Annotated in this window: 46 protein-coding genes and 1 riboswitch (2 of these 47 cut by a window edge); of the genes, 31 read left to right on the top strand and 15 right to left on the bottom strand. The window is 59.7% G+C overall.

Annotated features, from left to right (window positions below; genetic code table 11):
* From NTD81_RS14655 to NTD81_RS14645, 3 genes are all read right to left on the bottom strand, one after another.
* Window positions 1-466: the 5' portion of a potassium/proton antiporter gene (locus tag NTD81_RS14655; RefSeq protein WP_262183349.1), read on the bottom strand. It extends 1,280 nt beyond the left edge of the window; the window shows 466 of its 1,746 coding nt (coding positions 1-466); the start codon lies at window positions 464-466; its stop codon lies off the left edge, out of view.
* Window positions 467-610: 144 nt separating this feature from the next.
* The gene (locus NTD81_RS14650; protein ID WP_262183348.1) at window positions 611-2,419 is read right to left on the bottom strand and encodes an acyl-CoA dehydrogenase; all 1,809 of its coding nucleotides are present in this window, start codon (window positions 2,417-2,419) and stop codon (window positions 611-613) included.
* Between the two features lie 82 nt (window positions 2,420-2,501).
* A complete protein-coding gene (locus NTD81_RS14645) occupies window positions 2,502-3,545 on the bottom strand; it encodes an NAD(P)H-dependent flavin oxidoreductase (protein ID WP_262183346.1) in 1,044 nt (347 codons plus the stop codon).
* 122 nt (window positions 3,546-3,667) lie between these two features.
* Here NTD81_RS14645 and NTD81_RS14640 point away from each other — a divergent pair, with 122 nt between their 5' ends.
* Window positions 3,668-4,510, top strand: coding sequence for a 23S rRNA (adenine(2030)-N(6))-methyltransferase RlmJ (locus NTD81_RS14640; protein ID WP_262183345.1), 843 nt, complete (start codon window positions 3,668-3,670; stop codon window positions 4,508-4,510).
* 569 nt (window positions 4,511-5,079) lie between these two features.
* Complete coding sequence (locus NTD81_RS14635; RefSeq protein ID WP_262183343.1) at window positions 5,080-6,696, top strand: FMN-binding glutamate synthase family protein; 1,617 nt, start codon at window positions 5,080-5,082, stop codon at window positions 6,694-6,696.
* An 89-nt stretch (window positions 6,697-6,785) separates the two neighbouring features.
* Here NTD81_RS14635 and NTD81_RS14630 read toward each other — a convergent pair whose 3' ends face one another.
* From NTD81_RS14630 to NTD81_RS14620, 3 genes are all read right to left on the bottom strand, one after another.
* Window positions 6,786-7,214 (bottom strand): flagellar protein FlhE, encoded by a 429-nt coding sequence (locus tag NTD81_RS14630; RefSeq protein ID WP_262183342.1) that lies wholly within the window; start codon window positions 7,212-7,214, stop codon window positions 6,786-6,788.
* Between the two features lie 260 nt (window positions 7,215-7,474).
* The gene (gene msrA, locus NTD81_RS14625) at window positions 7,475-8,122 is read right to left on the bottom strand and encodes a peptide-methionine (S)-S-oxide reductase MsrA (protein WP_262183340.1); all 648 of its coding nucleotides are present in this window, start codon (window positions 8,120-8,122) and stop codon (window positions 7,475-7,477) included.
* 99 nt (window positions 8,123-8,221) lie between these two features.
* A complete protein-coding gene (locus NTD81_RS14620; RefSeq protein ID WP_262183338.1) occupies window positions 8,222-10,852 on the bottom strand; it encodes a putative bifunctional diguanylate cyclase/phosphodiesterase in 2,631 nt (876 codons plus the stop codon).
* Window positions 10,853-10,924: 72 nt separating this feature from the next.
* On the opposite strand from NTD81_RS14620, the gene NTD81_RS14615 reads away from it, so the two are divergent.
* Window positions 10,925-11,452 carry a hypothetical protein gene (locus NTD81_RS14615; RefSeq protein WP_262183336.1) on the top strand — a complete coding sequence of 176 codons (528 nt, stop codon included), beginning with the start codon at window positions 10,925-10,927 and terminating at the stop codon, window positions 11,450-11,452.
* A gap of 78 nt (window positions 11,453-11,530) precedes the next feature.
* On the opposite strand, the gene aceF is transcribed toward NTD81_RS14615, so the two are convergent.
* Both aceF and aceE read right to left on the bottom strand, forming a co-directional pair.
* Window positions 11,531-13,228, bottom strand: coding sequence for a dihydrolipoyllysine-residue acetyltransferase (aceF, locus tag NTD81_RS14610; protein ID WP_262183335.1), 1,698 nt, complete (start codon window positions 13,226-13,228; stop codon window positions 11,531-11,533).
* Between the two features lie 11 nt (window positions 13,229-13,239).
* A complete protein-coding gene (gene aceE / locus NTD81_RS14605) occupies window positions 13,240-15,885 on the bottom strand; it encodes a pyruvate dehydrogenase (acetyl-transferring), homodimeric type (RefSeq protein WP_262183333.1) in 2,646 nt (881 codons plus the stop codon).
* 265 nt (window positions 15,886-16,150) lie between these two features.
* On the opposite strand from aceE, the gene glnE reads away from it, so the two are divergent.
* The 18 genes from glnE (at window position 16,151) to NTD81_RS14515 (ending at window position 37,964) form a co-directional block, all read left to right on the top strand.
* Window positions 16,151-19,087, top strand: coding sequence for a bifunctional [glutamate--ammonia ligase]-adenylyl-L-tyrosine phosphorylase/[glutamate--ammonia-ligase] adenylyltransferase (glnE, locus tag NTD81_RS14600; RefSeq protein WP_262183332.1), 2,937 nt, complete (start codon window positions 16,151-16,153; stop codon window positions 19,085-19,087).
* An 84-nt stretch (window positions 19,088-19,171) separates the two neighbouring features.
* Window positions 19,172-20,098: a branched-chain amino acid transaminase gene (locus tag NTD81_RS14595; protein ID WP_262183549.1), complete on the top strand. Its 927-nt coding sequence runs from the start codon at window positions 19,172-19,174 to the stop codon at window positions 20,096-20,098.
* A 108-nt stretch (window positions 20,099-20,206) separates the two neighbouring features.
* The gene (waaF, locus tag NTD81_RS14590) at window positions 20,207-21,241 is read left to right on the top strand and encodes a lipopolysaccharide heptosyltransferase II (protein ID WP_262183331.1); all 1,035 of its coding nucleotides are present in this window, start codon (window positions 20,207-20,209) and stop codon (window positions 21,239-21,241) included.
* A 1-nt stretch (window position 21,242) separates the two neighbouring features.
* Complete coding sequence (waaC, locus tag NTD81_RS14585) at window positions 21,243-22,244, top strand: lipopolysaccharide heptosyltransferase I (protein ID WP_262183328.1); 1,002 nt, start codon at window positions 21,243-21,245, stop codon at window positions 22,242-22,244.
* Complete coding sequence (locus NTD81_RS14580) at window positions 22,244-23,362, top strand: glycosyltransferase family 4 protein (protein ID WP_262183327.1); 1,119 nt, start codon at window positions 22,244-22,246, stop codon at window positions 23,360-23,362. The genes waaC and NTD81_RS14580 overlap by 1 nt, the downstream gene beginning before the upstream one ends.
* Window positions 23,362-24,168 carry a lipopolysaccharide core heptose(I) kinase RfaP gene (gene rfaP / locus NTD81_RS14575; RefSeq protein WP_262183326.1) on the top strand — a complete coding sequence of 269 codons (807 nt, stop codon included), beginning with the start codon at window positions 23,362-23,364 and terminating at the stop codon, window positions 24,166-24,168. The genes NTD81_RS14580 and rfaP overlap by 1 nt, the downstream gene beginning before the upstream one ends.
* Window positions 24,168-24,902: a lipopolysaccharide kinase InaA family protein gene (locus NTD81_RS14570; RefSeq protein WP_262183325.1), complete on the top strand. Its 735-nt coding sequence runs from the start codon at window positions 24,168-24,170 to the stop codon at window positions 24,900-24,902. The genes rfaP and NTD81_RS14570 overlap by 1 nt, the downstream gene beginning before the upstream one ends.
* Window positions 24,899-25,645, top strand: coding sequence for a lipopolysaccharide kinase InaA family protein (locus tag NTD81_RS14565; RefSeq protein ID WP_262183324.1), 747 nt, complete (start codon window positions 24,899-24,901; stop codon window positions 25,643-25,645). Before NTD81_RS14570 ends, NTD81_RS14565 begins: the two co-directional genes overlap by 4 nt.
* Window positions 25,642-27,099: a lipopolysaccharide kinase InaA family protein gene (locus tag NTD81_RS14560; protein ID WP_262183322.1), complete on the top strand. Its 1,458-nt coding sequence runs from the start codon at window positions 25,642-25,644 to the stop codon at window positions 27,097-27,099. The genes NTD81_RS14565 and NTD81_RS14560 overlap by 4 nt, the downstream gene beginning before the upstream one ends.
* Before the next feature lie 187 nt (window positions 27,100-27,286).
* A complete protein-coding gene (locus NTD81_RS14555; RefSeq protein ID WP_262183321.1) occupies window positions 27,287-28,267 on the top strand; it encodes a sugar ABC transporter substrate-binding protein in 981 nt (326 codons plus the stop codon).
* Window positions 28,267-29,802: a sugar ABC transporter ATP-binding protein gene (locus tag NTD81_RS14550; RefSeq protein ID WP_262183319.1), complete on the top strand. Its 1,536-nt coding sequence runs from the start codon at window positions 28,267-28,269 to the stop codon at window positions 29,800-29,802. The genes NTD81_RS14555 and NTD81_RS14550 overlap by 1 nt, the downstream gene beginning before the upstream one ends.
* 43 nt (window positions 29,803-29,845) lie before the next feature.
* On the top strand, window positions 29,846-30,787 hold the full coding sequence (locus NTD81_RS14545) for an ABC transporter permease (protein WP_262183318.1): 942 nt from the start codon (window positions 29,846-29,848) through the stop codon (window positions 30,785-30,787).
* Window positions 30,784-31,761 (top strand): ABC transporter permease, encoded by a 978-nt coding sequence (locus tag NTD81_RS14540; protein WP_262183316.1) that lies wholly within the window; start codon window positions 30,784-30,786, stop codon window positions 31,759-31,761. Before NTD81_RS14545 ends, NTD81_RS14540 begins: the two co-directional genes overlap by 4 nt.
* An 86-nt stretch (window positions 31,762-31,847) precedes the next feature.
* Window positions 31,848-32,189 (top strand): YceK/YidQ family lipoprotein, encoded by a 342-nt coding sequence (locus NTD81_RS14535; RefSeq protein ID WP_262183315.1) that lies wholly within the window; start codon window positions 31,848-31,850, stop codon window positions 32,187-32,189.
* Between the two features lie 150 nt (window positions 32,190-32,339).
* On the top strand, window positions 32,340-34,094 hold the full coding sequence (locus NTD81_RS14530; protein ID WP_262183314.1) for a carbamoyltransferase: 1,755 nt from the start codon (window positions 32,340-32,342) through the stop codon (window positions 34,092-34,094).
* The gene (locus NTD81_RS14525; RefSeq protein ID WP_262183313.1) at window positions 34,081-35,235 is read left to right on the top strand and encodes a glycosyltransferase; all 1,155 of its coding nucleotides are present in this window, start codon (window positions 34,081-34,083) and stop codon (window positions 35,233-35,235) included. Before NTD81_RS14530 ends, NTD81_RS14525 begins: the two co-directional genes overlap by 14 nt.
* A 639-nt stretch (window positions 35,236-35,874) precedes the next feature.
* Window positions 35,875-36,831 (top strand): glycosyltransferase, encoded by a 957-nt coding sequence (locus NTD81_RS14520; RefSeq protein ID WP_262183312.1) that lies wholly within the window; start codon window positions 35,875-35,877, stop codon window positions 36,829-36,831.
* 35 nt (window positions 36,832-36,866) lie between these two features.
* Window positions 36,867-37,964, top strand: coding sequence for a glycosyltransferase (locus NTD81_RS14515; protein WP_262183311.1), 1,098 nt, complete (start codon window positions 36,867-36,869; stop codon window positions 37,962-37,964).
* On the opposite strand, the gene NTD81_RS14510 is transcribed toward NTD81_RS14515, so the two are convergent.
* The gene (locus NTD81_RS14510; protein WP_262183310.1) at window positions 37,947-38,552 is read right to left on the bottom strand and encodes a toluene tolerance protein; all 606 of its coding nucleotides are present in this window, start codon (window positions 38,550-38,552) and stop codon (window positions 37,947-37,949) included. The genes NTD81_RS14515 and NTD81_RS14510 overlap by 18 nt on opposite strands.
* 40 nt (window positions 38,553-38,592) lie before the next feature.
* Here NTD81_RS14510 and NTD81_RS14505 point away from each other — a divergent pair, with 40 nt between their 5' ends.
* The 5 genes from NTD81_RS14505 (at window position 38,593) to hldE (ending at window position 45,461) form a co-directional block, all read left to right on the top strand.
* The gene (locus tag NTD81_RS14505; protein ID WP_410017161.1) at window positions 38,593-39,837 is read left to right on the top strand and encodes an O-antigen ligase family protein; all 1,245 of its coding nucleotides are present in this window, start codon (window positions 38,593-38,595) and stop codon (window positions 39,835-39,837) included.
* Window positions 39,838-39,845: 8 nt separating this feature from the next.
* On the top strand, window positions 39,846-41,672 hold the full coding sequence (gene msbA, locus NTD81_RS14500; RefSeq protein ID WP_262183309.1) for a lipid A export permease/ATP-binding protein MsbA: 1,827 nt from the start codon (window positions 39,846-39,848) through the stop codon (window positions 41,670-41,672).
* The gene (locus NTD81_RS14495; protein ID WP_262183547.1) at window positions 41,672-42,568 is read left to right on the top strand and encodes an antimicrobial resistance protein Mig-14; all 897 of its coding nucleotides are present in this window, start codon (window positions 41,672-41,674) and stop codon (window positions 42,566-42,568) included. The genes msbA and NTD81_RS14495 overlap by 1 nt, the downstream gene beginning before the upstream one ends.
* A gap of 2 nt (window positions 42,569-42,570) precedes the next feature.
* Complete coding sequence (locus tag NTD81_RS14490) at window positions 42,571-43,971, top strand: PIG-L deacetylase family protein (RefSeq protein ID WP_262183308.1); 1,401 nt, start codon at window positions 42,571-42,573, stop codon at window positions 43,969-43,971.
* Between the two features lie 68 nt (window positions 43,972-44,039).
* Complete coding sequence (hldE, locus tag NTD81_RS14485) at window positions 44,040-45,461, top strand: bifunctional D-glycero-beta-D-manno-heptose-7-phosphate kinase/D-glycero-beta-D-manno-heptose 1-phosphate adenylyltransferase HldE (protein ID WP_262183307.1); 1,422 nt, start codon at window positions 44,040-44,042, stop codon at window positions 45,459-45,461.
* A gap of 61 nt (window positions 45,462-45,522) precedes the next feature.
* Here the strand turns inward: hldE and NTD81_RS14480 are convergent, their stop codons facing one another.
* The 4 genes from NTD81_RS14480 to NTD81_RS14465 all read right to left on the bottom strand — a co-directional run bounded on the left by NTD81_RS14480 (window position 45,523) and on the right by NTD81_RS14465 (window position 48,863).
* Window positions 45,523-46,422: a metal ABC transporter ATPase gene (locus tag NTD81_RS14480; RefSeq protein ID WP_262183306.1), complete on the bottom strand. Its 900-nt coding sequence runs from the start codon at window positions 46,420-46,422 to the stop codon at window positions 45,523-45,525.
* A 64-nt stretch (window positions 46,423-46,486) separates the two neighbouring features.
* Window positions 46,487-47,296, bottom strand: a complete 810-nt coding sequence (locus NTD81_RS14475; protein WP_262183305.1) for an aldo/keto reductase — start codon at window positions 47,294-47,296, stop codon at window positions 46,487-46,489.
* Window positions 47,293-48,465, bottom strand: coding sequence for an NAD(P)/FAD-dependent oxidoreductase (locus NTD81_RS14470; protein WP_262183304.1), 1,173 nt, complete (start codon window positions 48,463-48,465; stop codon window positions 47,293-47,295). The genes NTD81_RS14475 and NTD81_RS14470 overlap by 4 nt, the downstream gene beginning before the upstream one ends.
* A gap of 65 nt (window positions 48,466-48,530) precedes the next feature.
* A complete protein-coding gene (locus tag NTD81_RS14465) occupies window positions 48,531-48,863 on the bottom strand; it encodes a DMT family transporter (protein WP_262183302.1) in 333 nt (110 codons plus the stop codon).
* Between the two features lie 96 nt (window positions 48,864-48,959).
* On the opposite strand from NTD81_RS14465, the gene NTD81_RS14460 reads away from it, so the two are divergent.
* Window positions 48,960-49,844 carry a LysR family transcriptional regulator gene (locus tag NTD81_RS14460; RefSeq protein WP_262183301.1) on the top strand — a complete coding sequence of 295 codons (885 nt, stop codon included), beginning with the start codon at window positions 48,960-48,962 and terminating at the stop codon, window positions 49,842-49,844.
* Window positions 49,845-49,877: 33 nt separating this feature from the next.
* The gene (waaA, locus tag NTD81_RS14455) at window positions 49,878-51,161 is read left to right on the top strand and encodes a lipid IV(A) 3-deoxy-D-manno-octulosonic acid transferase (RefSeq protein ID WP_262183299.1); all 1,284 of its coding nucleotides are present in this window, start codon (window positions 49,878-49,880) and stop codon (window positions 51,159-51,161) included.
* Window positions 51,162-51,274: 113 nt separating this feature from the next.
* On the opposite strand, the gene NTD81_RS14450 is transcribed toward waaA, so the two are convergent.
* On the bottom strand, window positions 51,275-52,714 hold the full coding sequence (locus NTD81_RS14450) for a TolC family outer membrane protein (RefSeq protein WP_262183298.1): 1,440 nt from the start codon (window positions 52,712-52,714) through the stop codon (window positions 51,275-51,277).
* A 217-nt stretch (window positions 52,715-52,931) separates the two neighbouring features.
* Window positions 52,932-53,038: riboswitch (TPP riboswitch) on the top strand.
* A gap of 93 nt (window positions 53,039-53,131) precedes the next feature.
* On the opposite strand from NTD81_RS14450, the gene thiC reads away from it, so the two are divergent.
* Together thiC and cytX are read left to right on the top strand one after the other, a co-directional pair.
* The gene (gene thiC, locus NTD81_RS14445; RefSeq protein WP_262183297.1) at window positions 53,132-55,015 is read left to right on the top strand and encodes a phosphomethylpyrimidine synthase ThiC; all 1,884 of its coding nucleotides are present in this window, start codon (window positions 53,132-53,134) and stop codon (window positions 55,013-55,015) included.
* 87 nt (window positions 55,016-55,102) lie between these two features.
* Complete coding sequence (gene cytX, locus NTD81_RS14440) at window positions 55,103-56,389, top strand: putative hydroxymethylpyrimidine transporter CytX (RefSeq protein ID WP_262183296.1); 1,287 nt, start codon at window positions 55,103-55,105, stop codon at window positions 56,387-56,389.
* Here the strand turns inward: cytX and NTD81_RS14435 are convergent.
* The gene (locus NTD81_RS14435) at window positions 56,352-57,104 is read right to left on the bottom strand and encodes an RsiV family protein (protein ID WP_262183295.1); all 753 of its coding nucleotides are present in this window, start codon (window positions 57,102-57,104) and stop codon (window positions 56,352-56,354) included. The two genes, cytX and NTD81_RS14435, sit on opposite strands and share 38 nt — an antisense overlap.
* Before the next feature lie 221 nt (window positions 57,105-57,325).
* Here NTD81_RS14435 and NTD81_RS14430 point away from each other — a divergent pair, with 221 nt between their 5' ends.
* A protein-coding gene (locus NTD81_RS14430; protein WP_262183293.1) for an NUDIX domain-containing protein crosses the window boundary here: on the top strand, window positions 57,326-57,418 show its 5' portion. The gene runs 522 nt beyond the window's last position; only the first 93 of its 615 coding nucleotides appear in the window; the start codon lies at window positions 57,326-57,328; its stop codon lies beyond the right edge, outside the window.

Here is a 57,418-nt window from a genome sequence, read left to right as displayed (position 1 = left end):
TTTCCAAGGTAGAGCTGACCCGCTCGTTGAGGTTTTTGCCGTTGAGCAGGTTGAACACCACGGCGGCGTCGGTGGAGCCCACGATGGCGCCGATCAGCAAGCCTTCGATCAGTTTTAGATCAAACAGCCAGGCGGCCATGGCGCCGGTCAGCCCGGCGGTGATCACCACGCCAACGGTGGCCAGCGACAGCGCCGGCCATAACGCCACGCGGAAGGTGTCAGTGCGGGTGCGCATACCGCCGTCGAGCAAGATCATGGCTAAGGCCAAGTTGCCGACCAGATAGGCGAGAGAATAGTCGTCGAAGACGATGCCGCCGATGCCATCGACCCCGGCGAGCATGCCCACCGCCAGGAAGATGACCAGAATAGGGACGCCGACTTTGGTCGAAAATGAGCTGACCATGATGCTAACAGCCACCAATAACGCGCCAATCAGAAATAGATTGTTGATGGCCTCTGCATGCAAATCTTGCACTCCTTGGTGGTCGTTAGCGACGTCCTGTGCCAGCACTAGGCATGGCGCAAGCCAAGGATTCTAACCGCTGAGTTGCACTGCTTGTCAAAAAAAGCGCGCCGTATGGGCGCGCTTTCTCTGGCGGTGCTGGGTTGCTTAGAACCAGCTGTCGGTCATACTCAGGCACGTATCGTCACGCCGCTCCAGAATCGCCAGTTCCTGGGCGCAGCCCGGCACTTCCCAGGTGAGGAAATAGCGCGCGGCTTGCAGCTTGCCGCGATAGAAATCCTGGTCCACATGACCTTCGCTGAGCCCCGCGAGGCCTTGTTCGGCCTTGATCGCTTGTTCCAACCAGCGCCAGCCGAGCACGCAGTGGCCAAATACCTTCAGGTACAGCGCCGAGTTGGCCAGGCTTTGGTTGACCAAGCCCTGTTGCAGGTCGCCAAGCAGGCTGAGGGTCACTCGGCTGAGGTCCTTGACCAGTTTCTGCAAAGGCTCGCGCAGTGCGCTGAGGTTGACGAAGGCCTCGCTGCGCTGGCAGCTGTCGTTGATCAGGCCCAGTAGCTGTTGCAAGGCCGCGCCACCATTGCTGGCGACTTTGCGCGCCAGCAGGTCGAGGGACTGAATGCCGTAGGTGCCTTCGTGGATCGGGTTGAGGCGGTTGTCGCGGTAGTACTGCTCCACCGGATATTCGCGGGTATAGCCGTGGCCGCCGAGGATCTGGATCGCCAGTTCGTTGGCCTTCAGGCAAAACTCCGACGGCCAGGACTTCACGATCGGCGTGAGCAAATCGAGCAGTTGCAGCGCCTGCGCGCGCTGCTCGGCGGTCTCCCCCGTGTGGTGCTCATCGACCAGCCGCGCGGCGTACAGGGCGAGGTCGAAGGCGCCTTCGACATAAGCTTTCTGGGTGAGCAGCATACGCCGCACATCGGCGTGCTCGATGATCGCCACTTGGCTGGAGGTCGGGTCTTTGCCATCTGGCAGACGGCCCTGCGGACGTTGCCGGGCGTACTCCAGCGAGTACAGATAGCCGGCGTAGCCGAGCATGACCGCGCCCATGCCGACGCCGATGCGCGCCTCGTTCATCATCTGGAACATATAGTTGAGGCCCTTGTGCGCCTCACCCACCAGATACCCCACGCAGTTGCCGTTATCGCCGAAGTTCAGCGCCGTGGAGGTGGTGCCACGCCAGCCCATCTTGTGGAACAGCCCGGCCAGCAGCACATCGTTGCGCGGGCCCAGGCTGCCATCAGCATTCACCAGGAACTTGGGCACGATAAACAGGCTGATGCCCTTCACCCCAGGTGGGGCATCGGGCAGCTTGGCCAGCACCATATGGACGATGTTTTCCGACAGCGGGTGGTCGCCGCCGGAGATAAAAATCTTGTTGCCTTTAAGCCGGTAAGTGCCGTCAGCTGCGGGTTCGGCGCGGGTGCGAAGATCCGAGAGTGACGAGCCGGCATGGGGCTCAGTCAGGGCCATGGTGCCGAAAAACCGCCCTTCGATCATTGGCTGCAAGAAGCGCTGCTTTTGTTCGGCGCTGCCAAAGGTTTCGATCAGGTTGGCGGCGCCCATGGTCAGGAACGGATACGAGGTGGTCGCCGTGTTGGCCGCCTGGAAGTGGGCAAAGCAGGCCTGGGACAGCAGGTTAGGCAGCTGCATGCCGCCGACTTCAAAGTCGCGGGTGGCATTGAGGAAACCAGCGTCGAGGAACGCATCGATGGCGGGCTTCACTTCCGGGATCAGCTGCGCTGCGCCATCCACGTACTGCGGCTCGTGCTCATCATTTTTGCGGTTGTGCGGGGCGAACAGGCTCTGGGCAATATGCCGCGCAGTGCCGATGGCCGCGTCAAAAGTTTCGCGGTTGTGCTCGGCGAAGCGCGGGCGCTGGGTCAGCGCTTCGGCGTCGAGAACTTCATATAGCTCGAAAGCCAGGTTACGTGAGCTAAGCAGGGACTCCGACATACTGATACCTCCTGTGGCAGTGGCGCCAGTCTAGTCAGGCCGAAGTACCCATCCCAGCACTATTAATGAGCGTGATAGGTCGCTAGTGAGTGAAGCCAAGGGCCAGTTCGGCCACCAGTTCGGCGGCGCCGATGTCCTTGCAGCCGCTGACGTTCTGCCCAGCCCACAGCGGCGAGAAGTCGCCGTGACCGAGGCTTTCGCCCTTACTGCGCAGCGGCGCGATGGCCCCGGTGGCCAGGGGGAAGGCCGGGGCGTGCGCGCTGATCGGGCCTAACTCGCGGATGATGCGGTTGACGATGCCGCGTGCTGGGCGGCCGCTGAACAGGTTGGTGACAGCCGTATGCGCCGCAGCCGGGCTGTGCAGCGCCGCACGGTGAATCGCGCTGGTGCTGGCTTCGTGAGTGCAGAGGAACGCGGTGCCCAGCTGCACGCCGCTGGCGCCTAAGGCCATGGCCGCGCGAATGCCCTGGGCATCGGCGATACCGCCCGCGGCAATCACCGGCAGCTGCACGGCGGCAACGATTTGCGGCAGCAGGGCGAAGGTGCCGAGCTGGCTGGTCAGCTCAGCGCTGAGGAACATACCGCGATGGCCGCCGGCCTCTAGACCTTGGGCGATGATGGCGTCGGCGCCATGTTGTTGCAGCCAGACGGCTTCTTCGACCGTGGTGGCGCTGCTAAGCACTTTGGCGCCACTGGCTTTGACCCGTGCCAGTAGCTCGGCGCTGGGCAGGCCGAAGTGGAAACTCACGACGGCTGGCTGGAACTCAGTGACCAGGTCGGCCATTTCATGGCTAAACGGCTGGCGGCTGGGCGCCGGCAAAATCTGCTGCGCGTCGATGCCAAGCTCCTGGTAATAAGGCGCTAGGACGCTGCGCCAGAGCGCCTCGCGCTGCTCATCGGGCGCTGGTGGCTGGTGGCAGAAGAAATTGAGGTTATACGGGCGCTTGGTTTTGCTCTTGAGCGTCGTCAGCTCATGGCGCAGCCAGGCGGCATCTAGCATGGCGCCGGGCAATGAGCCGAGCGCACCGGCGTTCGACACGGCAGCGGTCAGGCCATGCAGTTGCACGCCGGCCATGGGCGCCTGAATCAGAGGCAGATCGATATTGAGCAGGCGTTGCAAAGTCATCGGTGGCCATCCTGTACGGCAAACACAGCTAATGCGGGTGTGACCTAGACCCGGTGCTCGGGTTCAGCCGTTGGGCAGTCTAAGGCAAAGGGTTAGACTATGGGGATTACTGGAGCCCCCCGATGAACTACCGTCACGCCTTTCATGCCGGCAACCACGCCGACGTGTTGAAACATTATGTGCTCAGCCGCCTGTTGGCGTTTATGGCGCGCAAAGAATCGCCCATCGCCTACCTCGACAGCCATGCCGGCATTGGTCTGTATGACCTGCGTGGCGATCAGGCCAGCCGCACGGGCGAATGGCTAGAAGGCATCGACCGTCTATGGCAAGCCACGGATGTGCCGGAGCCGTTGCAGGCCTACTTAGACTTGGTGCGCAGCATGAACCCTGCTGGCGAGCTGCGCCATTACCCCGGCTCGCCCGAGGTGGCGCGGGCCCTGAGCCGGGCGCAGGACCGCCTGCAACTCAATGAAAAGCACCCCGAAGATGGTCGCCTGCTCAAAGAGAACATGGCCAGTGACCGCCGCGTCGCCGTGCACTTGGGCGAAGGTTGGTACGTGCCACGGGCGCTGATGCCGACCCAAGAGAAACGTGTGGTGCTGTTGATTGATCCGCCATTTGAGCAGGCCGATGAGCTGCAGCGCTGCGTCCAAGCGCTGAACGAAGCCATCGGCCGGATGCGCCAGGCGGTGGTCGCCATCTGGTATCCGATCAAGGACCTGCGCCAGCTCAAACGCTTCTATAGCGATTTGGAAAAATCCAACGCGCCGAAACTGCTGCGCGTTGAGCTGTATGTGCATAGCGCTGACGATGCCACTCGTCTGAATGGCTCCGGTCTGGTTATCAGTAACCCGCCATGGGGCCTGGAGGAGGAGTTGCAGCAGGTGTTGCCGTGGCTGGCCAAGTTGCTCGGGCAAAGCCAGCCGGGCTGGCGCCTCGATTGGTTGATTGCGGAGCAAGGCTAAGCGGCAACCTCGTCGCAGCGCGCCTATAGTTGCAGGAGTAGGTGGCGGCGAGTGAGGCGCGCCAGTGGCGCGGTCATGCCTAAGCAACCTGCGTCAGGCTAACTTCAGCCGGGAATCCCGCAGCGACTTGCCGCACTTTGCCGTCAGTGGGCCGATCTGGCTGGTTTGGATGATCAGCAAATGGCCGACTTGGCCAATTCCGTCCACGGCAGTTGGGGCAATCAGGCCCAGCCGCTAACGCTGGCGCAGGTGGCCCGCTGGCGTGGGCAACAGTGGGCAGACTGAGGGGCAGACGAATGCTGCGCGGTAATCGGCCAAGTGACCCAATGGCGTTGAACCAAGTGGGGCCAGGCATGGCCCAACAGCTTGAAGCAAAACTCGCGCTAGGCCGCTGCGGCCCGTCGGCGTACCTTGTGCGGTACAACAGACGGCCACCCAGTTGGCCGCTGCTGCCGTATTGCTACCAGCCGCTGCCGTGATTCTTCAAGAACCGCACAGACCCTCGCCAAACCTGGCCGCTGAAGCGGTCCCGCTGCGCTGCTCTATGACCTATGCCGTTAGGAGTTTGTATGAGTTTTTCGCTGTTGAACCGTTATGCTTTTTTCGCCCTGTGTGTGTTGACCACCCTGATCAGTTTGCCTTTCCTCGCCAGCCACAGCTGGATGTGGATCGTCACCTTGGTGGCCGGTGGCCTTAGTGCGCTGGGCGTGCGTGATGTGTTGCAAACCCCCCATGCGGTGCTGCGTAACTACCCTATCCTGGGTAACTTCCGTTATCTGATCGAGGCGATTCGCCCGGAGATTCGCCAATACCTGCTCGAAGCCGATGGCGAGCAACTGCCGTTCTCCCGCGCCCAGCGTTCCTTGGTGTACCAGCGTGCGAAGAACCAAAGCGCAGAGAAAGCCTTCGGTACCCTGAGCGATGTGTATCAAAACGGTTTTGAGTTTATCGGCCACTCGATGGCGCCGGCGACCCATTGCGACCCCATGAATTTTCGCATCAAGGTCGGTGGCCCACAGTGCACGCAGCCCTATTCGGCCTCGGTGTTTAACATCTCGGCGATGAGCTTCGGCTCGCTCAGTGCCAACGCCATCCGCGCCCTGAACCGTGGCGCCAAGCTCGGCGGCTTTTACCACGACACCGGCGAGGGCAGCATCAGCCCCTATCACCGGGAAAACGGCGGTGATCTGGTGTGGGAAATCGGCAGCGGCTACTTCGGCTGCCGCACCCCGGAGGGCCGTTTCGATGCGCAGCGCTTCGCCGAGCAAGCCTCCAGTGCGCAAGTGAAGATGATCGAGATCAAGCTCAGCCAAGGCGCTAAACCCGGCCATGGCGGCATTCTGCCGAAGCACAAAGTCACCGAGGAAATCGCTCAGACCCGCGGCGTGCCCATGGGCCAGGACTGCATCTCGCCGGCTGGGCATTCGGCCTTTAGCAACCCTGTGGAGTTGCTCCAGTTTATTGCGCAACTGCGTGAGCTGTCTGGCGGCAAGCCGGTGGGCTTTAAGTTCTGCCTCGGCCATCCGTGGGAGTTTATGGGGATCGCCAAGGCCATGCTGCAAACCGGCATCCTCCCCGACTTTATCGTGGTCGACGGTAAGGAAGGCGGTACCGGCGCGGCGCCAGTGGAGTTCACCGACCATATCGGCGTGCCCCTGCGCGAAGGCCTGCTGTTTGTGCATAACACCTTGGTTGGCGTGGGCCTGCGCGACAAAATCCGCATCGGTGCCAGCGGCAAGATTGTCAGCGCCTTTGATCTGGCCAGCGTGATGGCGCTGGGTGCCGACTGGGCCAACTCGGCGCGCGGTTTTATGTTCGCCATCGGCTGCATTCAGAGCCAGTCGTGCCACACCAACAAATGCCCCACCGGCGTGGCCACCCAAGATCCGTTACGCCAGCGCGCGCTGGTGGTGCCAGATAAAGCCGAGCGGGTCCACAGCTTCCATCAAAACACCCTCAAAGCCCTTTCTGAAATGCTCGCTGCAGCTGGCCTGCAACACCCCGATCAAGTCGAGGCGCGGCATCTGGTGCGGCGTATGTCGGCCAGCGAGATCAAGCTGTACTCGCAACTGCATGTGTTCCTTAAGCCTGGCGAGCTGCTGTCCGGGGAAATCTCTGGTGAGTTCTACGCCCGTATGTGGAGCCTGGCCCAGGCCGACAGCTTCGAGCCTGCGCCGCAGCACTGAGGCCACGTGCAACCGCCGCAGGCTGGCCAGCCTGCGGCTAGGTTGCGCACCCACCGGGCCAGTCGCCTCGATTCAAGATGGACTAAGGCTTAACGGCGCCAGTTAACGATGATTTGTGCGGGCTTTGGCGCCAGTGGGGCGAAGTTCGCTTTGTGGTTGACGCGGTACTGGATAAACAGCGGCACGGCGGCGGAGCGACCGCTAAAACGCTCGGTGGAGCCGGACTGGCTGCGGGAAATATCCTCGCAGAGCAGCGGTCTGGGATAACAGAGCTGGGCGCTGAGGGTGGCACCGGCGGGAATGCCCGGCAGCTCATAGCGCCAACTGACCGAGCCGATCGTCGCGCTGGTCGTCAGGTTAGGTTCAACCACGGCAAAGTCGCTGCGAAACCAGGCATTGGCGCGGTTGATACTGGCCAAGGCACGGTCGCTGACATACGCCCCATCGGCCCAGGCGCTAGCGGCCCAGAGGCTGAGGCCCAGGCTGGCGCAGACCTGAAGAAATCTAGAAATACGCATAGCTCATCAGCTTGTGTGAGTCAGCCTGGCTGCTGTAACGGCGCGCATGGCTGCCTGAGGTTGTGAAGTCGGTTGTTGGCTATAAAAGCATGAAACAGGCCAAATACCTTGGTGGCCGAGGACTATCCCTGCGCCTCGCGCAGAGCCTGGCTGCGCGCTTGGTCGTAACGCTGGCGTCGGGGTAGGGCGAGCGGTGGCTGTGCCAGCGCTTCGGCAAGGCTTTGCCGGTTGGGGCAAAACCTTGCGCGCCAGGGCCTTGATCAGGCTGGCAGGCACACCCCGGTGCCGCCTAAACCGCAGTAGCCGCCAGGATTCTTGGCCAGGTACTGCTGGTGGTAGTCCTCGGCGTAGTAAAAGGTTTCCGCCAGGGCGATCTCGGTGGTGATCGGGCCGAACCCGGCATCCGCCAAGGCTTGCTGGAAGTGCGCGAGGCTGGCGGTGGCGGTCAGCAGTTGTTCGGTGTCGCTGCAGTAGATCGCCGAGCGGTACTGGGTGCCGATGTCGTTACCTTGACGCATGCCCTGGGTCGGATTGTGAGCTTCCCAGAACACTTTGAGCAGGTCGTTGAAGCTGATCTCGGCCGGATCAAACACCACCAGCACCACTTCGGTGTGGCCGGTGAGGCCGGAGCAGGTTTCTTCGTAAGTCGGGTTGGGCGTGTAGCCGCCGGCGTAACCCACCGCGGTGGTCCACACCCCGGGTTGTTGCCAGAAGCGCCGTTCGGCGCCCCAGAAGCAGCCCAAACCAAAGATGGCCTGTTGCAGATGTTCAGGGAACGGGCCCTTGAGCGGCTTACCATTCACGTAGTGCGCCGCCGGCACTGGCATGGCTTCAGGGCGGCCCGGCAAGGCCTGCTCGGCGCTGGGCAGTTGGTTTTTTTCCGTCAGGATGGTTGAGCGCAAGACCATGGCGAGTTCCTTGTAGACACTAAAACAGCAGGGGTGGAGCGCTCAATCGTTACCGCTCGTGCGCACAGACTGACATTCTAGGCACAGCCTGCGCCGCTGTCAGCGCCGCCGTGGATAACGTTTCAGGCGCTCGACCAGGTCGCGGCCGGCAATGGGTTTATCAAACAGATAGCCCTGGCCAATATCGCAGTTCTGCCGGCGCAGAAACTGCAATTGCGCGAGGGTCTCAACGCCCTCGGCCACCACCTGCAAATTGAGCTTGTGGGCCATGGCGATGACGGCCGAGGTAATCTCCATGTCGTCCGGGTTGCTGGGAATATCCTTGATAAAGCTGCGATCAATTTTGATCACGTCGATGGGGAATTTCTTCAGGTAGCTCAGCGACGAGTAGCCGGTGCCAAAATCATCCATGGCCAGGCTCACACCCAGCTGTTTCAACTCCAACAGCAGGCGACGGGTGTGCTCGCTGGCGTCGATCAGCAGGCTTTCGGTCAGCTCAAACTCCAGCAGGGCCGGGGACAGTTGTTCTTCATCAATAATGCTGGCGATCTCGCTGAGCAAGTTGGGATCGGAGAACTGCTTGGGCGACAGGTTGATGGCCATTTGCAGGTTGCCTAAACCTAAGCTGCTCAGTTCCTTGGCCATGCGGCAAGCCTGGCGCGTGACCCATTTGCCGATGGGCATAATCAGGCCGGTGTCCTCGGCCACGCTGATAAATTTGTCCGGGGCGATCATGCCCTGTTCCGGATGCTTCCAGCGCAGCAAGGCTTCCATACCGACCAAGGCACCGTTGCTCAAGCACAGCTTGGGTTGGTAGAAAATCTCCAGTTGGTTTTGCGTCAGCGCCCGGCGCAGGTTGCTCTCCACGAACAGCTTGTAGTGGGCCTCGTCTTTGAGCGCGTCGTTGTAAATCTGTAATTGGTTTTTGCCATTGGCCTTGGCTTTGTGCAGGGCCAAGCCGGCATGCTTCATCAGCGATTGCGGGTCATTACCATGGCTCGGTGCACAGGCTAAACCGATTGAACCGGTCAGGTTGATCAGTTGATTGTCGATAAACAGCGGCTTATCGAGGATATGCAAAAGCTTGTCGGCAATCTGCAAGCTGTCGTGCTGCTTGTTGCTGATCAGGATGGCGAATTCGTTACTGGCAAAGCGCGCCAACACGCTGCTGGCGGGCAAACTGTGGCGCAGGCGCCGGGCCAAGCTGATCAGCAGGCGGTCACCGACATGGTGGCCGAGGCTGTCGTTCACCCGTTTGAAGTTATCGATATCCACCAAGAGCAAACACACGGCGTGGCTGGGGTTGTCCCGGTAGTGTTTTTCCAGGGTGGCGATAAAGGCATTGCGGTTAGGCAGCCCGGTGAGCGTGTCGTTGAAGGCCAGCTGTTCGATATGTTGCTGGGTCTGCTTATTGGTGGTGATGTCTTGGTAAATGCCGATAAAGTGGCTGAGTTTGCCGTCATCATCGTTAACCCTGGACAGCGACAAGTGGCCCCAATATGGCTCGTTGTTTTTACGCAGGCTTTTCAGTTCGCCTTGCCAGCGACGGTGTTCGAGCAGGTTGGTGCTGGCCTCAAACAGGCGGTCATTGAGGTCTTTTAGCGCCGGAATATCGGCCAGGCTGCGGCCCTGTACTTCACCGGCGCTGTACTGGGTGATGGTGGTGAAGCTGGGGCTGACGTATTCCACCAGGCCATCGCTGTTGAACAGGATAAAAGCGCTGGAGCTTTGCTCCACCGCCCGCTGAAATAGGTACAGCGCATCGGTGGCAGAACGCCGTTGGTGATTGCTCAGCACTTGCGCGTATTGGTCGGCCAGCTCGCCGACAAAGGTGATTTCATCACTGAGCCACTGCCGGGCCGGGCCGATGTGTTCCAGGCTGAGTACGCCCACCACTTGACCGTCCATGCGGATGCTGCCATCAAGCAACGAGGTAATCCCCAGTGGCAGCAAGTAGCTTTCGCTTAGCTCGCAACTGCGTAAGTCTTGCAGGGCATCATGGGCATCCAGCGAGCGGCCACTGTGAATCGACTCCAGGTAGTTGGGAAACTGACTGAGGTCGAGCTCGCTTTGCACCGTGTGCTGGCCAGTTTCCCGCTCGTACAGGTTAACCCCCTGCAGGCTCTTGCCGCTGAGGCTCCAGATCCCCACGCGGCTGACGTCGTACAGCTCGCAGGCGCATTTACAGATCCATTCGCCTGCTTCACGCACGGGGTTGGTACTGGAATATTGCTGGCGGGATAACTCGACTATCAGTTTGCGCTGCGCACGCACGCGGCGCTGTTGCTCGAACAGATCGTTGCTACAGATCGGCTGAGTGTGGCTGATGGCAGCAGCAGGTGGCATTGGCAGCAAATAGCCACGCAGCATCTGCAGTTGGTCTTGTTCGAAGGCCTCGCCGATCTCTAAGACCTCCAGCCTGCCCTTAGGCGTGTGCAGGTAATACTGCAGCTTGTAGTACTGGTCATGCTCGAGCTGCTGCTGAATGTCGGCATGCAGCTGTTGGTGATTGTCCGCTTCAATCAAGCTGAGATAGGGCGCGTCGAGTAGGGTGCAGAGTTGCTCTGCGGTGAGGCCAAAAATGTCCTCGCAGATGGGGTCGAGACTGAGCATGTTCCAGCTGGCTTGATTTAACCGCTCGAAACGCAGCAGCCCCAACTGCGCGGGAGCTGGTAACTGTGTCACAACCTTGGCCGCTAATCCTTTGGCGACATCAGGATGGCTTTTCATTGGCTAGGGCGCTTCCAGTATGCTGATTAATGTGGGTCCCGCAACACATCAGGCTTGGGGCAAAGGTGAACCATGCAACTGCGACTAACCAAACTAGTAACGGCCGTACTGCTCAGCAGTTGTCTGGCGTCTAACCTGTGTCTCGCCAGTGAGTCAGGCGTAAGCCTGAGTAGCAGCGAGCAGAGCCAATATTTGCTGAAAATCAAGCGCCTGTATTTAACAGACAATGATCGGCAGGCGTTGTTAGCGCACTGCAACGATTTACTCAAAACCTATGCCTTGCGCGCCGGCTACCAAGTGACGCAAAGCAACCGTCAGGACCTGCTCTATCAGCTCAGCCTCGGTACTTCAGGCGAGCTGCTGTTGCGTGAAGAGTCACGGGCGCAACAGGGTGGCGCATTGGCGGTACGTAACCGACCGTTGAACCTGTATGGGGTGGATCCGTTTGTCCGTTATGAGTGCCCCAGTAATGGCATCAGTTGCGTGCTGCACAACCCCGCCGATGGCAGCCCTTTGTTGACCATCGTGCGCGATCATCAAGGGGCGGCAGAGCTGGCCAAGGCCTTGAGCTTTTTGATCCGTAATGTGCAAAAAGGTTGATGCGCGCAGGGGTGCTTGACGCGCAATAAAAAACCCCGCCGTATGGCGGGGTTTCTTGTTTTAGCGCTTAGTGCTCGATCACAGAAGCATGGTGCGGATATCGCCGAGCACGTCGCCTAAACGCTTGGTAAAGCGTGCGGCAGCGGCGCCATTGATTACCCGGTGATCATAGGACAGCGACAGCGGCAGCATCAGCCGAGGCTGGAAGGCTTTGCCATCCCACACCGGCTGTATGGTCGCCTTGCTCACGCCCAAAATCGCCACTTCCGGCGCGTTGACGATCGGCGTAAAGCCGGTGCCGCCAATGTGCCCGAGGCTGGAGATGGTGAAGCAAGCGCCTTGCATATCGTCAGCCGACAGCTTCTTGTTGCGCGCTTTTTCCGCCAGCTCGGCGGCTTCAGCGGCCAGTTGCAGCAAGCTCTTCTGGTCGACGTTTTTGATTACCGGCACCAGCAAGCCATCCGGGGTATCTACCGCGAAGCCCAGGTTGACGTATTTCTTGCGGATCAGCGCTTTGCCGCTCGGTGCCAGCGAGCTGTTGAAGTCCGGCAGTTCCTTGAGCAGGAAGGCGCAGGCCTTAAGCAGCAGTGGCAATACGGTGAGCTTGACCCCAGCTTTTTCCGCCACGGCCTTTTGCGCCACGCGGAAGGCTTCCAGCTCAGTGATATCAGAGCTGTCGAACTGGGTTACGTGGGGCACGTTGAGCCAGCTGCGGTGCAGGTTAGTGGCACCGACCTGCATCAAGCGGGTCAGCGGCACTTCTTCGATTTCACCAAACTTGCTGAAGTCCACCGTCGGGATCGGCGGGATACCGGCGCCACCAGTGGCCGCAGCCGCTTCAGGCGCGGCCTTGGCTTTTTGCAGCATGGCTTTGACGTGGGCCTGCACGTCCTCTTTGAGGATGCGCCCTTTCGGCCCCGTGCCGGTGACTTCGCCTAGGTCCACGCCAAACTCGCGGGCGGTCAGGCGCACCGCAGGACCGGCGTGCACCTTCAGCCCTTCGCGCTTGGCGATACCGGCGTTTTCAGCCGCAGCGGACAGGGCGGCAATAGCGCGTACTTCTGCCGCGACATGCGGTGCTGCACCTTCCGGTACGCGGTGCAGCTCGCGCTTCGCCGGCTCTTCAGCGGCGGCTGGGGCCGGCGCTGCAGGTTGCTCAGGCGCAGCAGGCGCGGCACCGGCCACCTTGAGCTTGAGGATCAGGGCGCCGGTGCCAACATCAGCATCCAGCTTGACCAGCACTTCTTCCACCACGCCTGCTGCCGGAGAGGGAATCTCCATGCTGGCTTTGTCGGATTCCAGGGTGATCAGCGACTGGTCGACTTCAACCGTATCGCCAGCCTTGACCAGTACTTCGATAACCTTGGCGGTGCCGGCCGAGCCGATATCCGGTACATGGATGTCCTGCACGCTGCTGGTCGCCGCTGGCGCCGCAGCCGGTGCGGGTTCAGCAGGGGCAGGCGCTGCGGCGGGAGCAGGCGCTGCGGCCGCCGGTGCTGCAGCAGGCTCCGCGCTGGCAGCTGGAGCGGCTGCCGGGGCATCGCCTTCGACTTCCAGCTCAAGCAGTTCATCACCTTCTTTGAGCTTGTCACCCAGCTTGACCTTCAGCGCGGTGATCACCCCGGCCTTCGGCGCGGGGATCTCCATGCTGGCCTTATCCGACTCCAGGGTCAGCAGGCTCTGGTCAGCTTCGATGCGATCGCCAACTTTGACGAACAGCTCAATCACTTCGCCCTCACCGCTGCCGATGTCGGGTACGCGAATCAATTCACTCATCGCTACGCTCCTTAGCAGTCCAGTGGGTTTGGTTTTTCTGGGTCGATGCCGAACTGGCTAATGGCATCGCTCAGTACCTTGGCTTCGATTTCACCGCGTTTGACCAAGGCTTCCAGCGCGCCCAGCACGACCCACTGACGATCCACCTCGAAGAAGTGACGCAGTTTTTTGCGGCTGTCGCTGCGACCGAAACCGTCGGTGCCCAGCACGACGTATTCTTTGCTTGGGACCCACTGGCGGATCTGCTCGGCAAACACCTTCATGTAGTCGGTGCTGGCGATTACCGGGCCGTTGCGGCCATTGAGGCATTCTTCAACGTAGGTGGCTTTCGGTGCTTGCAACGGATGCAGGCGGTTGTAGCGCTCGGTGGCCAGGCCTTCGCGGCGCAGTTCGTTGAAGCTGGTGACGCTCCAGACGTCAGCCGCGACCTTGTACTGCTCGCGGAGGATCTTCGCCGCCTCACGCACTTCGCGCAGGATGCTGCCGCTACCCAGCAGTTGTACGCGCAGTGGCTGCTCGCTGCTGTCTTCTTCGAGCAGGTACATCCCTTTGACGATGCCTTGTTCAACCCCGGCTGGCATGGCCGGTTGCTGGTAGGACTCGTTCATCACGGTGATGTAGTAGAAGACGTCTTCTTGCTGCTCGGTCATGCGCTTCATGCCATCCTGGATGATCACCGCCAGCTCGTAACCGTAGGTGGGATCATAGGAATGGCAATTCGGGATGGTCGAGGCCAGCACATGGCTGTGACCGTCTTCGTGCTGCAGGCCTTCACCGTTCAGGGTGGTCCGCCCGGCGGTGCCGCCGATCAGGAAACCACGGGTGCGGCTGTCGCCAGCGGCCCAGGCCAGGTCACCGATACGTTGCAGGCCGAACATCGAGTAGAAGATGTAGAACGGCAGCATCGGCTGGTTGTGGGTGGAGTACGAGGTCCCCGCGGCAATGAACGAGCTCATGGCGCCGGCTTCGTTGATGCCTTCCTCGAGGATCTGACCTTTCTTGTCCTCTTTGTAGAACATTACCTGGTCTTTATCGACTGGCTCGTACAGCTGGCCGACCGAGGAGTAGATGCCGAGCTGGCGGAACATGCCTTCCATACCAAAGGTACGGGCTTCGTCGGGGATGATCGGCACGATACGCTGGCCGATGTCCTTGTCCTTCACCAGCTGCGCGATGATGCGCACAAACGCCATGGTGGTGGAGATTTCCCGCTCGCCGGTGCCGTCGAGAATGGCTTTGAGGGTTTCCAGCGGTGGCGTCGGGATGCTGAAGCTCTTACGCCGGCGCTGCGGCACAAAGCCACCCAGTGCGGCGCGGCGTTCGGCCAGGTAACGGGCCTCGGCGCTGCCTTCTTGCGGACGGACCAGCGGCAGGTGCTCGAGCTGATCGTCGCTGACCGGGATGTCGAAACGGTCGCGGAACGACTTGAGGCTCTCAACATCGACCTTCTTGGTGTTGTGCGCGGTGTTCTGCGCTTCACCGGCGCCGGTGCCATAACCTTTAATGGTTTTGGCCAGCACCACAGTCGGTTGACCTTGGTGGTTCACGGCTTGGTGGTAGGCCGCGTAAACCTTGTACGGGTCGTGACCGCCACGGTTCAGGCGCCAGATTTCATCATCGGACAGGTCAGCGACCATGGCCTTGAGTTCTGGGCTGTTGAAGAAGTGTTCACGCACATAGGCGCCGTCTTTGGCCTTGTAGTTCTGGTACTCGCCGTCGATGACTTCGTCCATCCGGCGTTGCAGGATGCCGTCGACGTCTTTGGCCAGCAGTGGGTCCCAGAAACGGCCCCACACGACCTTGTTCACGTTCCACTGGGCGCCGCGGAACACGCCTTCCAGCTCTTGGATGATCTTGGCGTTACCGCGCACTGGGCCGTCGAGGCGCTGCAGGTTGCAGTTGATGACGAAGATCAGGTTGTCCAGCTTCTCGCGGCCAGCCAGGGAGATGGCACCGAGGGATTCCGGCTCGTCGCACTCGCCGTCGCCCATAAAACACCAGACCTTTTGCTTGCCTGGCTCGATAAAGCCGCGCGCTTCCAGGTACTTCATAAAGCGTGCTTGGTAAATCGCTTGGATCGGGCCCAGGCCCATCGACACGGTGGGGAACTGCCAGAAGTCCGGCATCAGCCACGGGTGCGGATAGGACGACAGACCTTTGCCATCGACTTCCTGACGGAAGTTGCTCATCTGTTCTTCGCTGAAGCGCCCTTCCATAAAGGCGCGGGCGTAGATGCCTGGGCTGGCATGGCCTTGGAAGAAGATCAGGTCGCCGCCGTGTTGCTCGGTCGGCGCCTGGAAGAAGTAGTTAAAACCGATGTCGTACAGCGTCGCACTGGAGGCGAAGCTGGAGATATGGCCGCCCAAGTCAGAGTCTTTGAGGTTGGTACGCATCACCATGGCTAGGGCGTTCCAGCGCACCAGCGAGCGGATGCGCCGCTCCATAAACAGGTCGCCGGGCATACGTGCTTCGTGGGTCACTGGAATGGTGTTGCGGTAAGGCGTGGTGATGGCGTACGGCAGCTGTGAGCCACTGCGGGTGGCTAGCTCGCCCATGCGGGTCATTAGGTAATGAGCGCGGTCTTCACCCTCGTTTTCGAGGACAGACTCAAGGGCGTCCAGCCATTCCTGGGTTTCGACGGGATCGAGGTCTTGCATGGCTTGCTCCAGGGCGGAAAGGCTTCCAGAATCGGAGGCCTGGTTTCGCGGCCACTTTGTGAGCGGCTGCGGGAATTCTTGGATTTACCGGGTCGTTAAAGGTAGCCCTGTAGTTTTACTACAAACCGGCGCCAATTTCAGCCCTGTCAAAACAATATTTGGTAGTAAAACTACAGTCAGTGATCCTGTTCACTCTCCCTAATCCTGCCATTACGGGCCCTAGCCCGCGGTTGATGGGGCTGACTGCTCGCTAAAAGGATAGACCATGAGCCTGCCCGCGCTGGCCGCGTTACCCCCATCCCTAGTGCTTTTGGCTGAGCGTGGCGAGCAGTCATTGCGCCAGGCCTTGAGTGAGCTTGAACAGGGCGCAGCCGCTCTGGACCAGTGGCCGCCGGCGCGGTTGGAAACCTTGCGACGAGTGGCGGCGGCCAGTGACTTTGTCGTTCAGCAGGCGGTGCGGGATCCGCAAATGCTGTTGGACCTGGCCGCGAGCGGCATGCTGGAACAAAGCCTGGTGCCCGGTGACTTGCGCAGTAAATTGCAGGACAAACTTGCGGATTGCGCCGATGAGAACGATTTGGCCCAGCGCCTGCGGCGTTTTCGCAACCGCCAGCAACTGCGCATCATCTGGCGCGACATCAGTCGTCAGGCGGACTTGGTGGAAACCTGCCGCGATCTTTCTGAATTGGCCGACGCCTGTATCGATCTGGCCTATCACTGGCTGTATCCGCAGCACTGCGCTCAGTTTGGCACCCCCATCGGCCGGCGTAGCGGCGAGGCGCAGCACCTGGTGATTCTCGGCATGGGCAAGTTGGGCGCGCATGAGCTGAATTTGTCCTCTGATATCGATCTGATCTTCGGTTATCCCGAGGGCGGGGAAACCGAGGGCGTTAAGCGACCGCTGGATAACCAGGAGTTTTTTATCCGCCTGGGGCAGAAGCTGATCAAAGCTCTGGATGTGATCACCGTAGACGGCTTTGTGTTCCGTACCGATATGCGATTAAGGCCGTACGGTTCGTCGGGTCCTTTGGTGTTCAGCTTTAACGCGCTGGAGCAGTATTACCAAGATCAGGGCCGTGACTGGGAGCGCTACGCCATGATCAAAGCCCGCGTAGTGGGCGGCGATCAGCAAGCCGGTGAGCAGCTGCTGAAGATGCTGCGGCCGTTCGTCTATCGACGTTACCTGGATTTTTCCGCCATCGAGGCGCTGCGCTCGATGAAGCAGCTGATCCAGCAGGAAGTACGGCGCAAGGGCATGGCCGCCAATATCAAGCTCGGCGCTGGCGGCATCCGGGAAGTGGAGTTTATCGCCCAGGCCTTCCAGCTGATTCACGGCGGCCGCGACCTTAGTCTGCAAAAACGCTCGTTGTTCCGCATCCTCAAAACCTTGCCTGAGCAGGGTTATCTACCGGCGGCGGTGACCGATGAACTGCGCGAGGGCTACTGCTTTTTGCGTTATGTCGAGCATGCCCTGCAGGCCATCGACGACCGCCAGACCCAGATGCTCCCGGACAGTGAGCAGGATCGGGTGCGGGTGGCCTTTATCATGGGTTTCGATTCGTGGGAGGCGTTCCACGAGCGTTTGATGTATTGGCGCGGGCGGGTGGACTGGCACTTCCGCCAGGTGATTGCCGATCCCGACGAAGACGCCGAGGAAGAAGAAATTGTCGGTGGCGAATGGCTGCCGCTGTGGGAGGACATGCAAGACGAGGAGGGCGCCTGCCGCCAGTTGGCTGACGCCGGCTTTGTGGATGCGCAGTCGGCCTGGCAGCGTTTGTTGGGCCTGCGCAACAGCAATCAGGTGCGGACCATGCAGCGCCTCGGTCGTGAGCGGCTGGATGCCTTTATCCCGCGGCTGCTGGCCAAGACCGTCGAGCAGAGCAACCCCGACTTAGTGCTGGAGCGGGTGTTGCCGCTGATTGAGGCGGTGGCGCGGCGCTCGGCCTATCTGGTGCTGCTCACGGAAAACCCCAACGCCCTGGAGCGCCTGCTGACCCTGTGTGCGGCCAGTCCGTGGATCGCCGAACAGATCGCGCGCTTCCCGCTGCTGCTGGATGAGCTGCTCAATGAAGGCCGGCTGTTTAATCCACCCCATGCTCCGGAGCTGGCCGCTGAACTGCGCGAGCGGCTGATGCGCATTCCCGAGGAAGACCTGGAACAGCAGATGGAGGCCCTGCGCCACTTCAAACTGGCCCACGGCCTGCGGGTGGCCGCCTCGGAAATTGCCGGCAGCTTGCCGCTGATGAAGGTCAGCGACTACTTAACCTGGCTGGCCGAAGCGATTTTGCAGCAGGTGCTGGAGCTGGCTTGGCGCCATATGGTCGGCAAGTACGGCACGCCCCGGCGCGCCGACGGCAGTCTGTGCGATCCGGACTTCATCATCGTTGGCTACGGCAAGGTTGGCGGCATCGAGCTGGGCCCAGGCTCGGATCTGGACTTGGTGTTTATCCACGATGGCGATCCGCAGGCCGAGACCGATGGGGCTAAATCCATCGACGGTGCGCAGTTCTTCAACCGCTTAGGCCAGCGCATCATCCATTTGCTTACCACCCAGACCAACTCTGGCCAGCTCTATGAGGTGGATATGCGCCTGCGTCCGTCCGGTGCAGCGGGCTTGCTGGTGAGCTCCTTGGGCGCGTTTGAGCGTTATCAGCAGAACGAGGCCTGGACCTGGGAGCACCAAGCGCTGGTGCGCGCCCGCGTGTTGGTCGGCAGCGCGCGCGTCGGCGCGGCTTTTGCTGCGGTGCGTGCGCAAGTCTTAGGGCGTCCGCGCGATCTGGACAAGCTGCGCCTGGAGGTCAGTGAGATGCGCGCGAAGATGCGCGATAACTTAGGCACTAAGCAAACCGCTGCCGGGACCGCCGCCAATGCCTTCGACGCCAGCGCCGCCTATGACCTCAAGCAGGACGCTGGAGGTATCGTCGATATTGAATTTATGGTGCAATACGCGGCCTTGGCGTGGTCCCAGCGCTATCCGGAGTTGCTTGAGTTCACTGACAATATTCGCATTCTGGAAGGCCTGGAACGGCTCGGTTTACTGCCTGGCGAAGATGCCCGGTTGTTGCAGGATATTTACAAGGCCTACCGCTCTGCGGCGCACCGCCAGGCGTTACAGAAGCTGCCGGGGGTGGTCAGTGGTGAGCAGTTCCACAGCGAGCGCCAGACGGTGCTGCGGCTGTGGCGCGAACTGGGCTTGAACTAAGCTGTACAGGTTTATCGGCACGCTGCCTTGGGCGGCTGGCACTGGTCTTATCTAGCGAATTTTGAGGAGCGGGCAACTATGTCGATGGCATCCATGGCCGATCGTGACGGCGTAATTTGGTATGACGGTGAGTTGGTGCAGTGGCGCGACGCGACCACCCACGTCCTGACCCACACCCTGCACTATGGCATGGGCGTATTTGAGGGCGTGCGCGCCTACAACACGCCGCAAGGCACCGCGATTTTCCGCCTCGAAGCGCACACCGATCGCCTGTTCGACTCGGCCCACATCATGGGCATGAAGATTCCGTTCAGCAAAGACGAGATCAACGAAGCCACCCGCGCCGCTGTGCGTGAGAACAATCTGGAAAGCGCTTACATCCGTCCGATGGTGTTTTACGGATCTGAAGCCATGGGTCTGCGTGCCACTGGCCTGAAGGTGCAGGCGATTGTCGCCGCTTGGCATTGGGGCGCCTATATGGGCGATGAAGCGCTGAAGGTCGGCATCAAGGTGCGCACCAGCTCCTTCACCCGCCACCACGTCAACATCGCCATGACTCGCGCCAAGGCTAACGGCAACTACATCAACTCGATGCTGGCGCTGCAAGAAGCCATCTCCGGCGGCGCTGATGAAGCCATGCTGCTGGACCCGGAAGGCTACGTGGCCGAAGGCTCGGGCGAGAACATCTTCCTGGTGAAAAACGGTGTGGTGTACACCCCGGAAGTGACTTCCTGCCTCAACGGCATTACCCGCAGCACTATCCTGACCCTGGCTGAAGAGCAGGGGCTGAAAGTGGTTGAGAAGCGCATCACCCGCGATGAGGTGTATATCGCTGACGAAGCCTTCTTTACCGGTACTGCCGCCGAAGTAACGCCGATTCGTGAAGTTGATGGGCGCCAGATCGGCGCAGGCCGCCGCGGTCCGATCACGGAAAAACTGCAGAGCGCCTACTTCGACCTGGTTACCGGCAAGACTGCGGCCCACGCTGACTGGCGTACCTTGGTTAAGTAAGTGCTAGCCTGCCACCTGAGGCTTTCACTGCTCAGGTAAGCAGGCGTTTACGCACCCATTGTGTCTGTCCGGGAGGCGAAAGCCTCCTTGGTCGTTTCTGGAAGTGGCATGAATATATTGATCGTTGGCCCCAGCTGGGTAGGTGACATGGTCATGGCGCAGACGCTGTTTCAGTGCCTGCGCGCGCGCCACCCGGGCTGTGCAATCGACGTGCTGGCGCCGCAGTGGAGTCGGCCGATCCTTGAGCGTATGCCTGAGGTGCGCAAGGCGCTGAGCTTTCCTTTGGGGCATGGCGTGTTGCAACTGGCCACGCGGCGCAAAATCGGCAAGAGCCTGGCCGGCCAATATGATCAAGCGATCTTGTTGCCTAACTCGCTGAAGTCGGCGCTGGTGCCGTTTTTTGCCGGTATCCCCAAGCGCACCGGCTGGAAGGGCGAGCTGCGTTATGGCCTGCTCAACGATATCCGTACCTTGGATAAAGAACGCTACCCGCTGATGATCGAGCGCTTTATGGCGCTGGCCTATGAGCCGGGTGCCGAGCTGCCCAAGCCTTATCCGCGGCCTGCGTTACAGATTGATCCGGTCAGTCGCGAAGCGGCGCTGGCCAAGTTTGGCCTGAGTCTGGATCGCCCGGTGTTGGCCCTGTGCCCCGGTGCTGAGTTCGGTGAGGCCAAGCGTTGGCCCAGTGAGCACTACGCCAAGGTGGCCGAGCTAAAAATCCGTGAGGGTTGGCAGGTCTGGCTGTTTGGCTCGAAAAGCGATCATCCGGTCGGTGAAGCGATCCGCGCGCGCCTGATTCCGGGGCTGCGTGAAGAAGCCAGTAACCTGGCGGGTGAAACCAGCCTGGCCGAGGCGATTGATTTGCTCTCCTGCGCGGCAGCGGTGGTGTCCAACGACTCCGGCCTGATGCACGTGGCCGCCGCTCTGCAGCGGCCGTTAGTGTCGGTGTATGGCTCGACCTCGCCAGGCTTTACCCCGCCTCTGGCTGAGCAAGTGGAAGTGGTGCGCCTGGGCCTGGAATGCAGCCCCTGTTTTGAACGTACCTGCCGGTTTGGCCATTACAACTGCCTGACCCAGCTTAAACCGCGACAAGTGATCGAGGCGCTGGGGCGCTTGGTCGCTGATCCGCTTGAGGTCGAATAGTTTGCGCGTTCTGTTAATCAAAACCTCCTCTCTCGGCGATGTGGTACATACCCTGCCAGCGCTGACCGATGCGGCGCGGGCGATTCCCGGTATTCAGTTTGACTGGGTGGTGGAAGAGGGCTTCGCCGAAATCCCGGCCTGGCACCCGGCGGTGGCTCAGGTGATTCCGGTGGCGATTCGCCGTTGGCGCAAGCACCTCTGGCAAACCATTAAGAGCGGTGAGTGGCGGCGCTTTAAACAGCGTCTCGGTGAAACCCGCTATGACCTGGTGATTGACGCCCAGGGCCTGCTCAAAAGTGCCTGGCTGACCCGTTACAGCAAGGCGCCGGTGGTTGGCCTAGCCGCCGACTCGGCCCGTGAGCCGCTGGCCGCGCGCTTCTATAACCGGCGCTACAGTGTGAGCAAAGAGCAGCACGCCATCGAGCGGGTACGGCAGTTGTTTGCCCAGGCCCTGGATTATCCGCTGCCCGATAGCCGTGCCGACTATGGCCTGGATCGCAACCAGCTGGCCGACCGCGACACGGCGCCCTACCTGCTGTTCCTGCACGGCACGACGTGGCCAAGCAAGCACTGGCCCGAGACGAATTGGCATGAGCTGGCCCAGGTCATGGCCGCTCAAGGCTGGGGTATTCGCCTGCCTTGGGGGAGCGAGGCTGAGAAGGCGCGGGCCGAGCGGATCGCCGCTGGCATTGAAAAAGCCGCCGTGCTCCCCAAACTTAACCTAGCAGGGATGGCCAAGGTGATTGCCGGTGCCCGTGCTTGTGTGGCGGTGGATACCGGCTTGGGCCATTTGGCGGCGGCCTTGGATGTGCCGAGTATTTCCCTGTATGGCCCGACTCTACCGGGGCGCGTTGGCGCCTATGGGCGGGCGCAAATTCATTTGTGTGCCAGCGGACCGCATGCCGGTCTGGGTGATCGGCATAAACCCTGTTTTGATAGTCTGCCCGCAAGCCGCGTGGCCGAGGCGTTACAGGCGTTGCTTTTGGCTGAGGAAACCCACTGATGCAACTGGCTTTTATCCTCTACAAGTACTTTCCGTTTGGCGGTTTGCAGCGCGACTTTATGCGCATCGCCCTGGAATGCCAGGCCCGTGGCCATAGCATCCGGGTCTACACGCCGATCTGGGAAGGTGAGGTGCCGCAAGGCTTTGAAGTAATCAAGGTGCCGGTCAAGGCCCTGTTTAATCACCACCGTAACGAGAAGCTTACCGCTTGGGTGGCGGCTGACTTGGCTGCGCGTCCGGTGGATCGTGTGGTGGGCTTTAACAAGATGCCGGGGCTGGATGTGTATTACGCCGCCGACGGCTGCTATGAAGAGAAGGCGCAAACCCTGCGCAACCCGCTGTACAAGTGGTTTGGCCGCTACAAGCACTTTGCTGACTACGAGCGGGCCGTATTTGCCCCCGAGTCGAAGACCGAGATTCTGATGATCTCCGAAGTGCAGCAGCCGCTGTTTATCAAGCACTACCATACCCCGCAGGCGCGCTTTCATTTGCTGCCGCCGGGGATTGCTCAGGATCGTCGCGCGCCGGCCAATGCGAGCGAGATTCGCGCTGAGTTTCGCCGCGAATTTAACTTAGGCGACGATGACTTGCTGCTGGTGCAAATCGGCTCCGGGTTTAAGACCAAGGGGCTGGATCGTAGCCTCAAGGCTCTGGCCGCGCTGCCGCCTGAATTGCAGCAGCGCACCCGGCTGATCGCTATCGGTCAGGACGATCCGCGGGTGTTCAATCTGCAAGCCAAAGCCCTGGGCGTGGCCTCGCGGGTCGACATCCTCAAGGGCCGTAGTGATATTCCGCGCTTCCTGCTGGGCGCCGATTTACTGATTCACCCGGCGTACAACGAAAACACCGGGACGGTTCTGCTTGAGGCGTTGGTTTCGGGCTTGCCGGTACTGGTCACCGATGTCTGCGGCTATGCCCATTACATCGCTGAGGCCGATGCCGGGCGGGTGCTGGCCAGTCCCTTTGTGCAGGAACAGTTGGATCGCCTGCTGAGCGATATGCTCAACGACACTGCCGAGCGCAGCCGTTGGTCCGCGAATGGCTTGGCTTATGCTGAGCAGGCGGATCTGTATTCCATGCCGCAGCACGCGGCAGACATAATTTTGGCGAGTGACTGATGAAACTGGTATTGGCTGAGCCCTTTGCCAGCCTGTGGGCTGGTCAAGATGCCTTTGCGGCTGTCGAGGCCTTGGACGGGCAGGTGTACCGCGAGCTGGAAGGCCGCCGCACGCTGCGCACGGAAGTGGCTGGGCGTGGCTACTTTGTGAAGATTCACCGTGGCATTGGCTGGGCTGAAATCACCAAGAACCTGGTGCGTGGCAAGCTCCCCGTGCTCGGCGCGACCCAAGAGTGGGATGCCATCAAGCGCCTGCATCAGGTCGGCGTGCCGACCATGACGGCGGTGGCCTATGGCGTGCGTGGCGATAATCCGGCCAGGCAGCATTCGTTCATCATCACCGAAGAGCTGGCGCCGACCATCGATCTGGAACAGCTCAGCCTCAACTGGGCCACCCAACCACCCGAGCCACGCCTTAAGCGCGCGCTGATCGATAAGGTCGGGCAGATGCTGGGCGCCATGCATCGTGCCGGGGTTAACCACCGCGACTGCTATATCTGCCACTTTTTGCTGCACACAGATAAGGCCATTGATCCGGCGGATCTGCGCTTGTCGGTGATCGATCTGCACCGTGCGCAAGTGCGCGAGCAGACACCGCTGCGCTGGCGTAATAAAGACTTAGCCGGCCTGTATTTCTCGGTGTTGGATATCGGTATGACCCAGCGTGATCTGCTGCGCTTCTTGCGGGCTTACTTCCCAACGCCGCTGCGCCAGACTCTGGCGGAGGAACAGGCGCTGCTGCGTCAATTGCAACGCATGGCGAGCAAGCTGTATGCGCGTAAGCAACGCTATGCAGGTGCGCTCTGATGGCGGGGTGGAAACTCGATCCGGCCTACGCCCATCTGGTTGCTGACTTCGGCAGTTTGGATGCGGTGTTTGCCTTGCAGGGTGAGAAAATCACCAAGGACCCGCTGTCGGATGTCATCCGCATTGAGCGCGGCGGCGTGCGCTACTACGTCAAACGCTACCGCGAGGCCGGTAGCAATATCCGCCGCTATATCGGCCGGCCACGGATTAAGTCGGAATGGCAAAACCTCAAGCGGTTCGCCAAGTGGGGGATTCCCACTGCCGAAGTGGTGGCCTGGGGCATGGAGCGGCGGCTGGGCATGTTCCAGCGTGGCGCGATGATCACCCGTGAGCTGGCCAATACCCAAAGCCTGCTGGATCTGGCGGATAACGCCGACGAGCGCCTGAGCAATCCGCGCTGGGTGCAAAAGGTCAGCCTGCAAGTGGCCAAGTTGACCCGGCGCATGCATGACCGCTGCTTTACCCACAACGATTTGAAGTGGCGCAATATTCTGGTCGATGATAGTGCTCAGGTGTTCTTGATCGACTGCCCAGGCGGCACCTTCTGGTGGGGGCCGTGGCTGAATTATCGAATGATCAAGGATCTGGCGTGCTTGGATAAAGTCGGCCAGCGGACCTTATCGGCCAGCCAGCGCCTGCGTTTTTATCTGCAATATCGGGGTTACAGCCGGCTTAAGGCCGAGGACAAAACCTGTGTGCGGCGCATATTGAAGTTCTTCGAGGGACGCGAGTGATCGACTATATCGCTGAGCAAGATCGGGCCTTACTGGAGCGCCATGGCCTGGCCTCCTTTGAGGCATTGTGGGCGCTCCAGCTCGAGCCTGTGGATGAGCCCAACACCGAGCGCGGCGGCTGGAGCAGTGTGTGCCGCCTGGAGCTGGACGGCGTTGCCTATTACCTGAAGCGGCAAAGTGGCTACCTGACCCGTAGCCTGTTGCGACCCGCTGGCGAGCCCACCTTCGCCCGCGAAATCCGCACCATCTTCCGCTACGCCAAGTTGGGGATTCCGGCGTTACAGGCGGCCTTTTACGCCGAGCGGCCGGTGGACGGTGAGCGCTGTGCCGTGCTGCTGACCCGGGCGTTGGATGGCTGGCAAGACCTCGACAACTGGCTGGTGCGCTGGTCGCAGCTGGCGTCTGGGCAGCGCGAGGCCATCCTCAACGCCTGCGGCCAGCTGGCGCGGCGTCTGCATCAGGCTGGACAGATGCACGGTTGCTTCTATCCCAAGCACATCTTCTTGCAAGAGCACACCGACGGTTTTGCTGCGTGTCTGATCGATTTAGAAAAAACCCGCCCGCTGTTGTTGGGACGACGTGATCGCATCAAAGATATCGAGCCTTTGCTGCGCCGCGCTTTGGAGTGGAGCCCGGCCGATGTGCGGGTCTTCTTAAACGCCTACCTGCAGGACGAGCGGGCCGTGGACGACTGGGCGGCGCGCCTGGGCGCCCGCCGTAAGCACAAGGAAAGCCGGCGATGAGCAGCAGTCTTGCCCAATTGGCCAAGGCTGGGCGTAGTCCGGCACTGCCGCTGACCCTGGACTTGGCCGATGCCGCAGGCAGTGCGGTGTTGAATATTGAGCGTTGGTTGCGGGTGTTGCCGGGTCAGCGTTATGTCGCCCAGGCCACTTGGCGTGGGCGTCCGGTGTTGGCTAAGTTGCTGGTTGGCAGCCGCGCCGCCCGGCAATTTGAGCGCGAACTCAGTGGCGCGCGCCTGCTCGCCGAGCAAGGTTTGCCCACCCCCTTATTGCTGGCTGATGGCCTGCGTGAGGGCGAGGGGGGGTGGCTGTTGTTTGACTATCTGAGCGATGCGCAAAGCCTGTGGGATGCCTGGACCGCAGTCGCCAGCCAAGAGCTGCTTAGCGATGGCCAGCAGAGGGTCTTGGGCGAAGCCTTGAATGCCATCGCCCAGATGCACAGCAAAGGTCTGTGGCAGGCGGATTTGCATCTGGACAACCTGCTGCGCCAAGGCGAGCAGCTGTTCATTATCGACGGTGGCGGTGTGCAGGCGCAGGAGCCGGGCAAGCCGTTATCGCGGGATCTGGTGCTGGCCAACCTCGGCGTGTTTTTTGCCCAGTTACCGGTCGAAATAACCCCCTATATCGAAGAGCTGCTGGTGCATTACCTGCTGGCCAACGGCGAGCATGCCTTGCCGTTGGAGGCCCTGCTCAAGCAGGTGGCCAAGGTTAGGAAGTGGCGTCTGCGTGATTATCTGCGCAAGATTGGTCGCGATTGCAGCTTGTTCGCTGCAAAGTCTGGTGCTTTTGCCCTGCAGGTGGTGCGCCGCGATGAGCAAGCGGCCTTAGCGCCACTGCTGGCCGATCCGGACCAAACCATAAACGGTGCTCAGTTATACAAAACCGGTGGCACGGCGACAGTGGCCGGCGTCGAGGTGCAGGGCCGGCGCGTGGTGCTCAAGCGCTATAACATCAAGGGCTTTAAACACTGGCTGACGCGCTTCTGGCGGCCTAGCCGGGCCTGGCATAGTTGGCGTGAAGGGCATCGTTTACAGATGCTCGGCATCGCCACGCCCAAGCCTTTGGCGGTGCTGGAGCGGCGCTGCCTGTGGCTGCGCGGGCGGGCGTACCTGATTACCGAACACCTGTCAGGGCCCGATATTATCGAGCGCTTCGCGCCTTATGTGCTCAGTGGGGATGCCCCAGAGGCCGAGTTACAGGCCCTAGATGATTTATTTGCCCAGTTGCTGCGCGAGCGCATCAGCCATGGCGACTTTAAGGGCCATAACCTGTTCTGGGATGCTGGGCGTTGGGTTTTGATTGATCTTGACTCGATGACTCAGCATGCCAGCCTAAGCGGCTTCGCCCAAGCATTTGCCAAAGATAGGGCGCGCTTTATGCGCAATTGGCCGCAAAGCAGCGAACTCTATAAGGTGCTTGATCAGCGCTTACCCAAGCAGGCCGACACGTCTGCGTAACCCATTAACCTGCTGTTTGTTGCGTGGATAACAGCGGCTGGGCACTTGTGTTGCGCGCTGGGCAGTTGGGGCCGTTGGCCTTTATGCGCTGCCTGATTTTAGCGGTTAAACCGTTTGGCATGGGCCCTGCAGGGCTCCCCTGAGGTGGCCTGAGGAACTCTTCCTGAGGCTTTCAGTGGAGTTCTGTATGCCGATTATTCAGCGTTTACTCTTAAAGTTTATTCCTCTCACGGCTGGTCTGCTGCTAAGCCAGGCTGTCGTCGCGCAGACCGATGCCACTGCGCTGCCTTCCTTGGCGGGTAAGCGCATCGCCGTCAGTGTCACAGGCACCAGTCACTACTTCGATATCAAGGTGTTTCAGGCACAGGTTGATGAAATCAAGCGCCTGGGCGGAACACCCATCACCTTAGATGCCGGGCGTAGCGACAAGAACCTGGTGACTCAACTGCAAACGCTGGTGACGCAAAAGCCCGATGCCGTCATCCAGACCCTCGGCACACTGAGCGTGATTGAGCCGTGGCTCAAGCGCATCAGCCGGGCTGGCATTCCGCTGTTCACCATTGATGCACCGTCGCAGTACAGCTTGAGTAACACCACTTCGGACAACGCCGCCAGCGGCAAGGCATTGGCTGAACAATTGATCGCTGATGCGGGTGGCCAAGGCAAGATCCTGGTGTTCAACGGGTTTTATGGCGTGCCGGCGTGTGCCATTCGCTACGACCAATTGAAGCTGGCGCTTAAGGACTATCCGCAGTTGCAGATCATCCAGCCAGAGTTGCGCGACGTGATTCCCAATACGGTACAGGACGCCTACGCGCAGATATCGGCCCTGCTCAACAAGTATCCGCCTGGTAGCGTCAAAGCTATCTGGGCCGCCTGGGATATCCCTCAGTTAGGCGCCAGTAAGGCGGTGCTGGATGCCCGGCGCAGCGAGATCAAAACATATGGGGTTGATGGCACGCCGGAGGTGTTGGCGTTAATGGCTCAACCCAACTCGCCGGTAGGTGCCGTCGTTGCTCAGCAACCTGAATTGATTGGCCGCACTGCGGTGCAGAATGTTGCTCGTTACCTGTCGGGTGAGCGTGATTTACCTAAGGAATCTTATGTGCCCACGCTGCTGACTACGGCGGCGAATTTGCCCCAAGTCAAGCAATTGCGGGGTGAGTAATGGCCACAGTTGCGGCGCTGCACGTGGAGCATCTCCACAAACGTTTTGGCGCGACCGTAGCATTGGCTGATGCCAGCCTGAGGGTGGCGCGTGGCACCATCCATGGTCTGGTTGGCGAAAACGGTGCGGGTAAGTCGACCTTGATTAAGATCATTGCCGGCATCCATCAGGCCGACTCTGGACGCATCAGTATTGCCGAGCAGTCCTTTGCCCGCTTGACCCCGCGTCAGGTCGAGGCTTTGGGGGTGCAGTTCATCCATCAGGAGCGGTTGCTTCCAGCCAGTTTTACCGTGGCCGAGGCCTTGTTTTTTGGCCATGAATTACGCCGTGGCCCCTGGCTTGATCGGCGCCGTCAGCAACGCGAGGCTGAACGGCTGCTGGCCGAGTATTTTGCGCTGCAGTTACCGGTCACCGCGCTAGTCAGAGAGCTCAGTAGTGCCGAGCAGCAAGTGCTGCAGATTACTCGGGCTTTGCTGCGCAAGCCGCGGGTACTGGTATTTGATGAGCCCAGCGTGGCCTTGGTCAAACAGGAGGTGACGCAGCTGTTAACGATCGTCAAACGCCTGCGTGAGCAAGGTTTGTCGATTCTCTACATCTCGCATTACTTGCAAGAGATCCACAGCCTGTGTGATGAGGTGACGGTACTGCGTAACGGGCGTGACGTGGCAGTGGTTGAGCCACGCTCGGCCTCAGGCGCAGAGATTGCTCGTCTGATGGTTAACCGCGAAGTGCAGGACATGTACCCCAAGGCTCGGGTCGAGCTCGGGGCGCCGCTGCTTCAGGTGCGCGGCCTAAGCATGGCGGGACGCTATCGAAACATCGACCTAGAACTGCGCCGGGGTGAGATTGTCGGGCTCACTGGGCTGGTCGGCTCCGGTGCTAAGGAGCTGGTTAAAACGCTGTTTGGCCTAATGCGCGCGGATAGTGGCAGCCTGCAACTTAATGGCCGTTATCTACAGTTGCGTTCGCCAGTTCAGGCTGTTGCTGCTGGACTCGCCTTGGTGCCGGAGGATCGTCGCAGTCAAGGTATCTCGCCACAGCTATCGGTATTGGAAAACCTCACTCTGGCGGGGCTCGGCCAGTTCAGTCGCTGGGGAATACTAAGCCGGCGTCAGGAGCAGGCACAAAGCCTACACCTAATGGGTGAGCTGGCCATCAAAGCGTCTAGTCCACAGGCCTTGCTCAGCCAGCTCAGTGGTGGCAATCAACAGAAGGTCGCGCTCGGCAAATGGTTAAGTCGGCGCTCGACGGTTTACCTACTGGATGAGCCTTGTGTGGGTGTGGATGTCGGCGCCAAGGTCGAAATTTATCGTTTGATCGCCCGCCTGGTGGCTGATGGCGCCGCTGTGCTGGTGTTGTCTGCGGACTTACCGGAGTTGCTTGGCATCAGTGACCGTATCTTGGTGCTGTATCGCGGTGAGATCGCGGGTGAATTTCGGCCCGGCACCTGTGATGCGGATCAGCTTCTGGCTTGTGCCACTGGCGCTGTGACTGCGTCGTTAGGTGGGGAGGACGCGTATGGATCGCGCAACTAAGCGTGCGGCCGGCACCAGGCAGTGGTCTCGGCGCTTCGGAATTATGCTCTTGCGCCGAGGCTCGCTGGGCATGTTCTTTCTCATCATGCTGGGCTTTACGCTGAGCGCGCCGAATTTTTTGACGCTGAGCAATATTGCCAATGTCTTCAGCCAAACAGCCATTCTTGGGGTTCTAGCCTTAGGCCTGACCTGCGTGATTATTGCCGGCGGCTCCAGTGTGCTGGCTGGCGGTTTGGACTTGTCGTTGGCGGCCAATCTAGGCCTGTGTGCGGCGTTGTTCAGCAGACTAAACAATGCCGCAGTGGCGCTTGATATAAGTGTATTGCTGACCCTCGGTTGCGGCCTTGCGGCTGGGCTACTAAACGGCTTGGCAGTGTTGTTGCTGCGTTTGCCGCCGTTATTGGCCACGTTGGCGAGTATGAATGTGCTGGCCGGCCTGGAATTGGTACTCAGTGAAAATACGGTAATTGCCACCGCTTCGCCTTTGCTTGAGTGGCTTAGTGAAGGCTTTTACCTCGCGGTGCCGGTACTGTCCTGGGTGCTGCTACTGAGCGCAGCTGTGTTGACATTGCTGGTGCAATATTCAGCTTATGGCCTGCGCCTCTATGCGGTGGGTGAGCACCCCCAGGCCGCTGAGGCCGCGGGTATTCGCGTGCCGTTTTATGTGCTCTCCAGCTACCTGCTGGCAGGTTTATGCGCAGCACTGGCAGCACTGTGCTCAGTGGCTTTTTTCAGTGGGAGCACCACGGGCTCTAGCGAAATGTTGCTGTCGGTAGTGGCCACGGCGTTTCTCGGGGTGGTGTTCTCTAGGCGGTTGGTCGCCAGCATTCCAGGCACCCTGTTAGCGAGCCTGCTGATCGGCTTTTTGGGTAATGGTTTTCAGCTACTGAATCTCTCGAGCTTTTGGCTTAATGGCGTGCAGGGTTTGCTGATTTTATTGGTGGTGGCTGCATCCAGTGCATTGACTCGGGGAGGGGCGCGATGAGTACGCCTTGGCTTGAGCGTAGGGCAGGGCTGTGGTGGCGCAGCGTATTGCCACTGAGCTTGCCCCTGCTGCTAGTGGGTATGGTGCTGCTATTCGCCTGGCTAGCACCAGGTTTTCTCAGCAGCGGTAACCTGAGAAGTCTGTTGCTAAACAACTTCGTTCTACTGGCCATCGTCGCCATTGGCATGACCTACGCGGTCGCTGCTGGCGGTATAGATCTGGCGGTGGGAACTGCGGTGGATTTCGCCAGCTTGAGCTTTGTACTGCTACTCAATAGCGGGTATGGATTCGGCGTGGCAATTAGCGCCGCCCTGGCGAGTGGCATATTGGTGGGGCTGGTGAATGCCGGATTAATCGTTGGACTGAACATCAGCCCCTTTCTGGCGACCCTGGGCAGTTTGTTTATCGGCACTAGCGCGCAGCAGTTGCTCTCCGATGGCGGCCAGCCGATCTACATCGTCCAGGGCGTTAAACCGGAGCTCGCAAACTTAAGTGTGTTCAGCGTGCCGCTGCCTATTCTCTGCGTGCTAGTTCTAGGCAGTGTCTATGCGTTGTTGCTAGCTCGTGGGCGTTTGGGGCGTGAGTTAGTGGCCCACGGCAGTCAGCCACTGTTGACTTATTACTCGGGGTTATCGCTTGGGCGGTTGCTGACTGCGGTCGCGCTAGCTACGGCTCTAGCCTGTGCGCTGGCGGGGATTCTGCTGAGCTCGACCGTCGGCGCCTATGTGCCGCTATCCGGCAATGCCTTCTTGCTTAACGCCATTGGTGCCGTGTTTATCGGCACGACTTTTAGTCGCAAGGGGCGAGCCAATATCGCCGGCACTCTGCTGGGGGTTTTGTTGATTAATATCATCGCCAACGGCCTGCTGTTGATCGGGTGGAATTTTTATTGGCAGCAGGTCGCCACGGGTGTGCTGATTTTTATTGTGCTGGCTTTCAGTTTCGCCAGCCGGCGTCTGTTAGTGGGGCAGTAAAGTCAGCAAAAGGAACTCCTCTGCCGGCCTGCTCTGGGCATGCCTGTACCTGCCCCCTGAGTTGAGCGCGCAAAGGGACTTTGCCCATGAAAATTACAAGCATTTATCTACTCGGCAGCGTGATCGCCACGCTTACTGGCTGTGGCAGCATCGATACGGTTTTTCGCCCGGATGCGGTGGCAAGTCAGGCGCTTAAGGATTCCCATAGCCATTGTGAAAGTGTGCCGCGTGTTTACAGTGGTGTGATGTATGACTTCTGCAGTCTGAATGCTCAGCCCCGCAGTGATATCAATAAGGACGCTGACCAAGACCTATCGATGCCTTGGCCTGTGCTTGACCTTATCTTGTCCGCTGCTGCGGATACCCTGGTACTTCCGTACACCCTCTACAGGCAGAACCAAGATGGCAGTATTGAGATTTTTCGCTGATCATCGGCGGGGTTGGGCCAGCTAATCGCTAGATCATCGCTCTGCGTCTTTACGCTATAATTCCGCCCTTTAGCTGTTTCTTGCCTAAACGAGAAATATACTTTTTCCAGGCCCTAAGCGCCTGTACGCAGACTAAAAGAGGCTAGACCTGTGGCATTGACGATCCTTGGCCTTTCTGGCGCCCTCAGTCATGACCCTTCCGCTGCGCTGTATATCGACGGCAAGCTGATTGCGGCGGCCGAAGAAGAGCGCTTTGTGCGCGACAAGCACGCGAAGAACCGCATGCCTTACGAGTCGGCCAAGTTCTGCTTGGAGCAGGCTGGTATCAAACCGTCGGATGTCGACGTAGTGGCCATCCCCTTCGCACCGATCAGCCTGTTCGGCAAAGCCCGTTGGCACTATGCCAAGCGCTACTGGTACGCACCGGACCGCGCCCTCGACGCGATTCTGATGGGCAACCGCCGCTACAAGCGCTATCGCAAGAAAATCGTCTGGTGCCTGGAGCAACTGGGCTTTGATCCGAAGAAGATCAAAATCGAGCCGGTCGAGCACCACCTCGCACACGCCTCCAGTGCCTATCACTGCTCGGGCTTTAGCGAGAAGACAGCGATCATGGGCATCGACGGTAAGGGCGAGTACGCCACCACCTTCTTTGGCTATGGCGAAAACGGCAAGATCCACAAGCTCAAAGAATTCTACGACCCGGATTCCCTGGGCGGCCTGTACGGCGCGATCACCGAATTCTTGGGCTTTGAAATGCTCGATGGCGAGTTCAAGGTCATGGGCATGGCGCCCTATGGCGATGCCAGCAAGTACGATTTCTCCCGCTTGGCCAAGTTTGAAGACGGCGAACTGGTGATCAACACCGACTACGCCAACGTCATCGGCCTGCGCCGTTACAAAGAGAAGGGCAAAGGCTTCTACTTCTCGCCAAAGCTGATCGAATGGCTGGGGCCCAAGCGCGAAGGCGATATCGCCGACGATCCGTACATCCACTACGCCGCCAGCATGCAAGCGCTGTTCGAGAAGCTGGCGCTGCAAATGATGGATTACTACCTGGGCGACATCCTCAAAGAAACTGGCAAGATCGCCTTCGCTGGCGGCTGCGCGCTGAACGTTAAGCTCAACCAGAAGATCATCGCCCGTGATGAGGTGAAGGAGCTGTTCGTTCAGCCGGCTTCCGGTGATGCCGGTACTGCGGTGGGCGCGGCGGCTTATGTGTCGCACCAGCGCGGGGTGCCGGTGGAGAAGATGGAACACGTCTATCTCGGCCCAGCCTTCAGCAACGAAGATGTGATCGCCGCCTGCGCCCGTCACCCGAGCAAGCCGGTCTGGAAACAGATCGACAACATGCCGCAGCGCATTGCCAAGATCATGGTCGATGCCAACCCGGTGGCTTGGTTCCAGGGGCGCATGGAGTTCGGTCCACGGGCATTGGGTGGGCGTTCGATCATTGGTTGCCCGAGCGTGCCGGGCGTGGCTGACCGGATCAATGAGCAGATCAAGTTCCGCGAGCGCTGGAGACCCTTCTGCCCGTCGATGCTGGACACCGTCGGCCCGCAAATGCTCAAGGTCGACCACCCGAGCCCGTTCATGACCTTCACTTTTGAAGTGAACGAAGAGTGGAAAACCCGCGTTGGCGAAGTGGTCCACGAAGACGGTACGTCGCGCGCTCAGGTGCTCAAGCGGGAATACAACCCGCGCTACTACGACATGATGCTGGAGCTGGAAAAGCTCACCGGTAATGGTGTGTCGCTCAACACCTCGCTGAACCGTCGCGGTGAGCCGATGATTTGCTCACCCACCGATGCCCTCAACATGTTCTATGGCTCGGATCTGCAGTACCTGATCATGGAAGACATCTTGGTGGTTAAGGATGGCAAGGACTGGTATGACCAGATCTAACCCCACCTTGGCCGGCGAGTGGGTGGTGCAGTTTTGCCATGGCTACGACGGCCCGTTTCTCGATTGCGCGCGGCAGTACGCCGCGCTGTTCGCCGGCACGGACTACAAGGTGTGCACGGTCTATCTGACCGGCAAGCCCAGTGCTGAGGTGGAACAGGGCTCGGCTTCGGATGAGGTGATCTTCCTCAACTACTCCAGCCGCCAGGTGCGTGGCCTCAAGCTTAAGGCCATCGCTGACTTCAAGCGTTTGGTCAGCAGTCGCCACTTTGTGTTGTGCATCGCCCACCGCGCCAAGCCGATGTATATCGCCTTGCTCGGCAGCAAACTGCCCGTGATTGGCGTGCACCACGCCTTTGGCGACTACAGCCGAGTCGGTCGCCGCCTGTTTGCCAATCTTTTTGCCAAGCGTTTGAGTCTGCTGGCCGTGTCCAACGCTGTGCGCGACGAGATCCGCACGCGTTTGCCACGTTGGCCGGCTGCACGCATTCAAACCCTGTACAACCGCATCGACATTGCGGCCCTGCAGGCTGAGCAGGTTACTCGCGCGGAGGCGCGTGAGCAGCTGGGCTTGCCGGCCGATGCTTGGGTGGTGGCGAACGTTGGGCGTCTGCATCCGGACAAGGATCAAGCCACTTTGCTCGAAGCATTCGCCCAAGCCCTGCCGCAATTGCCAGAAGGCAGCTTGTTGGTGATTTTGGGTAAGGGCCGTTTGGAGTCGGCACTGAAGACCCAAGCGCAGCAACTGGGCATCGCCCGTTCGGTGCGCTTCCTCGGCCAAGTGCCGCAGGCGCGCCGCTACTTCAAAGCCTTCGACGCGTTTGCCTTAAGTTCTGATCACGAGCCTTTCGGTATGGTTTTGCTGGAAGCGATGGTCGCAGGCGTACCGGTGATTGCCAGTAATTGTGGTGGGGCTCCGGAAGTGATCAAGGGCGCAGGGCTGTTATTCCCCTTACGCGACGCCGACAGCTTGGCCCAGGGCCTGCGCCATCTCGCGGCGTTGGATGAGGGCTTGCTGCAAGAATGCGCCGAGCGCATGCATGCGCGACTGCAGGAGAGCTTCACGGACGCGGCCGTTAGCGCCGCTTTCTGGCAGTTGCCGCAGTTGGCTAGGTTGGATGCACCGCAGCACATCGCAAACTAACACGCGTGTGAATCTGCTTGGGTCGGCCGCTGCTGTGTTTGTTCTGGGTTTGGGCGGTGTAGCGCAAAACATCGTTAGTGGCGCTGAAACTTTCGCTGAGTTCTGTCGTCTGTTTGTGGCTTTTAGCCATTAGGGCGCAGGGCTTGCCTTGCGCCTCTTCATATACGCTCTGTTGGTGTTTACCTGAATTGGCTAGGTCTTGGGCTTAAAGCTGTCGTTGCGGGCAGTTGGATTAAGGTATGACGTTGCACCAGATAAGTTGGTGCGCGTTGAAAACAGTCCTTAATTGCCGTATTTCAGGACTGTCGTTGTGAGTGCGCTGTGGGGTGTTAAGGGTTTGCTGCTGCCAAGGGCTTAGCCGCTTGCGTGTTTTTACCGGTTTTTCAGCTTGAATTAATCAACGGCCCTTAAGCTGTCAGGCCATTGCACGGCAGCACTGGCATAATCCCATGGCATAACCACATTGCCTTGGGCATGTTCCAGGATTTACTGTTTCCGGCTACTCGCCTAGCCGCATTGCTTGAACTAAACCGCTGACTAGCGTTGTTAAGGCCAGCCATTAGGCTGCCTACGTTGTACCGCAAACCGCTCAGCGACGAGTTGTTAGAGCGTGGTCAAACCGAACCATAGAGATCCACAGTGAAAGTCCTTTTTTTGGTGCAAAAAGAACAACGAGCGATCTTGGATCGTCTGTATGACGGCATTGCCGCGGCCTGCGAGTGTGATACGCGCTGGTTGAGCAGTGCTGAGCAAGATGATCTGCGCGGCTACTTTCGTCGCCATGTGCAAGTGGAAAAGTACGATCGCATCCTGTTTTTTTTGCGTTTTAAGAAAGAAATTCGCCAAGTTAGCTTTATCCGCACCCTGCCGAATCTTGTCATCCTTGAGCATGACGCTTACCAGAATTACATCCCCTGTAAGTACACCGGTAAGTTCAGTCGTCATTACCGCCAGCTGCCCTGGGCGAGAGTGATTAGTTCAGGATTCATGGTCAGTCAGCGTCTGCGCGAAGAGGGCTTTGATGCTGTATTTGTGCCTAAGGGCTATGACCAAACCCTGCTGCAAGAGCAGGCCGTAGAGCGCGATATTGAATTGGCTTTTGTGGGCAGCACCAACAGTGTGGCCTACAGCGGGCGTAAAGCGCTGCTGGATGAGTTAGGCCAAGTAGAGCCACTGGTGGTGACTCGGACTAAGTCTGGTGAAGAGTATTGCGCAACGTTGAACCGCATTCGCTTTTTCGTCAGTGCCGATGTCGGTATGGGCGAATACATGATCAAAAACTTTGAGGCGATGGCCTGTGGTTGCGTGTTGTTGGCTTACAACCAAGGCACGGCGGAGAATGAAGCATTGGGCTTCATTGATATGCACAACGTGGTGTTGTACCAAGACATCCCTGAATTGCAACGCAAATTGCAGTTGTTGCGTGCTGATGAACTCCTCGTTAAGCGCATTGCTGAAAATGGCCGCGACTTAGCCGTCAGTAAATACACTTTCGCTCGGATCGGGCAGTGGATTGTCGATGAGTTGAAAGCGCCACTGCGGCCTAGGACGCAAGTGGGTTTATTCGACCGTCTGCGTGGGTTACTCGGGTTTTGAAAAGCTGGGACCTAGGCCAAAGGACAGTCGAGCAGATGCGCGTTATTAATGTGATGTGGTCTGGTGGTGCGGCCTACACATCTGTGCTTAAGGTTCATCAGCAACTGCTGAACCAGCTTGGTCCACAAGCGCCGGTGACTACCTGGTTGCTGCAGGGCGAGGCTGGTGCCGAGCAGCAAGCTGGGGTGCACCTGTGGCATATGTCTTCGGCGCAATTAAAAGGCAGAGGATTTTGGCGTCTACTGAAGCGATGGACTCAAGCCAAATTGAGTCGTGCTTTGTCACACCAAGATGAGCAGATCATTTTGATGGATGGTTTTGGCGTAGCCCGCGTCATGCTGCCCATCGTCAAAAAATCCCCCAAACTGCGTGCCGTGATAATGGTCCATGGCACAACTCGTATCAGTCGCTCTGATCTTGACCTATTGCATTGCATCCCACGTGAGCGGTTAAGCATCGTGGCTGTCTCAGCAACCCTGGCCGAGGAGGTGCAGCAATCTTTGCCATTCCCGGTTAGGGCTATGCGCTGCGCAGTGGAGCCTAAGGCATACATTAGCCAACTGCTTAGCCGTCAGGAGGCGCGCAGCCAGCTGGGTCTACCGCAGGATGATACGCCCGTGATTGGGGCGGTAGGGCGTCTAGTCGATACTAAGGGCTTTAGTTGTTTAATCGAGGCGTATAGCCGGGCTTTGTCTCAGCAGCCAAGGTTGCGCTTGGTCATCTTGGGCGAGGGATCCCAGCGTCGGCAGTTGCAAATGCTGATTGAGCAGCATGGGCTGCTTGGAAAGGTGCTATTGCCGGGGCATGTGCCCCACGTCACTCAGCTCTATCGTGCCTTTGATTGGGTGGCTATCCCGTCGGAGCAGGAGGGACTTGGGTTGATTTTACAAGAAGCTGTGATCGCCTCCGTGCCGGTTATAGCGAGCGATTTGCCGGTGTTCGTCGAGCAATTGGGGGTTGCCGGCCACTATGTGCCCATCAATGATTGCGCGGCATGGGCCGAGGCAATCTGCACCGCGTTGGGGCGTTCTGCGTTGACGGTTGCTAAACAGCAATACCTGGCGCTAGCGCCCGAGCAGTCGTGGCAGAACTTTCAGCAAACAGCCAAGGCCTTGTTAGGTCCTCGTCAGTAGGGCTTGTTCTAAGGCATGCATGGGGAAGTCATCAAGCTTCTCCCTCGCGATATAACCCGCAAAATGCTGCAGATTGCGTTTGACCAGTTTGCGCGGTAAAGCTCTGCGCAGAAAACGCATGTCTGCTACGTCGATGAGTCCAAGCTGCTGCTCTGGTGTCAGCACAATGTTGCCCAGATGCAGCGAGCGAAAATAGATGCCGCTGCTATGCAGGCCACGAATCAAACCGGCTAGCTTGGGAAGCCAGTTAGCCCAGTCGAAATCTTCTTGGTCGGCAATCTGGCGCAGGGTCTTACCAGGCAGTGGTTGATACCGCACAGCGGTTAGTGTTGGGGTATCCAGCTGGTAGAAATCCATTACCTTTAGTGTGGGCACTCCAAGTGACGCGAGGCGTTTGGCGTTTTCAATAAAGCGTTTGGAGTAAGGTTTGAGTAGGGCTGATGATAAAAAACGCTTACGTCTAAATAGTTTGAGAATATTCCCATCCCGAAGCAGGTAAACTTTTGGCCCGTGGCTGTCCGCCTCCAGTAGTTTGGCGCCTTCAATCATCTGGTTTAAAGCAGCTTGCGTCAGCTTGGAGCATTGCATCGTCGGAGCCTTGTAGTCGTTGCGGGTGCATAAGCAAGCAATGATGCCCAAAAGTTTAAGTTTTAACCATGCAGGAGAAATCTTAGTGCCTTGTAGCAAGTTGGTAGTGCCGCCCCACCGCTGGATGCAGTTGTGGCTAGGCCTTGGGTTGTTCTGGTTCTTGCTGGCAATTGCACTTGCACCGAGCAACAAGCTGTACCAGCAGGGAATGATCGCCTTCGTGTGGTTGCCAGCCTTGCTTGTGATTTGGCCTCAGCGTGATCGCCTTGTGGAGGTCTGGCGTGCCCAGCGCGGGCTTTGCATTGCGTTGTTAGCCCTAGGTGCATGGGCTGGGTTGTCCTTGCTGTGGACCCAAGAAGATCAGGTCGTGCGCGAGTTTAAGCGGCTTTTTTACATCGCCTTGTTCCTTGCGTTATTTCCCGTGCTGGCTAACGGCGACCCCCAGCGCCTGATCCGTTGTATGCAGTGGGCCGGTGTAGGGTTAGCAGGGATTGCCCTTTGGTCGATTGTTCAGTTTTACGTTCTCGCAGGGAATTCTTGGCTAGCTCGAATGGAGGGGATGGGGCGACTGAGTCATCCGATCCTCGGCGGATATGTGATCGGCTTGGCAGCCGTGTGGATGATGCATTGGACGCCGTCATCACGGGCCTTACAGGTGCTGTGGGGCGTGTGCTTGGTGTTTCTCGCCAGCTTTGTGTTGTTGTGCCAGAGTCGCGGCGCGGGCTTAGCCCTGCTATTTACGGCGCTGGTTATGCCCGTCTGGCGGCGAGATCGCTATAGCTTGCTGGTGTCCGCCATGGCAGTGCTGGTCATATTGGCGGCTTGGCTGTGCTTTGAGCCATTGCTTATGGCGCGTGGGGTTTCGTATCGACCGCAAATCTTTATGGCCAGTTTGGACATGATTGCAGCGCACCCATGGCTGGGGCTGGGGATGGGCGCCAATTATGTGGTGTCAGCTGATGCTCAGTTTTTTGATCATGCGCATAATTTGTTCACTCACGTCGGCATTGAGCTGGGTTTGCCGGGGATATTGCTCTGGGCGCTGGTCTGGCTTTTAGTGCTGCGCTATGCCTGGCAGGCGCGTGCTTGCGGGTATGGGCAAGGCTTGATCGGTATTTGGCTATTTTCTTTCTTGGCGATGCAGTTCGATGCGGCCAGTTTGACCGGAACCCCGAGGCCTGAGTGGTTTATCAGCTGGTTACCGGTCGGCCTGGCGACTGTTTTGACCTGGGTGCGGGCCTCCCAACCAGGTGTGATAAAATCGCATGCCCCATCTAACCTGTGAGTTTGACAATGAGTGACGCGCCGCTCGCTACGAGCAAAGATTCCGGTCTGAAAATCTACCTGCGTCTGCTCTCATACGTTCGTCCTTATGTGTTGTTGTTTGCGCTGAGCATCTTTGGCTTTTTGATTTTTGCTGCGACTCAGCCAATGCTGGGCTATATCCTCAAGTATTTTGTCGATGGCCTGAGTAATCCAGAGAGCAGCCTGTTTTCCGGCGTCCCCTATCTTAAGGACTGGCCATGGTTAGCCCAGCTTAAGCTGCTCCAAGCGGTGCCATTACTGATCGTCATGATTGCGCTGTGGCAAGGTATCGGCTCATTTCTGGGTAACTACTTCTTGGCCAAGGTTTCCTTGGGCTTGGTCCACGACTTACGTCTGGCCTTGTTCAATAACCTGCTGACGTTGCCTAACCGCTACTACGACACGCATAACTCGGGCCACCTGATCTCACGCATTACCTATAACGTAACCATGGTTACCGGGGCGGCTACTGATGCGATCAAGGTGGTGGTGCGTGAAGGCATGACGGTGATTTTCCTGTTCGCCACGCTGTTGATGATGAACTGGAAACTGACCATGGTCATGATCGCGATCCTGCCTTTGATTGGCTGGATGGTCACGACTGCGAGCAAGAAATTCCGTAAGCAAAGTAAGAAAATTCAGGTCTCCATGGGTGATGTCACCCATGTATCGTCTGAGGCGATTCAGGGTTATAGGGTGATGCGCAGCTTTGGCGGCGAAACCTATGAGCAGCAGCGTTTCCTGAGCGCTAGCAGCAGTAACCGCGATAAACAATTGCGTATGACCAAAACCGGGGCGATCTATACGCCGATGCTGCAACTGGTGATTTACAGCGCCATGGCAGTGTTGATGTTCTTGGTCTTGTTTATGCGTGGTGACGCTTCAGCTGGCGATCTGGTGGCCTATATCACCTTGGCCGGCTTGCTGCCTAAGCCCATTCGTCAATTATCGGAAGTGAGCTCGACTGTGCAAAAAGGGCTGGCCGGTGCCGAGAGCATCTTCGAGCAGTTGGATGAGCTGCCTGAGTTGGATCAGGGCACGGTTGAGCGTGAGCGGGTGGTTGGCCGACTGGAAGTGCGTGGCCTGAGCTACAGCTATCCAGGCACTGAGAAGCAGGTGCTCAACGATATTTCCTTCGTTGCTGAGCCTGGACAGATGGTGGCGTTGGTCGGGCGCTCCGGCAGCGGTAAGTCGACCCTGGCGAGTTTGATCCCACGCTTTTATCAGCATGAGCAAGGGCAGATCCTGCTGGATGATCTCGGCATCGAGCAGTACCGCCTGCGTAACCTGCGTCAGCACATCGCCTTGGTTACTCAGCACGTGGTGCTGTTTAACGACACCATCACCAACAACATCGCCTATGGCGACTTAGCCGATGCCAGTGCCGAGCAGGTCCGCCAGGCCGCTGAAGAAGCCTACGCCGCTGAGTTTATCGACAAGCTGCCAGAGGGTTATGACACCCAAGTCGGTGAAAACGGTGTGCTACTTTCTGGCGGTCAGCGTCAGCGTCTGGCGATTGCCCGGGCTCTGTTGAAAAACGCACCGCTGCTGATTCTCGACGAGGCCACTTCGGCGCTGGATACCGAATCTGAACGGCATATTCAAGGCGCGCTGGATGAGGTGATGAAGGGGCGTACGACCTTGGTTATTGCTCACCGCCTGAGCACCATCGAGAAAGCCGATTTGATCCTGGTCATGGATCAGGGGCAAATCGTCGAACGTGGTACCCACGATCAACTGCTAGCCCTCAATGGCTATTACGCCCGCCTGCATGCCCACGACTTTGCCGAGGACGCGCCGGAGTCTAAGGCTTGATCCTAAGCCATCTGCGGGTCTGGCGTGAACAAGGCTGGACCCCTATTGATGCCACCAGCTATGCCGAGGCCTGGCAGCGTTATGGCGGCAGTGTCGCCAGCCACCCGCAAGTGGTCGAGCGCTTGGCCGATCTGGCCGGAATTGCGGTGCGTTATCTCGGCTGGTTTGAGCAAGGCCAATTGCTCGCCGCCATGCCTACCTGGGGCCGCCATCTGGCCCTGTCCAAAGATGTCCTGAAACGCCAGGGCAAACGCGGGCTGTTTGATCTGGGCAATGCCGAGATCATCTTGCCCGTGGCTGATGAGGTGCAGGTAAATCTGCGCCATCGGGCGCGTTATCTATCGCCGCTGATGGACGGTCGTGTCAAGACGCTGCGCGCGCAAGCCGAAGGCTTGGCCTTGGCTCGCGAGCCAGAGCAGTACAGTAAAAAATTCCGCTATAACCAGCGTCGTGAACAGCGCTTGCTGGAGGAGGCCGGTGGCGTGGTTCGGTCTATGCTTGAGCTCACTGCCGAGGAGCAAGCAGCGGTGTATGCCGAGCTGTTCGAGCGACGTTGGGGGTTCGCCGCCACGGGTAAAGCGCATCTGGCAGAAGTATTTGCGTTGTTGCGCGAATTTATGACCGGCTCGCTGATCTATTTGAATGACGCACCAGTGGCTGTTCAGGTTTTGTACAGGGTGGTTGCACCACACTGGGTCAGCCTGGAATACATCAACGGTGGTGTTGATCCACAGAATCGCGAGTTTAGCCCCGGCAGTGTGCTGAGCTTTATCAACACACAGAACGCTTGGGCCGAAGCGCGCGCTTTGGGTAAACCGTTGCGTTATTCCTTCGGGCGAGCGGACCGCGAATATAAAGATCGTTGGTGTAATAAAGTACCCGTCTATCAGGTTTAATCATGTTGGCACGCAAGCAGGCTTTGCTGAAGCGGCACCGTCGTAACAAGCGAATTGGTGTGGTGATTGCTCTAATTGTGATTGTGTCAGTGGGACTTGAGCTCAGTTTTTGCCTAGACCCGATATTACTGCTGTTGGCTTGGATCGCGCATGAAGCCTGGTTTGCTGACCATTTGTTTTACTCCCCGCGGGATGATTATCACTATGAGTTCCCGCCCACTGCCGAAGTGAGCGCCGGACGCATTGAAGGTGATTATCTCTGGCTGGGTGGTGACTTCAGCACATTTGATACCCTGATTCTGCGCGTGCAGGCGAAGTCCACCTGGTTCGGCCGCTGGTTCGATCCCTATGTGCAAATTGGCGCTGACCGGCAGTATTTGGAGCGCGGTGTCGATGGCCAGCGCTACCTCAATCTGTCGGGTAAAGGCCACCTGGTCGGCTCCGGCAAGCTATTGATACGCGGGCATCATTGCCATGTGTCTGGGCAAGTCAGTCTGTATGCGATGCGTAACCCCGACTACAGCCAGCAACGCGTGTTGGTTATCGCGCCCCATGCTGATGATGCTGAACTGGCCGCATTCGGTCTGTATAGCCAAGCCAAGGATGCCAGCATCATCACCATTACCCAGGGTGAGATCGAGGCCAGCAGTTACGAAAGTCTCGGCCTGGATAAGGCCTCAGCGGCTTGTTTTAAAGGCCGTTTACGCGCGTGGAGCAGTATCGCAGTACCGCTGTGGGGCGGTGTGCCCCAGCGGCAGTGCGTGCAGTTGGGCTACTACTGCCTACAGCTGCCGTCGATGCAGGCGCAGCCCGAGCAGGCCCTTGGTTCGCGGGAGTCGGGGCAGGCCGACATCCGCAGTGTGCGTTGGGCTAACCCGTTGCAGTTGCCGGGTGATAGTGATGGCGTGCCGAGCTGGCACAACTTGGTCGCTGATCTGGTCGCGGTGCTGGAGCACTATCAGCCCGATGTGGTGGTCACGCCGCACCCTGATCTAGACCCCCATGGTGATCATGTCGCCAGCACCTATGCTTTGCTCGAGGCCTTGGCGCAAAGCTCGGTGAAAGTGAAAACCATGCTGATGTATGCCAATCACCTGCATGACAATGACCGCTGGCCCATGGGCCCTGCAGGCTGTGGCATTGCTTTGCCACCGGCGATTGAACCGTTGCCGGCCGATCAACTCTGGTGCCCGACTTTAACCAGCGCTAAGCAGTTGGATAAAGCCATGGCCATGGCCATGCAGCCTGATTTGCAACGCCCCTTGAATCTCAAGCACCGGGTGCGTCGGTTGATCCAGCATTATTTGGCTGGGCGGCGTTGGCCCCGCACCGGTGCCGATGAGTTCTTTCGCAAGGCGGTGCGCCGCCATGAGCTGTTTTGGGTGCGTAACCTCAATCAATAGCATGGGGCTGACTGTTGCCTGCACGATGGTATGATCCGCAGGTTTTTACTGCTGTTTTCGGAGTGTTTATGAAATTGTCCATGCCACGTTTCGACCAAGCCGCCGTGCTGGTGGTTGGCGATGTGATGCTCGATCGTTATTGGCATGGCGATACCTCGCGGATTTCGCCGGAAGCGCCGGTGCCGGTGGTGCGGGTGGGGGAGGTTGAAGACCGGCCAGGCGGTGCCGCCAACGTGGCGCTGAATATCGTTGCCTTGGGCGCCCCGGCCATTTTGGTCGGCGTCACCGGTGCCGATGAAGCGGCCGAGAGCCTGCGTAACAGCTTGCAGGCGGTGGGCGTAACGCCGCTGTTCCAGGTGATTAAAGAACAACCGACCATCGTTAAGCTGCGGGTGATGAGCCGTAACCAGCAGTTGCTGCGCATGGATTTTGAAGAGCCGTTTCGCACCGATAACGCGGCGCTGTTGGCCCAGGTCGAGAGTCAGTTGGACGCCGTTAAGGTGTTGGTGCTGTCGGATTACGGCAAAGGCGCGCTGCAAAACCATCAGGCTTTGGTGCAGGCTGCGCGGTCCAAAGGCATCACGGTGCTGGCCGATCCTAAGGGCAAAGATTTTTCCATCTATCGCGGCGCCAGTCTGATTACCCCCAACCTCCATGAGTTTGAAGCCATTGTCGGCGCCTGCCGCGATGAAGCCGAGCTGGTGCGTAAAGGCTTGGCGTTGCTGACAGAACTTGAGCTCGGCGCACTGCTGGTAACCCGTGGTGAGCACGGCATGAGTCTGCTGCGTGCCGACCATGAGCCGCTGCACCTGCCGGCGCGGGCGCGGGAAGTGTTTGATGTGACCGGCGCCGGCGACACGGTTATTTCCACCCTGGCTGCTTGCTTGGCCGCTGGTGAGCCGCTGGAAAACGCCGTGGCCCTGGCCAACCTCGCCGCCAGTATCGTGGTCGGTAAGCTTGGCACCGCCAGCATCAGTCCTGCTGAATTGCGCCGCGCCATGCAGCGCGAGGCCGGTAGCCAAAGCGGTGCGTTGGATTTAGAGCAACTGCTGCTGGCGGTGGAAGATGCCCGCGCCCATGGTGAATCCATTGTGTTCACCAATGGGTGCTTCGACATCCTCCATGCCGGTCACGTGACTTATTTGGAGCAGGCCCGTGCCCAAGGTGATCGCCTTGTGCTGGCGGTCAACGATGACGCCTCTGTGAGCCGCTTGAAGGGCCCGCAGCGGCCGATCAACAGCGTCGATCGGCGCATGGCGGTACTCGCCGGTTTGGGCGCCGTGGATTGGGTGGTGAGCTTTAGCGAAGACACTCCAGAGAACCTGCTGCGGGCCATCAAGCCCGATGTGCTGGTCAAGGGCGGTGACTACAGCATCGACCAAGTGGTCGGCGCTGATATCGTCACATCCTATGGCGGTGAAGTGCGGGTGCTGGGCCTGGTGGAAAACAGCTCGACCACCGCCATTGTCGAAAAAATCCGCAAAACCTAAGCGCGCTGGATTCGCCCTCTGATGGCGATTGGATGGCGGCAGCCGGGCTGCCGCTATCCACCTAGACCGCTTTTTGCCGCGTCTTGCCCAGTTGCTGCTGAGCCTGCCAGTCGCGCCAACGGATGCGCTCCTCGCGCACCAGCCAGCCATCCTGCGCTGCAAAGCTTTCTGATAGCCACAGGCCGCGAGTGCTGGCTGGGTGCAGTTGGCCCTGCTTTAGGGTCAGCAGTTCGTTAGTGGGCACGCCGTGTTGCAGTGGCAACAGAAACAGGTCGGGACGGCGCCGATTCAAGCGTGCCAGCAATTGGCCGTCGATTACTTCTTCATCGACATGCAGCAGGCTCAGTTGACGCACCTCTTTGGGCAGCTCCAGGCGCAGGTCATAAACCAGCTGCAGCGAGGCGGTGGGCAGGTGCACGTAGGCCCGTGGTCGTTCTAACAAGCGCAAGGCGCCGCAATGCACTTGGCGCGCGGCACCGGAAAGAGCGCTGAGGCTGAAATGACTGTGTTGTCGGTAGCGCAAGCTGGCTTGATAGGGCGTCGGCAGCCAGGTGTCGGCAAAGCGCCCGCTCAGCCATCCCTCGGGGGTTTCCAGCAGGCACTCCTCCGCCACTTCTTGCAGGGCCGTGTGCAGCGGCAGATTCACTTCGTGGCTGGGCACGTAACCGGAAATCAGCTTGAGCACCACATCGCCGCGATCCGCTCGCCGTTGCCGCACCAATACCCAGTAATCGCGGCCTTGCCAGCTTAGGGTCAGGCGCACAGAAACGCCTAAGTTGGCCAGTTCCACGGCAAAGCGCTGACTGTCCGGGACGTCGATGGCCTTACGCTTGTCCAGCAACTGCTTGAAGCTGAGAGGCATGCCGATGGCCTGATAGGTCAGGCTTTCGGCGCTGGCCTCAACAAACAGTTGGCTGCTGGTGAATAGGCTTGGGTCTTTGCGGGCTAGGATGCGCGGCATAGTCACCTCTGGCTGCTAAAGCTTGGGCCAGACAGCTTGGCACAAGTCGGCTGGACCTGCCTGCTCAGGCAATATCTTGCAGCACAGCCGCCGCCGTGGCGACGTTGTGCGCCAGATGAACGGGGTTGATGGTGCCGATAATCGCACTGCTGGTGGCCGGGTGAGCGAAGATCAGTTCAAAGCTGGCGCGCACCGGATCCACACCATCCAAGCACACGTGGCCGCTGGCCAGAGCCTTCTTGATCAGGATGCCTTTGCCCAACTGCTGCGCGGCATCCAGCACCGGCAGTTCGCCTTGCTCATTGAGGTTATAGGTGACCATGGCGCAGTCGCCTTGGGCCAAGGCCAGCAGGCCGCCCTCGACGGTTTTACCGGACAGGCCAAAACCGCGGATTTTGCCTTCGCGCTTCAGCTCAGCGAGGGTTTCATAAACACCGCTGTCGCGCAGGATGGCCACATCGTTGCCGTCGGAGTGCACCAGCACTAGGTCGATAAAATCGGTCTCCAGGCGCTTGAGGCTGCGTTCCACCGAAAGGCGGGTGTGTGCCGGCGTAAAGTCAAAGTGCGACTGACCGTTATCGAACTCCTCACCGACCTTACTGACGATCACCCAATCCTGGCGTTGACCACGCAGCAGCGGGCCTAGGCGGGTTTCGCTGGTGCCATAGGCCGGCGCGGTGTCGATCAGGTTGATCCCCAAATCGCGGGCTTGGGCCAGCAGACTACGGGCGGCAGCGTCATCGGGGATGGTAAAGCCGTTGGGGTATTTCACCCCTTGATCGCGGCCCAGCTTGACCGTGCCTAGGCCCAGCGGCGAGACCAGAATCTCGCTGCTGCCTAAGGGGCGATGCAGGTTGTGCAGGGATTGCTTCAAAACAGTTCCTCCCACACCGGTTTGGCCACCGCCGGCTGCGGACCAGCGGGCAGCGCAGAATGTTGGCCAGGACGGATGCCATCGCGGGCAAATTGGGCCAGCACGCGCTCGGCAAAGTCTGGCGCCAGGGCCAGTTTGGTCGGCCAGCCCACCAGCAGCTTGCCTTGTACATGTACGAAGGCGTTGTCCGGACGCACCAGGCCTGACTGCGCTGGCTCAGCGCGCTCGACCCGTAAGGTGGCCCACTGCGCTTGGCTCAGATCGACCCACGGCAGCAAGTCGGCCAGTTCTTTTTGCGCGGCTTTGATTTGTCCGGCTTCGTCGCGGGCCACGCCATCGGCTTCCGCCAGGTCGCCGCCTAAGTACCACACCCACTGGCCATCGCTGGCCGGATGGGTGGTGATGGTCACTCGCGGCTTTGGTCCGCCGCCCAAGCAGTGGGCGTACAGCGGTTTCAGCGTCGGTGCCTTCACCAGCACCATATGCAGTGGCCGCAGTTGCTGGGCCGGTTGGCTTAAACCCAGGCGCTGCAACAGTTCGGCATTGGCGCGGCCGGCGCTTAAGACTATGCGTTGGGCGCGGATGGCCTGGCCGTCGATGGTCAGTCCGGCCAGCTGGCCCTCTTCGAGCAGCGGTTGAATATCTTGGGCGGCCAGCAGGCTGCCTTCGGCCAAGTCGCTCAGGCGCTGGATCAGGCTCGGCACGTCAAGCACCAGCTCGGCTAGGCGATAGACTTTGCCTTTGAATTTGGGGTGTTGCAGCGCTGGCGGCAGTTGTTCGCCTTTGACCTGATCAACCCGGCCGCGCACCGCCTTGCTGGCGAAGAAGCTGCTGATATTGCCCGCCAAGCTGCCGGGGGACCACAGGTAATGGGCGTCGGAGAGCAGACGCACGCCGCGCAGGTCGACTTCACCGCTGCCGGCCAGGGCCTCGCGCCAGCGCTTGGGCATTTCGGCGATGGCTTCGCTGGCGCCGGTCAACGCGCCATGCAGGGCGTATTTGGCGCCGCCATGGATGATGCCTTGGGATTTCACACTCTGCCCGCCGCCTAAGCTGGCGTTTTCTACTAGCAGGGTAGCGAACCCCTGGTGGCGCAGGCGGGCATTTAGCCAGAGGCCGGCAATACCGCCGCCAACGATCAATACATCAGTGCTCAACGCCTGGGTCATGCAGGTCTCTCACCGGGAAAACAGCCGGCAGTATAACCCGCGTGTGCCTGCGCGCCTGCTTTCGGTCAATGACCGGTGCTATGGGAGAACAATTGAATGACCACCACGCCGCACACAATCAGGCCCATGCCGATGATCGCTGGCCAGTCTAGGCGCTGGTCGTAGAGGACTACGGCGGCAATGCTCACCGCGACAATGCCCAGACCTGCCCAGATGGCGTAAGCGATCCCCACCGGGATGGTTTTCACCACCAAACTCAACATCCAGAACGAGATGCAGTAGCCCACCACCACTAAAATCAACGGCAGCGGTTTGCTGAAGCCTTGCAAGGCCTTCATCGACGATGTGGCGATGACTTCGGCCACAATGGCGATCGCCAAGTATAGGTAGCTGCTCATGGGGAAACTCCTAATCAATAATGGCGGCCATTCTAGGCGGCTGCTGCATGAGGTAAAGTGAATACCTATCTGTATATGAGATAGGTTGGGTGGTTGATGTCTTGGGACTTGGAGCAGATTCGCCTGTTTGTCAGCGTTGCCGAGGGCCAGTCGTTTTCCGCTGTAGGGCGGCGTATGCGGCGCGCGCAGTCGGCGGTCAGCGCGGCCATTGCCGCCTTGGAAGATGATCTCGGCGTGCTGCTGTTCGAGCGCAGCAGCGGCCGCCAGCCGCGCCTGACCGCTGCCGGCGCCGCTTTATTGGAGGAGGCGCGGGAGCTGCTGCGCCAGTCCCAGCGTATGCAGGGCAGGGCGCTGGGCTTGGCCCGGGGCGAAGAAGTGCGCCTACGCTTGGCCCAAGACGAGGCCATGCCCTTTCAGCCTGTGCTGGATAGTTTGGAGGCCCTGGCTGGCGCTTTCCCCTTGCTGGAAGTGCAGCTCACCAGCGGCGCCCAGGGTGATGTGGCGCGCAAGGTGTTGGAGCGCCGGGCGGATCTGGGCCTGCTGTTTCACCACGAGCAAATGCCGGATGCCTTGACCCGCCAGCGCCTAGGCACTATCGAGATGGTCACGGTCTGCGGCGCCGGCCATGCCTTGGCTAGCGCCGGCCATGTTCGCCAGCGGGATTTAGCCCAGCATCGCCAGCTGCTGATGGCTTTGCCCGATAGCCAATATCCCGGTGGCGAGCAATTGAGCCCGGCGGTGTGGCGCGCCGACAGTTTCTACGCCATGGCCGAGTTGCTGATGCGTAACTTGGGTTGGGCTTGGCTGCCGCGCCATGTGGCGCAATACCCGACTTATCAGGGCCAGCTGATTGAACTGAGCAGTGACTGGACGCCGCCGCCCTTGGTGGTGGAATTGGTCTGCCGCCGCGATGAGGCCTTGGGGCCTGCCGCATTGTGGCTGGCCCAGTGCTTGACCAGTCATCTGCAGGCCATCGGCTGAAGCCCAGGCTGCTCTCTGCTAAGCTGCGCGCCCATGAATAGAAGCCTATATACCCTCTTATTGCATCTGGCCCTGCCGCTGGTAGCGCTGCGTTTAGCTTGGCGCGCCTGGCGCGCTCCGTCCTATGCCAAGCGCGTTGCCGAACGCTTTGCCTTGGGCCTGCCGCCGCTACGGCCAGGCGGCATTTGGCTGCATGCCGTGTCGGTGGGCGAAAGTATCGCTGCGGCGCCTTTGGTCCGTGAATTGCTGGCGCGCTATCCACAGTTGCCGGTCACCATCACCTGCATGACGCCGACCGGCTCGCAACGTATTCAAGCCCTATTCGGCGGGCCAGAGTTTGCCGGGCGTGTGCAGCACTGCTATCTGCCCTATGACTTCCCGTGGGCGGCCGCGCGGTTTTTGCGCAAGCTGCAGCCGCGCTTGGGCGTGATTATGGAAACCGAGCTGTGGCCCAACCATATCCACCAGTGCGCCAAGCGCGGGATTCCCGTGGCCTTGGCCAATGGCCGCCTGTCCGAGCGCTCGGCACGCGGTTACGCACGTTTTGCCAAGCTGACCGCGCCAATGTTGGCCGAGATGGACTTGCTGACTATTCAGACGGAGCTGGAGGCCCAGCGCTTCCGTGAGCTCGGCGCGCGCGCTGAGAGCGTGCTGGTGACGGGCTCGATTAAGTTTGATCTGACTATCGATCCGCAGTTGTTGGCGCGTGCCCAAGCGCAGCGTCAGCAATGGCAGGCTGAGCAACGTCCGGTATGGATCGCCGCGAGCACCCACGCCGGAGAGGATGAGCCGGTGTTGGCGGCCCATCGCGAGCTGCTTAAGCAGTGGCCGGACGCGCTGCTGATTTTGGTACCGCGTCATCCTGAGCGCTTTAACAGCGTTTATGAGCTGTGCCAGCGTGAGGGCTTAAGCACCTGTCGGCGCTCCAGCGGCACGGCTGTGCAAAGCACGGATCAAGTGCTGCTCGGCGACACCATGGGCGAGTTGCTGTTTCTTTATGCGCTGGCCGACTGTGCTTTTGTTGGCGGCAGCTTGGTCGCTAATGGCGGGCATAACCTGCTGGAGCCGGCGGCGTTGGCTAAACCGCTGTTGAGCGGCCCGCACCTGTTTAACTTCTTGGAAATCGCCGAGCTATTTAGCCAGGCCGGTGCTCTGCATAAGGTGGCGGATGCCCAAGAGTTGGCCGCGCAAGTGGCGCAGTTATGGCGTGAGCCGCAGGTGGCGCAGCAGATGGCTGAGGCGGGACTTAAGGTGATGCAGGCGAACCAAGGCGCGCTGGTGAAGTTGTTGGATGCCCTCGGGCAGCGCTTGCGTTGATTGACCAGCGGTGCAAGCGCCTGTGCGGCGATTGCACCTTACGGGATGGTGCTGCGTAGGCTGTGTTAGCCGCGCAGCGGCGTAACGCACCGAGGGTGGCAGCGTAGCGCCAGTTAATAGGTTGTTTTGCTGCGCAGCTGAGCTTCGGCGGCTTTGGCCAGGTCCGGTGGTAGGAAGTCTTTGTCCGGGTTGTAATCGGCCTTCAGGTACTGCTCCAGCGCATTCAAATCATCCGGGCTTAAGGTGCCAGCGGCTTGCTTTAAGCGCAGGTTGTTGAGGATGTAGTCGTAGCGCGCGTTGTTGTAGTTGCGCACCGAACTGTACAGCTGACGCTGGGCATCCAGCACATCGACGATATTGCGTGTGCCGACCTGATAGCCAATCTCGGTGGCTTCCAGGGCGCTCTGGTTGGAAATAATCGATTGTTTACGCGCCTGCACGGTTTCCACGTCGGTATTCACCGCGCGATGCAGGTTGCGGGTGTTCTGCACCACTTGACGGCGCAGGCTTTCGCGCAGTTGCTCGGACTGATCCAAGCGCTGGTACGACTCGCGCACCTGGCTGCTGGTCAGGCCGCCGCTGTACAGCGGGATATTCAACTGCAGGCCAATCGAGCTTTGCTCCACATCACCGCTGTAGTGCACGGGGCTGCCGGCGCTGTTGGTGAAGCCGAGGTTGTCGTTATCGCCCTTTTTAAAGCTCGCCACCGCGTCCAACGTCGGTGCATGGCCGGCCTTGCGTTGGCGCAGGGTTTCTTCGGCGGCGCTGACCGCGAAGTTGCTGGCCAGCAGATTGAGGTTCTGCGCCGAGGCGGTATCGACCCAGGCTTTGGCGTCGTTCGGCGTGGGCGCGAGCACCGGCAGGCTGTGGACGATGCCTTGCAGCGAGTTGAAGTCGCGGTTGGTCAGGGCGATCAGGGCCTCGAAGGCGTCCTGCACCTGGCGCTCGGCGATAATCCGGTTGGCGCGGGCGGTGTCGAAGCCGGCCTGGGCTTCCAGTACATCGGTTTTGTCCGATAGGCCAACGTCAAAGCGCTCGTTGGCCTGATCCATCTGCCGTTTGAAGGCCGCTTCTTCAGCCTTGGTCGCCGCTAAGTTGTCCTGCGCGCGCAGCACCGTGAAATAAGCTTCGGCGCTTTGCAGAATCAGGTTTTGCTCGTTGGCCGACAGCTCCAGTGCGGCCTGCTCATTGACCGCTTCAGCGGCTTGCAGTTGGAACCAGCGATCAATGCGAAACAGTGGCTGGCTGAGGTTGGCCTGATACACCGTGCCGCTGCGAGTGGAGGTGGCGGAAGGCGAGTCGAGCTGGGTGCGGGTGCTGCCCAGTTCGGCACCAGCGGATAAAAATGGCAGCAGGCCGGCGCGGGCTTGCGGCACCGCTTCACTGCGTGCGCGATAGTCGGCGCGGGCGGCGGCTAGGTCGGCGTTGTTGGCAGCGGCTTCTTGGTAAACGGTGATCAGGTCGTTCTTGTTCGACAGCGGGGCTGGTTCAGCCCAGGCTAACGAACTGGTCGCGGCAGCGACAGCCAAGGCCAGTGAGAGTCTGCGCAACATGGAGTGATCCTAGGTGTGGACGGTGATCGCCAAGGCTAAGGGCCAGCGGGGGGAGGGTCAAGAATAGTTATGCTGGCACTTGTGCGGTTTTCAGCAAGCTATGTTGTTTGCGTGCAACAGTCGTGCTTTTGCTTACCTTTAGTCGCGTGCTGACCGCTAAGTCTGGATTTATCTCAGCCAAACTTGGTGTTCTGCAAAGTACTTGTTTAGACTGCTCGAGTTCTTGTCGGGGTGCCCTAATTGAGGGGCTGAGATTGGCTACTGCCGGATCCCGTTGAACCTGATCAGGTTAAAGCCTGCGTAGGGAACAAGATGTACTCGGTCGTTCGGCCGAGGTTCCGGCACCGCCCTAGGTGCGTTCACGCTCGTCATCCGTTTCAGGTTCGCTCCGACATTTTGCCTATGGAGAGCCTGAACATGAACGCGCAACAGCCGCAGCACCTCAGTGAATCCGCGCAGGTCGACCAACAGTCGGTCCAGCCATTGCCCCGTTCGCAGAAAATCTATGTGCAGGGTTCGCGCCCCGATATCCGCGTACCGATGCGCGAGATCAGCCTGGACGACACGCCCACCGACTTTGGCGGTGAGGCCAACGCGCCGGTGTTGGTGTACGACACCTCCGGCCCTTACACCGACCCCAACGCCAATATCGACGTGCGCAAGGGCTTGGCGGATGTGCGTTCAGCCTGGATCGCCGAGCGCGGCGACAGCGAGCGCCTGGCGGGCTTAACCAGCGAGTTTGGCCAACGGCGCTTGGCCGATGCCGAGCTCACCGCCATGCGCTTTGCCCATGTGCGTCAGCCGCTGCGGGCTAAGGCCGGGCGCAATGTGTCGCAGATGCACTACGCGAAGAAGGGCGAGATCACCGCGGAGATGGAATACGTTGCCATCCGCGAGAATATGAAGCTGCAAGAGGCGCGTGAAGCCGGACTGCTGCAGCAACAGCACGCCGGCCACAGCTTTGGCGCGGCCATTCCCAAGGAAATCACCCCAGAATTTGTGCGCCAGGAAGTGGCTCGCGGTCGCGCGATTATCCCCGCCAACATCAACCACCTAGAGCTGGAGCCGATGATTATCGGGCGTAACTTCCTGGTGAAGATCAACGGCAATATCGGCAACAGTGCCCTGGGCTCGTCCATCGAAGAGGAAGTGGCGAAGCTGACCTGGGGCATCCGCTGGGGCTCGGACACGGTGATGGATCTGTCCACCGGCAAACATATCCACGAAACCCGTGAGTGGATTATCCGCAACAGCCCGGTGCCAATCGGTACGGTGCCGATCTACCAAGCGTTGGAGAAAGTCGGTGGAGTCGCCGAAGACCTGACCTGGGAGCTGTTCCGCGACACCCTGATCGAGCAGGCCGAGCAAGGCGTGGACTATTTCACCATCCACGCCGGCGTCTTGCTGCGTTATGTGCCGCTGACCGCCAAGCGCGTGACCGGCATCGTCAGTCGCGGCGGTTCGATCATGGCGAAGTGGTGTCTGGCGCACCATAAAGAGAACTTCCTCTACAGCCACTTCGATGACATCTGCGAAATCATGCAGGCCTATGACGTGTCCTTCTCCTTGGGTGATGGCCTGCGTCCCGGCTCGATTGCCGATGCCAACGACGCCGCGCAATTCGGTGAGCTGGAAACCTTGGGCGAGCTGACCAAAGTGGCTTGGCGCCACGATGTGCAGTGCATGATCGAAGGCCCCGGCCACGTGCCCATGCAGCTGATCAAAGAGAACATGGACAAGCAGCTGGAGTGCTGCGACGAGGCGCCGTTCTACACCCTCGGCCCGCTGACCACCGACATCGCGCCGGGCTACGACCACATCACTTCCGGCATAGGCGCGGCGATGATCGGCTGGTTCGGTTGCGCCATGCTCTGCTACGTCACGCCTAAGGAACACTTGGGCTTGCCGAATAAAGATGACGTCAAGACCGGCATCATTACCTACAAGATCGCTGCCCACGCGGCGGACTTAGCCAAAGGCCATCCGGGTGCGCAGATCCGCGATAACGCCCTGAGCAAGGCGCGTTTCGAGTTCCGCTGGCAGGACCAGTTCAACCTCGGCCTGGACCCCGACACCGCCCGCGCTTTCCACGATGAAACCCTGCCCAAAGACTCGGCCAAGGTGGCGCACTTCTGCTCCATGTGCGGACCGAAGTTCTGCTCGATGAAGATCACCCAAGAAGTGCGCGAGTACGCCGCCAACCAGCGCATCGATGCGGTGGATGTGGACGTGGCCAAGGGCTTGGCCGAGCAGGCGCTGCGCTTCAAGCAGGAGGGCAGTCAGCTCTATCACAAGGTCTAAGCCTTGCGCCGCGCTGGTTTAAGCCCCAGCGCGGCTTGCTCACAACTAATAACAACTCTGCCAATCTTGCGTGTATGAGGTGCCAACTTGAGTAGTTCCGTCAGTCATTACTCTCCCGATATTGCGGTGCCCGCTAGTCAGCGAGTGCTGGCCGCTACGGATCTGTTTGCTTTGTGGTTTTCCCTGGGCGTGGGCCTGATGGTGGTGCAAACCGGTGCGTTGCTGGCGCCCGGTTTGGGCTTGGCTGGCGCGTTGGCGGCGATTGCCCTAGGCACGCTGCTCGGCGTGCTGTTGCTGGCGGCGGTGGGCGTTACCGGCAGCGACACCGGCCTGGCCGCGATGGCCTCGCTCAAGCTGACCTTGGGCCGCCGTGGCGCCAGTTTGCCGGCGGTGCTCAACCTGTTGCAGCTGGTCGGTTGGGGCTCCTTTGAAATCATCATCATGCGCGATGCCGCCAGCGTGCTCGGTGCGGGGGCTTGGGGGGCGGACAGTTGGCTGGCCAATCCGCTGTTGTGGACGCTGTTGTTCGGCGCCCTGGCGACGTTGTTGGCGGTCAGTGGGCCGTTGGCTTTTATCCGCAAGGTTTTGCGCAAATGGGGCATCTGGCTGCTGTTGGCGGCCTGTAGTTGGCTGACCTGGAACTTGCTGGATAAGGCCGACTTGGCCGCGCTGTGGGCCCGCGCCGGAGATGGCTCGCTAGCATTTGCCGGTGGCGTGGATATCGCCATCGCCATGCCGTTGTCGTGGCTGCCGCTGATCGCCGATTACTCGCGCTTTGGTCAGCGTGCCCGTGGCGTATTCGGCGGTACGGCGCTGGGTTTTTTACTCGGCAATATCTGGCTGATGAGCTTGGGTGCGGCTTATACCCTGGCCTTCGCCCCCAGTGGTGAGGTAAACGCCTTGCTATTGGCCTTGGCTGGCGCGGGCATGGGGTTGCCGCTGCTGCTGATTTTGCTCGATGAAACGGAAAACGCCTTCGCCGATATTCACTCGGCGGCGGTCTCCAGCGGCACCTTGTTGCCGATCAAGGTGGAACATCTGGCTTTGGCCATTGGCGTGCTGTGCACCCTGATCGCCTGGCTGGCGCCGTTGGCCCAGTATGAAAACTTCCTGCTGCTGATCGGCTCAGTGTTTGCGCCGCTGTTCGGCGTGGTGTTGATGGATCATTTCGTGGTGCGCAAACGGCAAAACCTGAGCCCGGCCCGTACTCTGCATTGGCCGGCTCTGCTGGCGTGGTTGGTGGGGATTGCCCTGTATCACGGCTTAGCCCATAGCGCTTGGGCCTATGGCGCAACCCTGCCGGCGTTGTTCGCCGCAGGGTTGCTGTATGCCGGGTTTAGTCGTCTAGCGCAGCGGGAAACAGCTCTGGCTTAAGGATGCCACTCAAGCGGTTGTAAGGAATGGTCAGCTCGATATGGCCCATGGAGTAGGGGGCAATGGCATACACGTCGTACTTCACCACTGCGCCGGCGGTGGTCAGGGCGACGTGGGGCGACTCGACAAAGGGCCAGGTTTTCAAGAACTCCGGATCGCGGTCCAGCTGGGTCTTGATCAGCCAGCTGTTGTGCGCCACTGCCGCCGCGCGCCAAAAGGCCGGCTGTGCGCCGGGCAGGAGCATGTCGTTGAGGCTCAGCTCGCGGTGCTGGCTCAGCGAGTAATTGATAAAGCCACGGCCAGGCATGCCATGGGCGCCGCCGGTGTTGAGGTAACTGGCCAGCTCGATGATCACCAAGTCGTCATGCTGCTCGCGCACCTTAGCTTGCAGGTAAGTGCCGTAGCGCTCTGGCGCCGTGCGCAGGAACTCGGTGCGGTAGGCGGCGAGGGTCGGCGCCACGGGCTGGTCGTCAGAAACCTTGGTCATTTGCAGCAGACGCTGTTCGATGATGGCGTCCAGCTGGGGCTCGGCCGGGAAGTGCAGGGTGTCGATATTGACCAGTGGGCAATCATCGCTCTGGCAGCCGGCTTTGACTTCTTCAGAGGCATCGCGGTTGGCTTTCAGGCCAGTGTCTTGGCCGAGGTTTATGCCGCTCTGGCAGGCGGCCAGGAACAGAGCAATACAGGCCAGGGTGGCGATTCTAACGAGCGGCATGTGCATCCTTGTTAAGCTGTGGATAAATCGGGTTTTGGTTCGACTGTTCAATACAGCACCAGTTCGCCGTGGAATGGGCTAGGTATTAATAGAGTAGGCGTAGCCAGCGGCTAGCAGCAACTTTCCGCTACGCTAGAGGGTGCCTGGCACTGTGAGGCGCACTGCGGGCGCGTTAGGATGCGGCCAACGCCAGTTGGTGTGTGCGATAGGTTGAGGACGTTATGACGGTAAATAGCAACACTCCACAGCAGGTCGAGTTAGTCGAGCGGGAAACCTGCTTTAAAGGTTTTTACCGGGTCGACCGCCTGAAACTG

The organism is Pseudomonas sp. 5P_3.1_Bac2, assembly GCF_025465995.1.
Taxonomy (GTDB): Bacteria; Pseudomonadota; Gammaproteobacteria; order Pseudomonadales; family Pseudomonadaceae; genus Aquipseudomonas.
The sequence above is the reverse complement of the archived record's forward strand: the minus strand, read 5'-3'. Positions and strand labels throughout refer to the sequence as shown.

What these genes read in the sequence shown, in the direction of transcription:
- NTD81_RS14650 (WP_262183348.1), bottom strand. Translation starts at nt 2,419, where the DNA reads ATGTCGGAGTCCCTGCTTAGCTCACGTAACCTGGCTTTCGAGCTATAT.
- NTD81_RS14645 (WP_262183346.1), bottom strand. Translation starts at nt 3,545, where the DNA reads ATGACTTTGCAACGCCTGCTCAATATCGATCTGCCTCTGATTCAGGCG.
- NTD81_RS14640 (WP_262183345.1), top strand. Translation starts at nt 3,668, where the DNA reads ATGAACTACCGTCACGCCTTTCATGCCGGCAACCACGCCGACGTGTTG.
- NTD81_RS14635 (WP_262183343.1), top strand. Translation starts at nt 5,080, where the DNA reads ATGAGTTTTTCGCTGTTGAACCGTTATGCTTTTTTCGCCCTGTGTGTG.
- NTD81_RS14630 (WP_262183342.1), bottom strand. Translation starts at nt 7,214, where the DNA reads ATGCGTATTTCTAGATTTCTTCAGGTCTGCGCCAGCCTGGGCCTCAGC.
- msrA (WP_262183340.1), bottom strand. Translation starts at nt 8,122, where the DNA reads ATGGTCTTGCGCTCAACCATCCTGACGGAAAAAAACCAACTGCCCAGC.
- NTD81_RS14620 (WP_262183338.1), bottom strand. Translation starts at nt 10,852, where the DNA reads ATGAAAAGCCATCCTGATGTCGCCAAAGGATTAGCGGCCAAGGTTGTG.
- NTD81_RS14615 (WP_262183336.1), top strand. Translation starts at nt 10,925, where the DNA reads ATGCAACTGCGACTAACCAAACTAGTAACGGCCGTACTGCTCAGCAGT.
- aceF (WP_262183335.1), bottom strand. Translation starts at nt 13,228, where the DNA reads ATGAGTGAATTGATTCGCGTACCCGACATCGGCAGCGGTGAGGGCGAA.
- aceE (WP_262183333.1), bottom strand. Translation starts at nt 15,885, where the DNA reads ATGCAAGACCTCGATCCCGTCGAAACCCAGGAATGGCTGGACGCCCTT.
- glnE (WP_262183332.1), top strand. Translation starts at nt 16,151, where the DNA reads ATGAGCCTGCCCGCGCTGGCCGCGTTACCCCCATCCCTAGTGCTTTTG.
- NTD81_RS14595 (WP_262183549.1), top strand. Translation starts at nt 19,172, where the DNA reads ATGGCATCCATGGCCGATCGTGACGGCGTAATTTGGTATGACGGTGAG.
- waaF (WP_262183331.1), top strand. Translation starts at nt 20,207, where the DNA reads ATGAATATATTGATCGTTGGCCCCAGCTGGGTAGGTGACATGGTCATG.
- NTD81_RS14580 (WP_262183327.1), top strand. Translation starts at nt 22,244, where the DNA reads ATGCAACTGGCTTTTATCCTCTACAAGTACTTTCCGTTTGGCGGTTTG.
- rfaP (WP_262183326.1), top strand. Translation starts at nt 23,362, where the DNA reads ATGAAACTGGTATTGGCTGAGCCCTTTGCCAGCCTGTGGGCTGGTCAA.
- NTD81_RS14570 (WP_262183325.1), top strand. Translation starts at nt 24,168, where the DNA reads ATGGCGGGGTGGAAACTCGATCCGGCCTACGCCCATCTGGTTGCTGAC.
- NTD81_RS14560 (WP_262183322.1), top strand. Translation starts at nt 25,642, where the DNA reads ATGAGCAGCAGTCTTGCCCAATTGGCCAAGGCTGGGCGTAGTCCGGCA.
- NTD81_RS14555 (WP_262183321.1), top strand. Translation starts at nt 27,287, where the DNA reads ATGCCGATTATTCAGCGTTTACTCTTAAAGTTTATTCCTCTCACGGCT.
- NTD81_RS14550 (WP_262183319.1), top strand. Translation starts at nt 28,267, where the DNA reads ATGGCCACAGTTGCGGCGCTGCACGTGGAGCATCTCCACAAACGTTTT.
- NTD81_RS14545 (WP_262183318.1), top strand. Translation starts at nt 29,846, where the DNA reads ATGCTCTTGCGCCGAGGCTCGCTGGGCATGTTCTTTCTCATCATGCTG.
- NTD81_RS14540 (WP_262183316.1), top strand. Translation starts at nt 30,784, where the DNA reads ATGAGTACGCCTTGGCTTGAGCGTAGGGCAGGGCTGTGGTGGCGCAGC.
- NTD81_RS14535 (WP_262183315.1), top strand. Translation starts at nt 31,848, where the DNA reads ATGAAAATTACAAGCATTTATCTACTCGGCAGCGTGATCGCCACGCTT.
- NTD81_RS14525 (WP_262183313.1), top strand. Translation starts at nt 34,081, where the DNA reads ATGACCAGATCTAACCCCACCTTGGCCGGCGAGTGGGTGGTGCAGTTT.
- NTD81_RS14515 (WP_262183311.1), top strand. Translation starts at nt 36,867, where the DNA reads ATGCGCGTTATTAATGTGATGTGGTCTGGTGGTGCGGCCTACACATCT.
- NTD81_RS14510 (WP_262183310.1), bottom strand. Translation starts at nt 38,552, where the DNA reads ATGCAATGCTCCAAGCTGACGCAAGCTGCTTTAAACCAGATGATTGAA.
- NTD81_RS14505 (WP_410017161.1), top strand. Translation starts at nt 38,593, where the DNA reads ATGATGCCCAAAAGTTTAAGTTTTAACCATGCAGGAGAAATCTTAGTG.
- msbA (WP_262183309.1), top strand. Translation starts at nt 39,846, where the DNA reads ATGAGTGACGCGCCGCTCGCTACGAGCAAAGATTCCGGTCTGAAAATC.
- NTD81_RS14490 (WP_262183308.1), top strand. Translation starts at nt 42,571, where the DNA reads ATGTTGGCACGCAAGCAGGCTTTGCTGAAGCGGCACCGTCGTAACAAG.
- hldE (WP_262183307.1), top strand. Translation starts at nt 44,040, where the DNA reads ATGAAATTGTCCATGCCACGTTTCGACCAAGCCGCCGTGCTGGTGGTT.
- NTD81_RS14480 (WP_262183306.1), bottom strand. Translation starts at nt 46,422, where the DNA reads ATGCCGCGCATCCTAGCCCGCAAAGACCCAAGCCTATTCACCAGCAGC.
- NTD81_RS14470 (WP_262183304.1), bottom strand. Translation starts at nt 48,465, where the DNA reads ATGACCCAGGCGTTGAGCACTGATGTATTGATCGTTGGCGGCGGTATT.
- NTD81_RS14465 (WP_262183302.1), bottom strand. Translation starts at nt 48,863, where the DNA reads ATGAGCAGCTACCTATACTTGGCGATCGCCATTGTGGCCGAAGTCATC.
- NTD81_RS14460 (WP_262183301.1), top strand. Translation starts at nt 48,960, where the DNA reads ATGTCTTGGGACTTGGAGCAGATTCGCCTGTTTGTCAGCGTTGCCGAG.
- waaA (WP_262183299.1), top strand. Translation starts at nt 49,878, where the DNA reads ATGAATAGAAGCCTATATACCCTCTTATTGCATCTGGCCCTGCCGCTG.
- NTD81_RS14450 (WP_262183298.1), bottom strand. Translation starts at nt 52,714, where the DNA reads ATGTTGCGCAGACTCTCACTGGCCTTGGCTGTCGCTGCCGCGACCAGT.
- thiC (WP_262183297.1), top strand. Translation starts at nt 53,132, where the DNA reads ATGAACGCGCAACAGCCGCAGCACCTCAGTGAATCCGCGCAGGTCGAC.
- NTD81_RS14435 (WP_262183295.1), bottom strand. Translation starts at nt 57,104, where the DNA reads ATGCCGCTCGTTAGAATCGCCACCCTGGCCTGTATTGCTCTGTTCCTG.